The organism is Kribbella solani, assembly GCF_014205295.1.
In the GTDB taxonomy this organism is placed as follows: domain Bacteria; phylum Actinomycetota; class Actinomycetes; order Propionibacteriales; family Kribbellaceae; genus Kribbella; species Kribbella solani.
Map to the genome: position 1 here is coordinate 512,779 of NZ_JACHNF010000001.1, position 57,458 is coordinate 570,236.

Below are 57,458 nucleotides of genomic sequence, written 5' to 3' on the forward strand. Positions count from 1 at the left end.
GCCTGTCCCTGGGGGTCGCTGGTCCGATCCGCCGACCTGTCCCGCGTGTCGACGATCGTCCGTCCCCGCGACCAGCTCCCGGCCAGCTCAACTCGCACGGGGTACGCCCGCGTCTCCAGCCCCGTCGGATCGATCACCGCGCAGATCGCCCCGCCATCACCGATCGTCGCCCCATCAGCTTGGTACAGCGCGCTCCGCTTCTCGATCAGGGCCCGCGCCAGGTCGGCGGATTGCGACCCGCCCAACGTACGCGCCTGCTCGAGCGTCACGACGACGTCGTAGAACACATCGAGCCCGTACATCGTCGTCGGCACGCCGAGCTCGCCCGCGGCCGCCAGCACGATCGCGGCCGCCTCCGGGTCCGCCCAGGTGTTGAACTCGGCGGCCGCGGTCACGTTCCCGATTCCGGCCGCACCGCCCATGAACACGATCTCCCGCAAACCGGCGGCCGCGTCCGGGTACGTACGCAGCAGCAATGCGATGTTCGTCAACGGTGCCAACGGGATGAGCGTGATCAGCTCACCACTCGCCGCAGCCGCACGCAGTACGTCCCGGAGCAGCTCGACGGCATGGCGCGGATCGGTCGTACGCGCCGACCGTGGCCAGTCGAGATCGCCGAGCCCGTCCACGCCGTGAATGTGCGGCGCCGGCCGGACGGCCTGGATCAGCGGCGCGGCTGCGCCGGCGGCCACCGGCACGTCCGTCCGGCCGGCGGCGTCCAGGACGGTGAGCGTGTTGATCACCACATCGTCCAGCCCGACGTTGCCCCCGGCGCACGTGACGGCCTTGAGGTCGAGCTCCGGGTGCTGGGCGGCGAGCAGCAGCGCGCAGGCGTCGTCGAGACCCGTGTCGACGTCGAGAATCACCGGCTTCATGTGCACATCCTCACTTATCCGATTCCGGGTCGGCACACCCGGTCCGGCCCGCGGAAGTCACCCCGCGTCAGGGCCTGGAACGACTCCGCGACGACCCGCTCGGGGCCGCCGTCCGGACACCGCCCAAGGGCCGCGGCGAGGACGTAGTTTGCGCCTCGAAAGGGTCATCCGGAGGGCGCCACGCGGGAGTACATCGGGCCGCGCGAATGTTGAAACTTCAGACACGCGCGGGAGATCGGGGCGTTCTTGCAACTGGGGGAGCAGAGTTCTAGGATCGCTAGATGTAGTGGTTACACGGGTGTAATTTTCCACAGGTTGTGGTTGGTTGCCCACAGGTTCTACACAAGTTGTCCCCAGGCTGATCCACAGCCGTCCACCCGGACGGCCTACGGGAGGAGTGATCCGTCATGCACTGTCCGTATTGCCGGCACGCCGACTCCCGGGTGGTCGACAGCCGGGTGGCCGAGGACGGCGGAGCGATCCGCCGCCGGCGCCAGTGCCCGGTCTGCGAGAAGCGGTTCACCACTGTCGAGCAGATGCAGCTCACGGTCGTGAAGCGTTCCGGCGCGACCGAGCCGTTCAGCCGGGAGAAGGTCATCAGCGGGGTCGGGAAGGCATGCAAGGGCCGGCCGGTGAACGCCGACCAGCTCGCCCGGATCGGGCAGAAGGTCGAGGACGCGCTGAAGGGCAGCGGCTCGCCGGAGATTCCCGCGCACGAGGTCGGTCTCGCGATCCTCGGGCCGCTGCGGGAGCTCGACGAGGTCGCGTACCTGCGGTTCGCGAGCGTGTACCGGCAGTTCGAGTCCGCCGACGACTTCGAGACCGAGATCGCGCTGCTGCGGGCCGAGAAGGAGCCGCGCGGCACCGAGCCGGACCAGCTGAAGCCGACCCCGTAGACGTAAACCGGGGGAACGGAAGTTCCAGTAGTGGCAGTTCGACGAAAACGCAGCACGCGGTACCTCAACGGGGCGGTCCCGACAGACCGCGGCAGTACAGACACAGGGCGAGGAGCAGCCATGACAGAGACGGTGACCGGCCACTCGGGGTCGACCAAGCGGTCGGCGGCCGGGTTCCGGGGGCGCAAGAACGCGCCCGCGGGACTCACCATCGAGCGGGTTTTCAGCACCGAAGGAGTACATCCGTACGACGAGGTGACGTGGGAGCGTCGCGACGTCGTCCAGCAGAACTGGAAGACCGGTGAGACCGTCTTCGAGCAGCGCGGAGTCGAGTTCCCGGACTTCTGGAGCGTGAACGCCTCGACCATCGTCACCACCAAGTACTTCCGTGGCGCGCTCGCCCACGACAACCGGGAGTGGAGCCTCAAGCAGCTGCTCGACCGGGTGGTGAAGACGTACCGCCGGGCCGGTGAGGAGCACGGATACTTCACGACGCCCAAGGACGCCGAGGTGTTCGAGCAGGAGATCACCTGGCTGCTGCTGCACCAGTACTTCAGCTTCAACTCGCCGGTCTGGTTCAACGTCGGGACGTCCTCCCCGCAGCAGGTGTCGGCCTGCTTCATCCTCGCCGTGGACGACTCGATGGAGTCGATCCTGAACTGGTACAAGGAAGAGGGCCTGATCTTCAAGGGCGGCTCCGGCGCCGGCCTGAACCTGTCCCGGATCCGCTCCTCGAAGGAGCTGCTGCAGTCCTCCGGCGGCACCGCGTCCGGCCCGGTCAGCTTCATGCGCGGCGCGGACGCGTCGGCCGGCACGATCAAGTCCGGCGGCGCTACCCGGCGGGCCGCGAAGATGGTCGTCCTGGACATCGACCACCCGGACATCGAGGAGTTCGTCGACACCAAGATGCGCGAGGAGGAGAAGATCCGCATCCTCCGCGACGCGGGCTTCGACATGGACCTCGGCGGTCGCGACATCACCTCGGTGCAGTACCAGAACGCGAACAACTCGGTCCGGGTCTCGGACGAGTTCATGCGCGCGGTCGAGGAGAAAGGCGAGTTCGGGCTGCGGGCGCGGCTGGACAACTCGGTGATCGAGACCGTCGACGCGCGGAACCTGTTCGACAAGATCTCCCAGGCGGCGTGGGCCTGCGCCGACCCGGGTCTGCAGTACGACGACACCATCAACGACTGGCACACCACGCCGGAGACGGGCCGGATCACCGCGTCCAACCCGTGTTCGGAGTACATGCACCTGGACAACTCGTCCTGCAATCTGGCCTCGCTGAACCTGCTGAAGTTCCTCCGTGACGACGACCTGTTCGACTCGGAGAAGTTCACCCGCGCGGTCGAGCTGATCATCACCGCGATGGACATCTCGATCTGCTTCGCCGACTTCCCGACCGAGGCGATCGGCGTCACCACCCGGGCGTACCGGCAGCTGGGCATCGGGTACGCGAACCTCGGCGCGCTGTTGATGGCGACCGGGCACGCGTACGACTCCGACGGTGGTCGCGCACTGGCGGGCGCTATCACCTCGCTGATGACCGGCACGTCGTACAAGCGGTCCGCGGAGCTGGCCGGCATCGTCGGCGCGTACGACGGTTTCGAGCGGAACAAGGACGCCCACACCCGGGTGATGCGTAAGCACGCGGCGGCCAACGACGCGATCCGGACCATGCACGAGATCGACAAGGACGTGCACCAGCACGCGGCGGCGGCCTGGGACGGCGTACTGAAGATCGGCGCCAAGAACGGCTGGCGGAACGCGCAGGCGTCGGTGCTCGCGCCGACCGGCACCATCGGCTTCATGATGGACTGCGACACGACCGGGATCGAGCCGGACTTCTCGCTGGTCAAGTTCAAGAAGCTGGTCGGCGGCGGCTCGATGCAGATCGTCAACCAGACCGTGCCGCGGGCGCTGCGCCAGTACGGGTACACCGAGGAGACGATCGAGGCGATCGTCGAGTACATCGCGGAGAACGGCCACGTCGTCGACGCCCCGGGCCTGAAGCCGGAGCACTACGAGATCTTCGACACCGCGATGGGTGAGCGGGCGATCAAGCCGATGGGCCACGTCCGGATGATGGCGGCGGCGCAGCCGTTCCTGTCCGGCGCGATCTCGAAGACGGTGAACCTGCCGGAGACCGCGACGGTCGAGGAGATCGCCGACGTCTACTTCCAGGGCTGGAAGCTCGGCCTGAAGGCGCTCGCGGTCTACCGCGACAACTGCAAGGTCGGTCAGCCGCTCGCGGACGCGAAGGCGAAGAAGGCCGCCGACGCGGTCGCGGCCGAGGCCGCGGTGGCGGAGAAGATCGTCGAGAAGGTGATCGAGTACCGGCCGACCCGGCAGCGGCTGCCGAAGTCGCGCCCGTCCCGGACCACGTCGTTCACCGTCGGTGGCGCCGAGGGCTACATGACCGCCGGCTCGTACCCGGACGACGGTCTGGGCGAGGTCTTCCTGAAGATGGGCAAGCAGGGTTCGACCCTGGCCGGGGTGATGGACGCCTTCTCGATCGCGATCTCGATCGCGCTCCAGCACGGCGTGCCGCTGGAGACGTACGTCCAGAAGTTCACCAACCTGAAGTTCGAGCCGGCCGGTCTGACCGACGACCCGGACGTCCGGATGGCGCAGTCGATCATGGACTACATCTTCCGCCGGCTGGCCCTTGACTACCTGCCGTTCGACGAGCGGGCCGCGCTGGGCATCTACTCCGCGGAGGAGCGGTCCCGGCAGCTCGACACCGGCTCGTACGAGCCGATCCCGGAGATCTCCGAGGCCGAGTCGCTGAAGACGGTGGAGCCGGCCGAAAGCACCGAGACCAGCGCCAAGCCGGTCGAGGCGGCGTCGGTCAAGCCGATCCGGGGCGAGGCGCACACCACCGCGGAGATGCTGGAGCTGATCACGGGTACGTCCGTGGACGCGCCGCTCTGCTTCACCTGCGGCACCAAGATGCGCCCGAGCGGCTCCTGCTACGTCTGCGAAGGCTGCGGCAGCACCTCCGGCTGCAGCTGATGGAGGGCGGCCTCCGCCGCGACTGAAAGCATCACGGCCCCCGGGAACTTCCCACTTCCCCCGGGGGCCGAGGTGCGTCCGGGCCGTACGTTGTACGGATCGGGCCGTGCGTCTCATCGCCTGCCCACCCAGGCGCGAACTGTCGGATCTGTGGTTCATCATGGTCCAGCGGGCACGAATCGCGGTGGAGGGGTGGGCGAATGAAGAACCGGCTGATCACTCTGGTGGACCTCGGGCTGGACAGCTCGTTCGACGCCTCGATGACGTTCGTCCAGGGCATCACCGGCAACATCAACGCCGGCTGGGACCAGCCCGTCATCGACGTGAACTTCGTCCGGACCCGCGACCACGAGACCGCGTTCTCCGCGCTCACCACCCCGTCGACCGTGCTGCACGTGATGGCACACGGTGACCACAGCGAGGAGCCGTCCTTCCTGTCGACCGACGGCGAGACCCAGGTGTCGCTCAAGTCGCTGGCCGAGTGGTTCCTGGACCGCCAATGGGGCATCTCCAGCGGCGTCGTGATCGCCGACGGCTGCAAAACCGGCATCGGCAAATGGCAACGCGCCATCCGCGACTGTCTCCAGGACGACATCACGTACATCGGCACCAGCACGGTCATCGGCTGGTACGAGGCCACCGTCTTCTGCTCCGCCTTCTACGGCGCCCTGGTCCGCAACCGAGGCCTGGGCCGCACCCCCGCCGAACAAGGCTGGGACGCCGCCAACCGAGCCATCCGAGCCTACGAAACCCTCACCGACCAACGCTGCCCCTACAAACCGGTCCTCCTCACCCCCTCCCGCCGAGCCCTCCGCTCCCTGACCGGCTGACCGACACGCAGCGCGAGCGCCTGATCGCTGACCGCATGCGAAACTTTGCGTGGCTCTGGCGGCGGTGAGGCACGGGGTGTGATCGGTTTGAGTTCGCTGCACACGTTCGAGGACCTCGTCGGTCGATCGGCATGGGAGCGGTTGCTGACGGCGGGGACGCTCCGGAGCTACCGGCCGGGTCAGACGATCCTGCGCCAGGGCGATCCGGGCGGCTTTCTGCTGGCGCTGAACCACGGGCGGGTCAAGCTGCTGGCTTCGGCCGAGGACGGTGCCCAGTTGCTGCTGACCGTCCGCGGCGCGGGGCAGCTCCTCGGTGAGCTCGCCGCCGGCGCCGGCCAACGTACGGCCACGGTCGAGGCGCTGGACCGGTGCACGGCGCACTATTTGTCGACCGCCCAGTTCGAACGTTTCGTGGCCAAGAACGGGCTCGCGCAGGAGTTCAGCCGGTACGTCGTGGAGAAGTTCAACCAGGCGGTGTCGCGCCAGGTCGACCTCGCGCACCGCTCCGCCTTGCGCCGGATCGCGCGGTTGCTGCATGACACCGTCGTCGTCGCTCCCGCGACCGCGGCGAACCGGATGCGCGTGCCGTTCACCCAGGAAGAGCTCGCCGGGTCGCTCGGGCTGGCGCGGAGCACGGTGGCCGACCAGCTCACCAATCTCCGCGCGTCGGGCGCGCTGACACCCGGCCCGCAGCTCGTCGTCGCCGACCTCGAACTGCTGGCGCGCGCGTTTCAGGTTTGAGTGCTTCGTCACCTCCGGGTTGTCCGATTCCGGACAACCCGGTGCGCGGATCTCGCCGACTCTGAGTGGACCGTCCCGAAACCCCCAGGAGGCCATGATGAGTACCCCGATGGATTCGCGTTACGCAGGCGTTTCCGAGCTGCCGCCGTACCGGTCGCTGCTGGTCGTCGACATGAAGGACTACAGCGGCAACGCCAGCCGGTATCAGACCGAACTCACCAGATTGATTCCGGAGATCCTGCAGTCCGCGTTCGACCGCGCCGGGCTTGCCTGGGTGTGGGCGCGGAAGACCGCGCACAACACGACCGGCGACGGCTACGCGATCGTGCTCCCCACTGAGCTGCTCCCGCACCTGCTCAATCCGTTCCTGACCGCTCTGCAGGAGGAACTCGAGTACCGGAATCGCCATCGTCCGTACGGGTGGAACGGGCCGATCCGTTTTCGGGTCAGTATCAACGTCGGCCCGGTCGCGGACTCGGGCGCGAACGAGTTGGGAGACGGCAGTGGCGCGGAACGCGTGACGCTGCATCGCCTGCTCGACAGTGAGCCCGTACGCCATCTGCTGAACGGGTCCGACCCGGAGGTCACGCACGTCGCCGCGATCATTTCCCGGCGGGTGTACGAGGATGCGGTTCTTTCCGAACTGGCCGACGAGCCGAAATCGCTGTACGTCGAGGCCGGCGCCAAGGTGAAGACGTACCAGGGCCAGGCGTACCTGCGCGTGCCCAAACCGTCGGCCGGGCTCCTGATCGAGGGGTTCCTGACCGGTCCCGACGATCAGAGCGGTACGCAGGACCAAGGCGCGCCGACCGGACCTTCGAGCGGGATCGGGGTTCAGATCAATGGAGCGAGTGGTCCCATTCACGCCGGTAGCGGATCGCAGTACAACACCGATCCGCACAGGCATCAGCGATGAGCGAGCCTGCTGGTGACGTCGGTACCCAGGTCGACGACGTCGGTACCCAGGTCAACGAGAGCAGCGGGCCGATCCATGCGGGCACTGGCGATCAGCTGAACGACATCACGTACTTCCTCAACCTGCCTAGGGAGGCACGGACCCGGGAGATCACGTCGATCCAGCTCCGGCGACTGTGGGGATGCTTCGTTCAGCCACCGAACTTCGATCGCGCGGCGGCGCAGCTCGCGCAGCCGGAGGGTCTGGTCATCCTGGACGGTCCGACCGGCACCGGGCGGCGTACGGCCGGGTTGATGTTGCTGTCCGTCGGGATCACGCCGGATCTCGCGGTCCGCTTCATCCCGCCGGAGCTGGAGCTCCACGCGGCGCGGGCCGAACGGCGGATCTTCGAAGGAAAGGATGTTCGCGACGGCGACAGACTGCTGCTGGATCTGTCCGAGGTGGCTGCCGACACGTTCGCCGAACAGCAGTCCACCCTGCACGATCTCCAGTCCGCGCTTGTCCGGCGCCGCGCGAAACTCGTGGTGATCCTCCCGCACTCCCTCCGCGATCGGCTGGGTACGGACTTCAGGCCGCACGTCGTGGACATCGGCAGACCGGACATGTCGAAGGTCCTGGAGCGCCAGCTCGCTGCTCACGGGATTTGCCTGCGGAACACGTCGTCGCATCGCGGGACCTTCGCGTCGACGACGATGGCGGCGCTTGTCCGGGTGGTCTACGAGGTGGTTGACGCCAGCCGGACCCAACCGGACGCGGAGGCGGATGTGCTGCTGTCCGCGGTTCTCAGCTCCGGACAGCGACGGGCGCAGCTGGCCGCCAAAGCAGTCCGGTCAGCTGACGAAGCACGTCCCCGTGCTCTGCTGATCGCGGCTGCCCTGCTGCACGGCCAGTCGGTGGTATCTGTCTTCCTGGCTCAGCACCGCCTTCTGGAGCAGCTGCGACCACCGAACGACGACGGTGAGCACCCGCTGGAGCTTTCGGGTGTGGCCGGATCGCTGGACGACCTTGGCCTCGAACTCGTGGTGACAGCTGATCAGCGACTCGAGTTCGCCGAGCGGGACATCGCGGCTGACGTACTCCAGCGGTTCTGGGATGACATGCCTTGGCTGCGCGCTCCGCTTGTGGAGTGGCTGGTCGAGCAGCCCAGTACGGCGTCGGCCATGGACTTCGAGGTGGTGACGGTCGCGAAGCGCTTCGGCGCCCAGTGTCGGCGCAGTCGGCAGGCGGCTCTGGCACTTCAGCTGGTTGAGCAATGGTCCACCGGCGGGCGGAACCAGCGCGTTGCCGCGTACGCGTTGCTCGAAGACCTGCTCGATGACGACCAGACGGCGTCGCCCGCGCGACAGCTGCTGTACGGATGGGCGCGTGACTCACATCTGTCCGCGGATCGGGCCGCGATCGTTGTCGCCGCCTGCGTCAACATCGTGTTCGACAGGTACCCGGATCAGGCAGTCGTACGGCTGTCGTGGCTTGCCGAGCACTCTGACAATCTTGTCCGGTACGAGGCTCGAGAAGGTCTTTCCCGGCTGGCTGAAGACCCTGCCAGACAGGCGAAAGTCATCGACCTGATCCTCGACGCCCGACGGTTCAAGCCGTCGAGCTTCGCGGCGGTCGCGACGCCAGCAGGTGTGTTGTCGCTCGCCGACGGCGGTGCGGTCGAGCGGGTCCTCGACGGATGGCAGCGCGCGCTGACGGAAGTCGAGCCGGTTCGTCGTGCCGCACTGCTGCGGCCCTGGCTGCAGGCCCACGCGGACCTCGTTGCCAACGGTCGAACCGACGACGCGGCACGACTGCTGCAGCTACTCGCGTCCGTCTGTGGTCAGCAGCGTGAACTGTTCGACCTGTTGCACAACACCACTCTCGACTGGGTCGGGTACCGCCGCGACGATCCGGCTCGGCGCTGGACCGCGGATGCGGTCGTCAAGCTCGTTCGGCACCGTCGGCGAGTGGCTGGAACTGTTCGGTTGGAGGCCGGAGTATGAACATGAATCGGAAGACCGTGTACTCCGTCGCGATCCTTGTTCCGTTCGCGGCTGCCGTCATTTGGGTGCTGACGCGGTTGGGGTGGATCGGGGCGGTCCTGTCGGTCGTGGCAGTGATCGTGGGAGTGGTGGCGTACCGGCGGACCGGTGTACCCACACCGCCGGCCGAGGAGGTGCCGGAGGTGTCGCAGCTCTCCACCAGCGGGCTGCCTACCGCGGACGAGACCGTCTTCCTGGAGCTCTCGGCGACCGTGCACTGGCAGGCCGCGAAGCCGGAGTCGTACCACGCTGACGTCGCTCGCGAGTTCGTACTGCGGCGAGCTCGGGAGGTGACGAGTAGATGGCAACCCGCGCAGTATGCGCTGGCGCAGCACGAGCTCGCGGCGGCGATCGGACGACCGGAGTCTGACGGCACCGGGGAGCTGGAGGTCTGGGCAAGCGAACTACGGCTCCAGCTGCCGGAGGCTGTCCAGCACCATCTCGCCAAGCTGGACGAGGCGCACCGCGCCGGCCTGCTGTGGGAGGTTGGTGCATCGAACCAGAGCAAGGTCCGGGCCCATCTGCGTGACGACGCTCTGCGGACTCCGGCGTCGGCGATCGTGTGGTGGCTCGCGCAGAACGAGGGATCGGTGCAACAGGCCGTCGACTTGGCCGGTGTCCTCACCAGGTTGTCCCAGCTGGCGACGGGTCAGAGCACGACGGATGACGCCGCGCAGGTTCAGGTGATGATCGACGCGATCGAGAAGCTGGACGACGACGCCCGCAGGCCGGCAGCCCACGACCTGGCTGACGCGTTCGGCCAGGCCGGTCTGGACGATCTCGCGAGGAGGCTGCGGGACCACTATCAGCTGCCCGCACTGCATTCGGTCGTCGACAGGCCCGAGAGCCCGGCTGGAGGGATGGCTTCCGCCGAACCAGGCTGGTGACGCTGGGCGACACGCTTCTGGGGGCTGGTTCGGGTGGGGCGTGTGAGACTTTTGCTTGGGCTCGTCTCATGTGGCGGGGTCTGTGGGCTCGGTGAAGGAACGGCACCATGAAACTCCATCGGAACTCGCTTCTTGCGGCTGCGGGGATTGTGTTGGTGCTGTACCTGGTGACGGTGATTGTCGGGTTGCCGGTCTGGGCCGCTGTGGTGATGGCGGTGGTACTGCTTGTGGTGCTGGCCGTGGTTTGGCGGCAGCCGGAGGTGCCTCGGCCGGTGGTTGGTCGGCAGGTGCCGAAGCCGGCGCCGTCGGTCGTGCTGCCGGAGCCGGAGCCGGTGTTCTCCGGGCCGCCGTCGCGCACGGTGGCGGACGTACGGTTGCCGTCCGCGTCGCCGGACTTCCAGTTCAGTTTCTCGGCGATCGTTCAGTGGTCGACGGTGCTGTCCGGGTCGCGGCACGCGGATCTCGGCGCGGTGGCTGTCGATGCGTTGCTCGAGCGGGCGCGGTCGTTGACGGCTCGGCAGCAGGTGACCGAGGAGTCGCTCAATCAGCATCGGCTGGCCGCGATCCTTGGTGAGCCGGCGCTGGACGAGAAGGGTCAGGTACGGAGCTGGGCGACCGAGGTGCGGCTGCGGTTGCCTGACGCGGATCAGAAACATCTTCATCATCTGGCTGCCTTGCATCGACGTGAGCAGACGACGCTGCTCGAGCGACGGATGGAGCAGGACAAACGCGCGTACTTGAAGGAGGACGTCTTCTCGTCGCCTGGATCCGCCGCGGTGTGGTGGTTGGTGAATCATCCGGGTGAGGTGCAGACCGCGGTCGGGATGCTCGACACGTTGACCGACTTGTCGGCTGCGGCGAACGATCTCCCGGTCCGGCGCGCAACGGCCGAGCAGATCGAACGCCAACAGCCGACCCGCGCCGAACTCGCCTTCAGCACGGCAATCGAGAACCTCACTGACCCCACCGATCCCGCCGCCCAAGCCGACCCGGTCGCCTCAGCCGGCCTGGCTGTTCCTGCCGCTCCAGCCGAGCCCGCCGCTCCAGTCGACCCCGCCGCTCCAGTCGACCCGGATGCCGGGGCGGCTGGTGGATCGGCCAGGTCGAACGGGGTGACCGCCTCGGCTGACCAGCGTCCGGTCGTACGGCGCGATGCCGCGACAGCTGACGGTCGGCACGAGACCGGGCCCAGTACGTCTGACCAGCGGCGTGCAGTGAAGGGGAAGGCCGACTTGGATAGGGATGCGACTGAGGAGGGCTCGGAGTATCGGGAGCAGTTCTTCAGCGAATAGACCGGTGGGGCGGGTGGGGTGCAGGGGGTGCCCGCCCCACCGGGGTTCGGGGGTGGTCAGGCGTCCAGCCAGCGGATCGTGGTGGCTCCGTTGTGGCCGTGGACGGTTAGTAGGGCGTCGATGCCGTCCTGCCAGACCGTAGTTGTCGGGTAGCGGCCGAGCCAGCGCAGGACGACCGTCCCGTCGGTCCACTCGACTCCCTCGGCGACCACGCCCGTACCGCTGACTCCGGACACGTCCTGATGCCGGTCCAGCAGGAAACGGCGCGGGCCATCCTTGCTCGCGACTCGTAGGTGACGTCGCCGAGTGGTCCGTAGCAGCGTCGCGGTTGACCCGCTGATCTCGTCCATGTGCCAAGTCAACGCGTACCGCGGTGTCCGCACCAGGAACTCAACCGGTATCCACAGCGCACAAATTCGGCCGTCCATCGGTCACCCGATCGCCATATTCTCAATGCAGGGAGTAACTACGACTCAGCCAAGGAGCGACAGCGAAATGACAGTGATCGAGGAATGGACCGGTCGGCACGTGCACGCGTTGCGTACGGCGCTGCGCCTGACGAACGAGGGTTTCGCCGAGCAGCTAGGCGTCTCGCCGCGCACGCTGACGAAGTGGCGGGAGAGACCCGAGGTGGTGCCCAGTCCGTATCTGCAGGGCGCCTTGGACACCTTCCTGAACGAGGCATCCGACGACGCCAAGATCCGCTTCGCCGCCAACCTAGGCGTCGACGAGCGTCGGCTGCCGGTCGACAGCACGGTGCTGACCCAGTTGAACGCGGCGATCGGCGACCTGGCCCGAGCCGTCGCCCGCTTGCAGCCCGAGACCCGGGAGCGTACGCCGACCCCTTGACAGCAACGACAAACTGGGCAGACGCCGCTGCATGCGGATGAGGCGTGCGGCGGGTGGGTACGTGGTGCGCCGAAACCAGCGGCGATCAGTGCGGAAGGGTTGTGGATGAGGCGACGGGCAGTGGAATCGTCGAGCGTGCGTTCGGTCGGCTGGTCCGACGGGACGCTGGAGCTCGAGTACGTGAACGGGTACGTCTACCAGTACCTGGACGTACCACAGCCAACGTTCGCCGCGTTGATGGCCGCGTCCAGCATCGGCGCGTACGTCAACGAGCACATCAAGCCGTACTACGACTTCCGCGAGAGCTGACTACGTCAGCGTCGGCGCGGCGAGTTCCAAGGTGGGTGTGGAGCCGCGGTACGACGTCATCCACTCGCGCAGCAGCTCGACCCGAGACGCGTTCTCCTCGTTGCCCTTCACCACGGGCGCTTGGTTGTACGGCATGGTGTCCGAGCTCCGCCTGAGTTTCACGTACAGCCGGGACGACGCGAGCGCGTACCGCTCCATGTCGTCCTGGAGCGCGCCGATCACGGTGATGTTCCGGTCCCGCCCGATCTGCTCGAACAGGGCCACCGCCTCGCGCCGGTGCTGTGAACCAAGGTTGCGGCCGAGCTCGTCGAGGATGAGCAGCAACGGCCGGTCCGACCCGCCGGCGAGCGCCGCCGCGCACACCAGCTTGACCGCCTTCTCGTCCATCTGCGCGGTGTTGCCCTTGACGTTGAACGCGGAGAACGGGCCGCCTTCCGAGCGCCGCCACTTCGGCGTGACCGTCCAGCGCCACGGCTTGTCCGGCTCGGCCGGCGGGTCAGGCTCCGGGTACTCGAGCTTCGCGCCGTACCCGCCGTATTGCTGATCGAGCCGGTCGAACTCCTGCGACACCAGCCGAAGCCGCGCCTTGATCCCGTCGGCCAGCGACGCGCGGTGCGCCCGGGCCGTGCTTTCGGCCTCGCCGAGACCTTCGCGGGCGCGTTCGAGCGCGGCGTTCCGTTCGGCGCGCTGGGTCGCGATCTGCTGTTGCTGCAAGCTGTCGAACGTCTCGTGCTGCGCGAGGTGCGTGCTCAGCGTGCGGTGCAGCGCCGGCACGAGCCCGACGCGGTCGCCGAGCGTGCCGTTCGTCCAGCCGTCCGGACCGTTCAGGATCTCCCACAGTTCGTTCGGGATCTCCTCCCGGGACCGTGCGCTCGGGAAGCAGCGGCGGATCACGTCGTCGAGTTGCGTACACGCCTGGTGGTTCCAGTCCGCCGTCGTCCGGCGCTGGGCGTCCTCGGGCAGACCGAGCACGAACTCCTCGGCCTCCGCGGGCGTACCGCCCCAGCCGGTCGTCCGCGTGGTCAGATCGAGCGCGGCCTGCTCCTCCAGCAGCGTGAGCCGACGGCCGCGCAACTCGTCCAGCACTCGGTTGTGGTCGCGCCGGGTGGCTTCCAGGTTCTTCAGGCGTTCGTCGCGGACGAGTTGCTGACCCGCGGCCGTCTCGGCGGACTCCTTCGCGGCCTGCAGTTGCGGCGCGAGCGAATCCCGGTCGGTTTCGTGCCGGTCGACAGATTCGCGGAGGGCGAGGATCTGCTCCTGGACCGATTCGGCGTCGGCGAGCGCGCGGGCCGCGGCCGTCCGCCGCTCTGCCTGATCGACGCGGGACCGCGCCTGTTCGAGCGCGGCGGACGCCTCGGCCCGCGCCTCGACCGCGGCCTCGACCCGGCGGCGCGCCGCCTCGATCCGCGCGGTCCGCCCAGTGATCGGCTCGTCGAACTGGCCGACCGCGACGACACCCGCGACCTCGTCGATCGAATCCTTGGTCGCGCGCGCACCGATCGTGGCGAAGAACGCGTCCAGTACGAACCGCTTGTCCGCCGACTTCGGTCCGCGTTTCGCCGAACCCGTGGGCGCCGCATCGGGCCGATTCGCCAGTACCAGCAGGAATCCCGCGTACCCGGCGTCGGCCAGCGCGGTCGACGCGAGCACCGCGTCGCCGGCGTCGATGACGACAGCCTCCCGGTACGGCGCGAGGCGCGGCTCCCATTCGGTGCGATCCGCGGCGGGCAGCTCGGTGATGTCGGTGAGGGCGCCGCACTCGATGCCGGTGTTCTCCAGGACCTGCTGCTGCGGCGCCGACACGGTCTGGCCGCTCTCCGCCTCGCGCAGCTCGGCCGAAGCGTGGTCGACCGCGGACCGCGCCGCGTGGTCACGACCGATGTGCTCCTCGAGCACCGCCCGCGCCTCGTCCTGTTCGGCGGCCGCCGCGGCCAGGTCGCGACCGTCCGCCGAACGACCAGCCTCCAGCAGCCGCCGGTGCTCCTGGCCGAGCCGCTCCAGCTGCTCCCGCACCGAGCGCTGCGCGAGATCGAGCTCGCGGTCCCGGGCGTCCAGCTTGTCGCGCTCCTGCCGGGTCAGCTGCACATCCCGGAGCAGGCCCTCTTCGTTGCCAAAGGCATCGATTTCGCCTTCGACGGCATCCTTGCGGGCCTCCTGCTCGGCGACCCGCTCGTCGAGCGCGGCCAGCTCCTGCAGGATTTCCTCGTTCCGCCCGGCGCCGTCGATCAGGTACCGCGCGGAGCGGGCCAGCCAGGACTCCTTGGCCGCCGCGAGCGCCTCCCGGGCCGCGGCGCGCTGCAGGATGCCGGCCTCGACCGTCGCCATCTCCTGCTCCCAGCGCTGCAGGTCGGCCGCCGCCTGCTTGGTCGCCTCGCGCTGAGTGTGCTCGGCGGAGCGGTGCGCCTGCTCCTGCTCGAGCTCGTGATCAAGACCGGTCAGCGTCGCGATCGCGTTGAAGATGCGCGCCGGGCCGAGCTCGTTGAGCGGCTCGGCCAGCAAGTTCGCGGTTGGGCTGGAGCGCACCGACGTGGACAAGAACGAGACACACCGGACCTGCCCGCCGTACAAGACCTGGGACAGCTTGTTGGCGTGGAAGTCGGTGCGGCCGTTGGAGTGCGGAAGCGCCGCCCACAGCTCGTCCGCCCCGGCGGCACGCTCGGCCTCGGTCGCGCCGTACGGGATGTGCAGACCGTGCTTCCAGCGCAGATCGAGGTACGACGCCTTGCGATTGATCCGAATCCAGACCGTCACCGCGGATGCCTCGATCTCATCCAGGTCGGTAAGGTCCGGGTCGGAGAAGACGCCGACGATGTAGCCACGGTCGACGTTCGACCAGTTGCCTTCCTGGCCGGCCGCTTCCGCCGTGAACAGCAGCTCGGCAGCGCCCGGAGCACCGCTGGTGAGACGCCACTGGTCATCGGCGTGCAGCAGGCTGAGCGCCGCGATCCAGGACGACTTGCCGGCGCCGTTCGAGTCGGTCGGGCCCTGGCCGGCGACGGTGATCAGACCGCGGCCGATCATCGGGATCGGGTGCGTCGACAGCCGCGACAGGTCGACCACCTGCACGCCGAGCAGCACCTTCGACCCGAGGATGTCGAACGGCCCGTCTTCTCCGGCGCTCATGCGTCGTCTCCCGTCGTCGTACCAACTGCTACTGGAGCTTCTACTGGACCGGCTGATGGAGCGCCGTTGCGGGCGCGGATGGCTTCGGCGATCGGGCTGGCGGGGGCGGCGGCGAGGATGAGCTGATCCTGCAGACGGCGGCGCGCGGCCGCGGTCAGCCGTTGCAGCTGCGGACCCGGGATGTACGCCGGCCCGCCGGAATGATCACCCGACAACTGGATCAAACCCGCCGCGCGCAACCGTTGCAGGGCCAGGCGCCGCTCCTCACCGCTGATCCTGGACGTCCGGAGCTCGTCGACCGTGGTCGGGCGGGCGGATTTCCAGGAATCGCCGGTGAGGATGCCTTCGCTGCGCGGGATCGCGACCGAGTGGATCAGCACCAGGACCAGCACCGCGCGATCGATCACCGGAAGCGGTTGCCACCCCTGCGCGGTGAGCGTCGCCGCGATGTCGTCGTCGTACCCGGCGGTCCAGTGCGTGCCGTCGACGTGTACGAGCGTACGCCCGATGAGCTTGAGCATCCGCTGTACTTGGCGGCGGAGCGTGACGTCACGCAGCCCGGCAAGCTGCACCTCCGCGACCGGATGCGCCGCGTACTGCACCGCACTGAACGCGGCCAGCACCTCGTCCCGGGACCGATCACTCAAGTCCTGAAGCAACGAGTCGAACAGAGCATGCCGCTGCTCACTCATCGTCCACCTCGCTAACCCCCTCCACGCCAAGACCAGGCTGCACGCCGAGCTCGGTGGCGGACAGGACGGCAGATGGTTCGGCGGTGGGTGGTTCGGTGGAGGAGTTGGGTTCGGTGGGGTCTGGGAGGGCGTCCGCGGGGGGTGGGGTGGGGCGGGTGGTGAGGGTTGCGGGGGGTGGGTCTGGGAGGTGGCGGCAGAGGTCTCGGAGGGTGGAGAGGTCGGTGGGGGTCCAGGTGACGACGCGGGGACCGAGGCGTACTTCGGCGACCTTTTCGTCCCAGCGGATCCACTGGGTGGCGTGCAGGCGGCGGAGGCTGCCGATGATCAGGGTCAGGTCGCTCGGTTGCTCGCGGCGGCCGCGCATGCCGGCGTACACGGAACGGATCTGCGCGAGGGTGCCCGTCGCGCCGGGCCAGGCGGGCGCGCTGCGGTCGGTCCAGCAGCAGGTCACGCAGATCGCGAGCAGGCGGGCGGTCTCGTTCGGCTGCTCGACGGCGACCGGGGGAGCGCCGAGCTCCTCCAGTACGCCGTGGCCCGCGCCGGACGGCATCGTCGGAACCAGCCAAACCTTGTCACCATCCGGAGCGACAGCGCGGGTCAAACCGGCGACGGCTGGCGTATCGGGATCGATCTCGATCGGCCCCGCGGACTGCACCTTCGCCCACCACAGCGCGTTGTACAGCCGCCGCTCCACCGCCTCCGACTGCTGCGGACTCATCGCGCCACCCGCCGGAACACGCCCTCGGTCGCCCACGGCGTCCCCGCCTCCGGATCGATCCGCATCCCGTCGGACCAGACCAGCTCGTACTCGAGCTCGTCGTGCAAGTGCGCCGCGGTCAACTCGGCCAGTACGCGCCTTGCGGTGATCCAGTCACCGGCTTCGTCCACAACCTCGACGATGTCGACCTCCGCACGCCCGGCGAGCACCCGCTCCGCCTCGGCGCGCAGGTCCTCCCGATCGGTGGCGGCGGCCGATTCCGGTGCGTCCGCGTCCGCGGTGGGGCGTGGCGGCGCCATCCGCGCGCTGCCCGTACGCCGCCCCATCTCGATCGCCTCGACCATCGTCTGGGCGGAGAAGTCCGGCGCGGCGGCGTCGAAGAGCATGCCGTCGAGCACCGCGGCGAGCGCCTCCGGGTCGCTGCCACGCGTGAACGTCAGCCAGGTTTCACTCGGTAGCAGACCGAGCGCCCGCGTCGTACCAGCCCGCTCGACCAGGCGGCCGGCGGCCAGCTGGACCGCATCGGCGTACGCCGCCAGCGCCATCCGGAGCGAGGTGCAGTCGCGGTGCAACTCGGGCCAGCGGCCGAGCACGAGGCGGTGTACACCCTCGGCCTGCTCGATCAGCCGCTCGTTGCCCCACGCGAGCTGCGCGTTCTCCCGGAGCTGCGCGGTGGTGCTGGTGGAGACGAGGATCGCGAGCTCATTGCCGAGCAGCCGGAACACCTTGGTCAGGCGCTCGATCGACGCGCGGCCGTCGTCGGCGATCGCGTTCGGGTCGCTGACGCTGTGTGCTTCGAGCTGGAGCAGCTGGTGCAGCTCGGCCTGGCCGCCCTGGACGGACATCCGGCGGAGGAACATCAGCATCACGTACGGCGCGAAGGCGGCGCGGTGGCGCAACTCGTTCGGCCGGTCGACCAGTTTGGTGATCGCGCCGTACTGCCTGAGCACGTCGAAGCGGCGGGTGATCACGTCGTGCGGGTACGAGCGGCAGGCGACCGTTGCCTGTTCGACGGTCAGGCCGTCGCTGCCAGCCTCAGCGAAGGCGTCCAGGATTGCTTGGTCGGCGTCGAGCAGGTCGGGGTCGATGATCATCGCGCCGGCCTCGCGGGCGAGCACGGCGAACACCTGACGGTAGACACGCAGCACAGCCGCCTCGGCTTCGGCGTCGAGCAGTGTCGCGTCCATCCCGTACTCCCTCCCGTGTGCAGCAGCCCGAGCCACCAGACCAAGGACTCTAACGAGCCCCACCGACAACCCAAAACCCACCCGCCGCCTCCCTGTGGACAGCTGAGGTTGGTGGGGGTGAAGGGTGGGGAGTGGTTGGCGCCCGGTAACCCAAAACCCACCCGCCGGGTGCTTGTGGACGGCCGGGGTTGGTGGGGGCTGTGGAAAACCGGGTGACGGTGAGGAGTGGGGTGTTTAGCATCCGGAGGGTGATGAGAATCCTTGGTTGATGCGGTCGGGAAGGCCGCGTCTGTACCACGGCGCCCTGGTGGCGTCGCCCCGCCGGTGTGGGCCCTGTCGCAGGGTCCCCGGCGCGCTTGCTGATTCTCTCCGTACGGAGCCCGCACATGACTGTGCACCCTGTCGCGTCGATCGGCGCGCAACACCCCCGTGTCCGTGACCTGCTCAGCCTCCGCAAGGACGGTTCGCCCGGCCGGATCATGGTCGAAGGAGGCTGGGAGCACGACCGTCTGCTCACCACCACCGCGACCATCGAGGCCTTCTTCTGGTGCCCGGAGGCCGCCCCGGACGACATCGGCGCGATCGTCGACCGCGCGCTCGAGGTCTACCGCATCTCCGCGAAACTCCTCGCCCGCCTGTCCCGCAAAACCCGGTCCGACGGCCTGATCTCGATCGCCCGGCTACCGCAGTGGCGTCCGCAGGCGTTCCGGTTCTCCGCGGAGTCCATCGTCCTGGTCGCGGACGGCGTCGAGTACGCGGGCAACCTCGGCACCCTGATCCGTACCGCCGACGCCGCGAAGGTCGACTGCCTGATCCTGACCAGCCGCCGCGCCCGCCCGACCCACCCGGCCGTGTACTCGGCCAGCCGCGGCACCGTCCTCTCGACTCCGATCCTGGAGTTCGACGACATCCCGGCCGCCGCGGACTGGCTGCGTGGGCACCGGTTCCAGGTACATCTAGCTGATCCGGCAGCGACCGGCAGCTATCGAATCCCGCGGTACGACGGCCCGACCGCGTTCGTGGTCGGTTCGGAAGGCTCGGGGCTGTCGCGGGAATGGCATGCCGAAGGGTTCGGCGCGGTCTCGATCCCGATGCTCGGGCAGGCGGACTCGCTGAACGTGGCGCTGTCGGCCGGCATCCTGCTGTTCGAAGCGCGGGCTCGCAAGGACGGGTGGTGAGCGGCCAGGCAGAATGGCTCCGGCCGCATCAACCGGCCGCCTCGAACACCGCGCGAAACAGCCGCGCGAACCAGTCGGCGGCACCGGCCCGCGTGAAACCGTCCAGATGAAGGAGCAGCCCGTGCCGTTCGAGCCAGGCGAGGTCGTCGCCCCGTCCGATCCGCGCATTGTCCTCGAAGGCCAGTGGGGGCAGGAGCCGGGTGTCGCGGTCACGGTCAACTCCGGATCCCGGATCTCGTTCTCGTACGCGGGTCAGCGCGTGCAACTGCTCTTCGACACCGACGGTCTCAGCGTCGCACCGCACCTGTGGATAACGCTCGACGACGGCGAGCCCGAACTGCATATCATCGAGAAGCCGGTCGTCGAACTGTCCGCGCCCGACGGTCGGCACCAGGTCGAGGTCGTGGTGAAGGATGTGAACGAGCATGCCAACCGGTGGAACCCGCCGTTCGGGTGCGCGGTCGTGTTCGCCGGGCTGGTGCTCGATGCGAAGACACGGCTCCGGCTGAGCGGCCGGCCCGATGGTCCGCGGATCGAGTTCTACGGTGACTCGATCACCCAAGGCGTGCGCTCGCTCAGTACGCATTCGGAGTCCGAGGGCGCGGACGGCACGACCTCGTACGCGTACCTGACCGCGCGGGCCTTCGGCGCGACCTCGTACCAGGTCGGGTTCGGCAGCCAGGGGATCAGCAAGCCGGGGAACGGGGAGGTGCCGTCGGGGCTGGACTCGTTCGGCTGGAACTACGCCGGCTCGCGGGCGGACCGGGTCGAGCCGTCGGACGTGGTGGTCGTCAACCTCGGCGTGAACGATCCGACGCTGGACGTCGCGGAGTATGCGGGTTATGTACGGCGGGTGCGCGCGGCGTACCCGGCTGCGACGATCGTGTCGTTACCACCTTTCAACGGAAAACACGCCGAGACGATCCGGTCGGCGGTGCGGTCGCTCGACGATGCGAAGCTGGTATGCATCGACTCGACCGGCTGGATCACCGAGGACGACTGCACTGACCAGGTCCACCCGTCGGTCGCCGGACACGCGAAGATCGCCGCCCAGTTGATCCCTGAGCTGGAGAAGTACACCGAGTTACGTCGTCGGAGGTAACCCATGGAGACCGTGGACGAGTACATCCAGTCGTTCCCCGCGGAGGTGGGTGAGGTGCTGGAAAAGGTACGCCGCACGATCCACGCCGCCGTGCCAGGCGCCGGCGAGAAGATCAGCTACCAGATCCCGACGATCGTCCTGGACGACCGCCCACTCGTCCATTTCAGCGGCTGGAAGGCGCACGTCGCCCTCTACCCGATCCCACCCGTCGACGACGACCTGGCCGCCGCCATCGAGCCCTACCGCTCTGGCAAGGGCACCCTCAAGTTCCTGCTCAACAAGCCCATCCCGTACGACCTGATCACCCGGCTGGCCCACGCGTACGTCAACCGCTGACCTACTCGTACGCAGGCGCGATCGCCCGCGCGAGCGTCACGATCGGGATCGGACGCATCTCGTCGCCCGGCGTGGAACCGACCATCACGTACGCGCCGGAGCTCGTACGGAAGGCGAGCAGGCCATCGTCCTGCTGCCACCCCTCGGCGCCGACACTGACTTTGTGCGCGGGCCGGAGCGCTCCGGTGCCCGCGGACTTGATTTCAACGAAGGCCATCGATGCGTCGGAACCGGCTGATCCTGAGCTGACCCACGCCGTACGGGCAGTTGAACCCCACTGGCACCAGAGGCGACCGTCGACCACGGCGTCGCGGCGAACAACGGCTTTGCCGCCGAGGATGTTTTCGGCAGCAGACGTACCCCGCTCGCACTCAGGCCTGGCAATCACCGCTGGCATCGACGAGAGACGGCCGGACAGGTCGTTGACAGTGCGCGCGACCAAGCGGAGGTCAGCCATCGTGCCGGCCCCGGCGTTCTCGATCCGCAGGCGGACCTGGTGGTTGGCGGTCCGAAAGACGAGCCAGGGCGCGGCGGCCGCCGGCTCGAGTGCCCAGGAGCCGGCTCCGGCACCGCCGTCGGTGACCTTGGCGACGTAGCCTCCCGATGCCGCCATTGACTCGTCGTGCTTGCGGTACGCGGCAGCCTGCTTGTCGGTGACAGGCAAGACCGACAGCGAGACCCGGATGCGGCGGGCGGGTTGTGCGGAGTCGACCAGCGAGCAGTTGTCCGAGAGAGGTGCGGCGGTGCTCGGCGCGCCGGATTCGGTGGTCCAGGTGCCGGGGAGGTGGGGGCGGACTTGGTCGCAGAGGTTGGCGGCGGGGGTTGGGGTTGGGGACGGTTTGGATTGTTGCGTGGTGGCCGGGTCGCAGGCGGGCAGGGCTAGTGCGAGGCCCGCGGTGGCGGCGAGTGTGATGATGCGGCGCATGGATGTCCCCCCAGGATGGCTCGGGGTGGAGCTTAGAGGAGGTCTTGGGGGTCGGCTGTGGGTGGGCGGGTGAGGGTCCAGTCGTTGAACTGCAGGTCGAAGCGGTACCAGAGGTTGTCTTTGCCCAGGCGGAGTTGGAGTTTGCCGGCGGTTACCCGGTTGGCTTGAGTGGTGGTTGGGCCGAAAGGCTGGAGGGCTTGCTCGGCTTCGGTCACCGCTTCGGGGGCTGCGTCGTGCGGGTCGTCGAGGGTGACGGTGAGGCCGCTGGGGCCGGCCTCGTGCCAGGCGGCGGCCCAGGTGGTCAGTTGGCGGGCGGAGATCCCGGCGCGGTGGGCGAGGTCGGCGAGGTCCGGTGTACCGAGTACATGAGATGCGCGGCGGGCGAGGTCCTGCTCGAAGGTCAGGTCGAGAGCGCCGTCCCCGTTACCGGACGCCAACTCCCAAGCCCGCTGAGCCGCGTCGGCAGCGAGCGCAACCAACTCCCGAACCTCGATCCCCGAACCTCGAGGCGGCTCCAACACCCGCACCGCCACCGGCGTCCCCGCCTTCCCCAACACCCGCCCCACGGCCGGAACCGCAACCCCACCGCGACCGCCGACCGCACCTGACGTGCGCGCATCACCTGCTGTGGGAGCATCACCACCGGCCTCACCTGAACCGCCCGCCCCACCCGAGCCGCCGGCCTCACCTGAGCTGGCTGAGTCACCTGAGCTGGCGGTCTCACCTGAACCGCCGGTCTCACCCGAGCTGGTGGCGTCACCTGAGCTGCCGGTCTCACTTGAGGCGGCGGCATCAACTGGTGCTAGGGCGTGGGTGGCGAAGGCAGCTAGGGCTGGGATGCCTCGGGGGCGGGGCGATGTGGGGAGGGTGGTGGTCGGGTGGGAGCGGCGGGTGCGGAGGGTGGTGAGGAGGTCTTGTTTGGAGCGGCCACGTAGGTGGAGCAGGGCGAAAGGGTCCTCGTCGAGGGCGTCGGCGATCAGGTAGCAGACGGCGGCGGAGTGTTTGCACGGGACGGCGAAATCAGGGCAAGTGCAATGAGTGTGTATCTCACCGGCACCGGGCAGCAGATCAAGACCAGTTGCGCGTACGTCATCCACCACCTCCGGCGGAAGCTCCCCGTCGAGCAGTGCGGCGACCCGGCCGATCTGGGTCGACACGATCTTCAGCACCGCATCCCACTCGGTCGTCGAGAACGCGCGGATGCGTACGGTCACCTGGTACGGCGTGCTGCGACTGCCCTGCACGATCGCCTGTACTTCGCCAGCCGCAACAGTCAGCTCCAGCACACTGCCCCGGCGCGCGTACGAGCGCCCGCGCGACAGCCGACCCGGGTCCAGCCGAGCCCGCTGCTCCAGCGCGTCCAGCCACGCACGACCCCACCAGGTCGCACCGAACGTACGCCGACTGCCAGGCCCTTTCGCCGCAGGCAGCCCGGCGTCCTCACCCTTCCGCCGCCAGCCTTGCCAGGGCGTACGCTCCTCGTCAGCCACCTGGCCCACCACCAGCTCCACGAACCTCAATCACCCGGCTCACCGCCAGATTTGCCAACGCTGGACGGGTTGTACGCGCTCGCCGAGCCCGACTTCGCCGGTGTGGTGGACAACTCGACCAACTCGGTCAGCTCGGTGTCGGACAATTCGCTCAGCCAGGATTCGCCAGATCCGACGACAGCATCGGCCAGGTCCCGTTTCGCGTTGATGACTGTCGCGATCCGGTCCTCCAGCGTGTTCTCGGTGACCAACCTGTGTACCTGGACCGGCCGGTCCTGCCCGATGCGGTACGCGCGGTCCGTCGCCTGATCTTCGACGGCAGGGTTCCACCAGCGGTCGTAATGCACGACATGCGTCGCGCGCGTCAGCGTCAGCCCGACACCGCCGGCCTTCAACGACAGCAGGAACACCTGCGCGGCGCCGGATTGGAACTGCTCGACCAGGTCCTCCCGTTTCCGCACGCCGATGCCGCCGTGCAGGAACAGCGTACGCACCTGCCGCGCCGCGAGATGCGCTTCGATCAGCCGGCACATCTCCACGTACTGGCTGAAGATCAGCACCGACTCGCCCTCCGCCAGGATCACGTCCAGCAGTTCGTCGAGCGCGGCGAGTTTGCCGGACCGCCGCTCGAGCGGACCCTTCTCGTGCAGGAACTGGGCCGGATGGTTGCACACCTGTTTCAGCTGCGTCAGCAGGCTCAGCACCAGCCCGCGACGCTCGATACCTTCCGCCGATTCGATCTTGGCGAGCGTCTCCTTCGCGACGGCCTGGTACAGCGTGGCCTGCTCGGTGGTCAGCGGTACGACGACATCGTGCTCGGACTTCCGCGGCAGCTCCGGCGCGATCCCGGGGTCGCTCTTCTTCCGGCGCAACAGGAACGGCCGCGTCACCCGGCCGAGCCGAGCCGTCGCCTCCTCGTCGTGGAAGCGTTCGACCGGCACGGCGACGTCCTGGCGGAACCGGTCGAGGGTGCCGAGCAGGCCGGGTGCTGACCAGTCCAGGATCGACCAGAGCTCGGACAGCCGGTTCTCCACCGGCGTACCGGTCAGGGCGATCCTGGTTGCTGACGGCAACGTTCTCAAGGCGCGTGCGGTCCGTGACAGCGGGTTCTTCGCGTGCTGCGCTTCGTCCGCGACGGCGAGGCCCCAGCTGATTTCACCGAGGACGCGGTGATCCTGGCGCACCACGCCGTACGTCGTGAGCACCACCTCGTCCGGTTCCAGCTCGCTGAGACTCCTGCCGGAGCCGTGGTAGCGGCGGGTCGGGACGTCCGGGGCGAACCGGGCGAACTCGCGCTCCCAGGTGCCGAGCAGGGTCGACGGGCAGACAACAAGAGTCGGGCCGCGGCGGTTGAGGTGCAGGTGCAGGGCGATCACCTGAATGGTCTTGCCCAGACCCATGTCGTCGGCCAGGCAACCGCCGAGGCCGAGGTCGGCGAGTTGTGCCATCCACGCGACGCCGCGGCGCTGATAGTCGCGGAGGGTCGCGCGAAGGCCGGCCGGGTCGGTGAACGGAGGCGTCTCCTCGGCGGTACGCAGCCGGGTGAGCATCGCCGCGAGCGAACCGCCCGCGTCGAACGGAACCAGCTCGCCGTCGACGTCGATCGTTCCGGTGAGGGCGGCGCCGAGCGCTTCGGCGCCGGTCAACCGGCGCGTGGAACCGTCGCGCAGTTTGCGGACGAGGTCCTGGTCGACCCGAATCCAGCGGCCGCGCATCCGGATCATCGGGCGTTTGGCCTCGGCCAGGGCGGAGATCTCGGCCTCGGTCAGCTCCTCGCCGTCGACAGTGGGCCGCCAGCGGAACGCGACCAGCTCATGGAGGCTGAAGTCGGGGCCGGTGACGGCGCCTGGAGTTGGGGTTGCGACGGTGCCGCGGATCGCCAGCTCGCCCGCGAAGAGCTCGGTCGGCCAGAGCACTTCGATGCCGGCGCCCTCCAGCGCGGCGCTGCCCTCGGCGAGTTCTTCGAGGGCGGTGTCGTCGATGGTGATGTGCTCCGGCGCCGCGTCGGTGAGTGCGGCGCCGAGCGGCGGCCAGACGCGGGCGCCGCGGCGGAGAGCGAGTAGCAGGTCGGTCTCCGCGCGTTCGCCGAGGGCCGAGAGCACGGCGGACGGCGCGTTCCAGAGCTCGGCGACATCGATCAGCAAACTCGGATCCACCCCACTCCGAAGCTGCAACACGGCCCGGAACTCCGTGGGGTGCAGGTCCATGTGAGGCGCCGCCGTGGTGTCCGGGTCCGCGCGAGGCGCCGCGGCGGGGTGCAGGTCGACGTGAGGCGCCGCGGCGGGGTGCAGGTCCGCGTGCAGGTCCGCGGCGGGGTGCTTGTTTTTGTGAGTGGTGTCGGCCGAGCTGGGGTGCTCTGGGGTGAGCTCGTCTGAGGTGGTGGGGGGTTCTATGCGGAGGACGAGGTGGGTGCCGGCTTGTTCGGTGAGGGTGGTTTCGTCCAGCCAGGCGGTGGGGCCTTCGATGGGAGTCGGGCTGGTTGCGGCGAAAGGGGCTGCGCTCGGGTGGGTGGTCAGCGCGGCGGCAGGGGTGCGTACGAGGGTGTCGGCGAGCGCGTCCCAGAAGGCGCGGATCAGCTCCTCGGGCTCGACGACGCGGAGTGGGTCGGTGCCTTCGATCGGGACCGCATAGGCGTACGGCGGCATCGCGGCGCTGAGGTTTCGAAGCCAAGCAAGATCGAGCGGCTCGAGCGGTGCAACTCGCCAGGCGCCGTACCCGGCGGGGCTGTGGTCGGGCACCAACCGTCCACGCCCGATCAACCCCAGCCCAGCAAGCCCAGCCGCCCGCCACGCCTGCCAACTGACCGACCCCGCCCAACCCTCTGACGCCGCCCAACCCTCTGACGCCGCCCAACCCTCCGACGCCGCCGGATCGCGCGATGCGGCCGGACCGCCCAGCGCCTCCGGATCCCTCAATCCCGTCGGATCGCCCAATCCCGTCGGATCGCGCAGTGCCGCTGGATCGCGCAATGCCGGCGAACTGGTCAGACGGGTGAGGAGGGTGGGGATGTCGATCAGGTGCGCGGGGACGGTGGTTTGGTGGACGGTGGTGGTTTGGGGCAGGGCCAGGGTGGCGGTGCCGTTTGGGGGCACGGCCGCGGTCAGGTCGCCGTACAGCGCCAGGCGGCCCGCGCGTGGCGGGTCGGCGGGGATGAAGACGGCGTTCAGCATGTCCGCACAGTACGCGGGCGCGCCGACAACTTCTGAACCTTGACCTCAACAAAAGTTGAGGTAGCAGGCTCGGTACTACTGAAAGTCGAATACTGGAGAGGCAGTCATGCGTGCAGCAGTAGTGACCGAGTTCGGCGGTCCGGACGTGATCGAGACCCGTGAGCTTCCGGACCCGGTGCCCGCCGCCGGACAGGTGCTGGTGGAAGTCGGGTACGCCGATGTGATCTTCGTCGAGACCGCGATCCGCCGCGGGGAGCACGGCAAGTTCTTCGACGTCCAGCCACCGTACGTTCCCGGTGGCGCGCTGGGTGGCACGGTCCGCGCGGTCGGCCCGGACGTACCGGCGGACTGGATCGGAAAGACCGTCGTCGGCCGCGCTATCGGGTTCGGGGCGCAGGCCGAGTTGGCGCTGACGACGACCGATCTGGTCGAGGTACCGCCCGAGTTGGACCTCCAGACCGCGCTCGCGGTGTACGGCGACGGTTTCACGGCCCTCATGCTCGAACAGCTCGCCCCGCCGATGGCCGGCCAGGACGTACTAGTGACAGCGTCTGCCGGCGGCATGGGCCTACTACTGATCCAACTGGCCCACCAAGCCGGTGCGCAGGTGATCGCGGCCGCCCGGGGCGACGAGAAGCTGGAGCTGAGTCGTACGCAGGGTGCGGACGTACTTGTCGACTACAGCCGCCCAGGCTGGGAGAAGGACGTACTAGAGGCGACCGGCAACCGGGGCGCCGGCATCGTGTTCGACGGCGCTGGTGGCGAACTTGGCGCGGCCGCGTTCCGGGCCGCCGCGGACGGCGGATGGATGTCAGCGCATGGTGCTCCGAGTGGTGGTTTCGCCGCCATCGACCCGGACGAAGCGGTACGCCGTGGCATCACCGTCAAGGGGATCATGGACCTGCGCGCCGACAGTACGACCACAACGGTCACCGGCGCTGATGTCATCGCCCGAGCAGCAGCCGGCGACCTGAAGCCGGTAGTCGACCAGGTATACGACTTGGAGCACGTGGCTGACGCGCACCGCGCACTAGAGGGTCGCACCCTCCGCGGCAAGGCCCTGATCAGAGTCAGTCGCTGACGGACCGGTCCGAGTCTTCGGACTCCGGCTGTTCCGCAGTGGCCGGGTGCGGCCGGGCAGCGACGATCTGGTTGCGCCCGGCCCGCTTGGCAGTCAGCAGCGCGTCGTCGGCCGCCAGCACCAGCTGGTCCATCGTCGTGGCCACCTCTGGGTAGATGGCCGCGCCAAACGAGGCCGGTACGCCGTTGATGACTGCCATGCCCCGACCGGTCGTACTGACCGACAGACTGAGGCTCACCAGCCGCTCGCGGATGCGGTCCGCGATCTCCAGCACCTCTGGCTCGGACGCACCCGGCAGTAGCACCGCCAGCTCGTCTCCACCGACCCGCGCGACTAGATCGCCGTTCCGGACCTCGGCGCGGATCGCCTGTCCCACTGCACGCAGTGCCTGGTCACCAGCCGGGTGCCCGTACGTGTCGTTGATCTCCTTGAACCTGTCGAGGTCCAGCAACAGCAGACCGACAGTACTGCGCAGCGTGTCCGCACGAGCGAGTTCGGCGGGCACTGCGCTCGCCCAGTACGAGGACGTGGCCAGACCGGTCTTCGCGTCAGTACCGGCTGCACGCTGGTACTGCGGGAGCAGCAGATCCCGGTGCAGCGCGAGCACCGTCACCATCAGCACCGGAACGACCCACGGGTACGACGACTGGATCGCAGCGATCGCCACGCCCAGCCCAAGCCCTGCACACACCACAAGCTGGTCGGACAGCTCACCGAGCGCCTGGCGCGCAGTGGCCTCCGGACTCGACAGCAGGATCGCACCGATCACCAGCGCGTAGTTCACCAGCCACCAGGTCGCAGCAGCGGCTACGACCACCAGCAGCGACCAGAAGCCGGTAGGCACCCGCGGAGCGCCCAGCAGGCCCCCAGCGCGCAGTACGGCAGCGGCTGCCGCGCTGGCCAGGATGTACGTCGACGCGGAGAACACCTTCCGGTGCGCGACGGTCCGCCCGTACACGCGGAACCAGGAGTAGCAGTACGACAGGACGATCAGCGGGACGACCAGGGACAGCGGGAGCAGGAGCAGCGCCGCGAACGTCCACAGGCACTTCAGATTGGTGTGCGGGGAAGTATTGGCCGCCATCTCGCGTCGGCGCTCGATGCTGCGGGCAGACTCCAGATGCAGCGTCGACGTCGCGGCAAGCACCACGAAGGCCACCCACTCCGCGTGCCGGACCCCGGGATGCGGGCCGCTCACCGTACTGCGAACGGCGAGGGCGGTGATCGTGACCGCGATCACATCGATCGCGAGCACATAAGCCAATGCTGTTCTCGGCAACGACCAGAGCTTCCATTGCCGGGGTGGCAACCAGTTGCTCCGACCGATCAGAATCATCAGCAGCCCTCACACGGTCGATCCGAGCGGTTTATGCGTTCATCGTAACTGGACGTTCACGTCAGGTCACTCCGAAGTTCAGGGCATTCCACCAGTTGGTCATCAGAAGGGTCGAAATCATGCAGAACACCATGCGCATCGCCAGCACCGGCAACGACTGGTTCACCGGCGGCGGAAACGACTGGCTGACTGGGGGAAACGACTGGTTCACCGGCCGCTCCGCCCGGCGCGGCGGCGGTAACGACTGGTTCACCGGGAGTGGCAACGACTGGTTCGTAGCTGGTGGTAACGATTGGTTCGCCGGCGGCAACGACTGGTAACCCCGGGTAATTCTTTACCCGTTTCTTACATTTCACCGCAATCGTCACGGATTGAATCCGGACGGTACGGAATTCCGTCAGTTGCACTGTACCTGGAATTGTCACGGCCCGCGCCGGGCACAATGCGTACACTGCCGCCTGCCGAGGGTGATCGACCCGGCCGCGGCGGCGGCGCATCAGTGCCAGCTCCGGACCGAATCGAGGACCCGGTGAGGCGCCGTTTGGGTGCACGTTCTACTCTGGAGATCTCCGGTAGCGGGGTCTGGGCGGGGCGGCCCCGACCCCGCTACCGGAGCTCTTCTTTCCGGCCCCGGGCCGGCGCCCTGAGCCGGAAGCTCGGCGACTCAGGACCACGCTGGCCCGGCTCGCCGGACCGTCGCCGCTCGCCGGGCACAGCCGACGTACAGGCGATGCGCTGCCACCGCAGGTCCCGGAGCTGACGTGGATGGCGAAAGCAGCCTGAAGGCGCACTGGCACTCGTAGACGTTGTGACCTCCCGGCCGGCCGATGACCCCCTCGAGTTTCTGGAGGCAGGTCGAAGCGCAACTTCAGGGAGAGACCTGGGAAACGCGGCAAACCACAGTCATCGCCGTGAAGGGTGTCCTATGGATACTGCCTGCCGTGCTGGCCGCCCTGTCCGTCCGAGAGTTGCGCCGACCAATCAACGAAGCGCCTGAGCCATCCTCCGGCCCGTGAACCCTCGGTCCGCACCCGGAGCGGTGCCTGCCGATCCGAAACTGTCGGTGGCCGCCGGTAGCGTTCTTGGTGCCAGGGGCGGCTCCTGGACGTGCTTCCTTCTCCTTCACCAGGCCAAGTAGCGCGTCCGCTCTCCGCCCCTGGCGCTGTCCGCACTGCCCACCGGGGGAGCCGCCATGCCTGCCGCAGCTGATGCACCGGATGCGCCTGACGCACCGGACAACCGGCACGCTCGCGCCAGGCCGGGAGCCGTCACTCCGCTGACGGCCGTCCTGCTGCGCCGCCGCAACCTCGTCGACGCCGCCGCGCTCACCCCACCGGTCCGGCGCTCGGCCTGGCACTGGCTGCGCCGCCCGCTGACGATCCAGGCCGGCCTGTCGGCGCTACAGGCCGACCTGATCCAGCGCGGCTACCTACTCTCGGTCGACCTCTACCGGCACTGCAGTGCGCTCTCCGCACCCGCGCTAGCCGGCTTCGGCGTCGCGCTGCTCGACCTACTCGACGCTGAGTCCGGGTTCGACACTGAGCACACTCCACTGTTCCGTGACTTCCCGGAGTCCGTCCCTGGCAACACCGAGACCTTCTACATCAACAGAGTGTTCGCCCGGCTCCTCCAGGAGTCAGACCAGCCCTGTGTCTTGTGCGGTGACACCAGAACGGTCCATCCGGTTGCACCGTGCGCCCACCTGGTCTGCCGTACCTGCTGGGATGGCGCCGACCTGAGCGCCTGCCCGCTGTGCCTGCGCCGGATCGACCCAAACGACCCGTTCCTGCAGCCGTCCGCCGAGGCGGAGCAGCCAACGCACGTCCGTTCGGACCGCCTCCGGCTGCTGTCCCTGGCAACGCGCGACTCCGCCCGGCAAACCGCCGAGGCGCTCCTGCAGCGCCGCGCGCCACTCTCCGCGTCCGACCGCACCGACCTACTCACCCTGCTCGACGGAGCAGACTCGTCCTGGTTGCCCGCCGACATTCCCGTACGCGAAACCCGCGCGCTGGTGCTGGCCCGGTTCCTGCCGGACGATCCGGAGCTGATCGACCGTACGGATACCGCTACCGATGTTCTTCGCCTGATCCACGCGCTGATGGACGCCGACCCGGGCCTACGTACGCCACCAGCCCGCCGGAAGTCACTGCCACGCGCGACCCGGCGACTGCTCCTCCAGCGACTGGATCGGATGCCGGCCGAAACCCTGATCGAGGACCTGCTGCGGCACGAGCGGGCCTGGAAGCGGATCGCGGAGAACCTGCATCCTTTCGAGTTCGCCGCCCGGTTCCCGGTCGCCGCGCTGGCCTTCGCGATCCTGCGCCGCACGGATCTGGAGCTGAGTACGCCGGCCGGACGCGCGATAGCGGCCGAGGCGTCGCGGCACCCGTTCGTACGCCTCGCGGATGGTCGGTTGGTGATGACAACCTTCGCCGCGCGGGTGGAGAGTGCGTTCGCGCGGGACCGGCCCGATCAGGCGCTCGATCTGCTTCGCCAACGTCCGGGCGAGCTCGTACGCCGCCTGGTGCACTTGGCGCGCACGCTTCCACCGGAGCACCACGCGCTGCTCGTGGAGGCGCTGACGACCGCCGCGTCGGACGTGTCGCCGGCCGTGCTGACCGCGGCGCTCGGCCAGGTGCGTACGCCACCGGGCGACCTGCGCTTGTTCTTCCCACGCGGCGCGACCGCCCGCGTCTGGACCGCGGTCGACGAACGTGAACCGATCCCGTCCGGGCTCGCGTCGGCGCTGTCCGGCGTACTCACCGGCGAAATGTTGCGCCGGGCAACGGATCTTCCGCGGTGGCGCCGCGCGTTCCTGGACGAGGAACTGACCCGCCTGGCCGCGCCCGCCTCGGAGCGAACCGCGTCGTCGAGCCTGCTGCGGATGACGCGGGGGAGCGCGGTGCCGATCCCGCAGGACGAGATGTTGCGGCTGTTCCTGCATTGGGTCGAGCCGAGCGGCCGGCGGATCGACCTGGACCTGTCGGTAGCGGTGTTCGATGACGAATGGGGTTTCGTCGGCCTCTGCGACTACACCCGGCTGCGGTTCGACGAGGATGCGCTGGTGCACTCCGGCGACCTGACCTCGGCGCCCGCGCCGGGCGGCGGCTCGACCGAGTTCGTGGATCTCGACCTCCGCGCGCTACGGCGGGTCGGCGGCCGGTACGTACTGCCGGTCGTGTTCAGCTACAACGACGTCCCGTTCGACGTACTCGAGCGCGGGTTCGTCGGAGTGATGCGGCAACCGGACGGGCTGTTCGACCCGGCCGCGGTCGACGAGCGGTTCGACCTGTCGGGTCCGGCGAAGATCCTGATGCCGTTCGGTGTCGACCTGCGGACCAAGGAGCTCCGCTGGTACGACGTCAACCTCGGCGCGGCCGGGTACGGCCACAACATCGCCCGGTACGGCGGCCGGCTCGGACTGATGTCCGCGACGCTGGAGGAGGTGTACGGCTCGGGCGATCGGGTCAGCCTGTGGGAAATCTGCTGCTGGCACGCCGCCGCCCGGACCGACGAGATCGCGGTTCGCTGTGCCGACGGTTCGGTGGTCGGCTACCTCCGGGACGTGGCCGAGGACGTCGCGGCGTTCGCGCGCCGGGTGACGGCTCGGCTGGAGCCGGACCGCGCGTGGGACGAGGACGCGGCGAGCCGGTCCGACTTCGTCGCGGTGCTGACCGGCGACGTGACGCCGCGGCCGGGGACCGAGGTGTTCGCGCTGCACCCGCGGTTGCTCGACCGGGGCAGCGTGGCGCTGGTCGACGCGCCGCAGCTGCTGGCCGGGCTGGCGCCTGACACCCGCGCCCGGGCGAGTCTGGGAGCCTCCTGAGAGGAGTTTGACAATTCCGTGACACACGCGGGGCCGGTTTTGGCGCACCCGGGTCCAGGAGTACAACGGAATTGGCGAAGGGAGCCACGAATGACGTACGACGTGGTGGTGCTCATCGAGCGGGAGATGAGCGAGGGCGACGCGCGCCGCGTTGCCGCCCTGCACGCAAGGTACGAGGACGCCGTCGAGTACCACCTGCTGGTCTCCAGTCATCCGGAGATCGGGTTCGGTGGGCCGATGGCGTTGCTGGGTTCGACGTTCGCGGACGTTGCCGGGATGACCGGTTCGGCGACCGTGATCGGCTCGGCGACAGTTCCGTCGGCGCGGGTCATCCCGCCGGCACCGACCCGTACACCGGTGGCCACCCTCGCGGACCCGGCCGTCGATCTCGGCTCGGTGATCGAGCACAGCTCCCGCCGGCTCCGGGCCGCGAGCCGCGACCCGGTGCACGTGTCCATCACCCACGGCGAGGTGCTGCTGGCACTGATGCAGATGGTGAAGACGACCGGCAGCCACGAGGTGGTCGTGGTCGCCTGGCCCGAGACCGCGGCCAGCTTCCTGTGCTCCGACTGGAGCACCAAGGCCAGGAAGCTGCTGAAGGTCTCCCGAGTCCGGATCCTCGAGCACGACACCTGAGGACCCGTACCGGACGGCAGGAAGCAGTTTCGCCTCGGAGCGGGCGGGCTCCTGACGGCGAAGGCGCGCACCGCCAACCGCCTCCTGCCGCCCGGCACCGGCCCACCAAGCACCGGTCGACCACGCACCGGGTCCGCCACGCACCGGGTCCGCCACGCACCGGGTCCGCCACGCACCGGGTCCGCCACGCACCTGGTCCGCCACGTACGAGGCCAGCACGCACGGATCCGGCACCCACCGGTCCACGCAGTGGTCCAGCACTCGCTGGTTCACCACGCACCGGGCCAGCAACACCGGTTCAGCGCCCAGCCTGTGCAGCACTCATCAGGGCGACACCGGCTGGGGGCGGCGTGCGCCTCGCGGCAGCCGCGGTGGAGCACTAGCGGAGGCAGCGCTCACCGGGCTCCATCCACTCGGAACACCGGCGCACGTACCCGCCGGAGCAGCACCAACCGCGCCGGCGCCTCCAACCGCCCGTGCCCCGGCCTCTAACTGCCCGTGCCGCGGCCTCTAACTGCCCGTGCCCCGGCCTCCAACTGCCCGAGCCCGCACAGGCCCCAACCGTCCGCGAGCCGCGCCCGCGCGGACCCCGACCGCCTGCGTGCCGCGACCACCTGCGCGCCGACGGCACGCGTGCGCCCCGACCGCTTGCGTGCCGTTTCAGGCGTTCACCTCTCAGATGCACCCTTCGCGGCCCGCATGCGGTCGGTGAACAGGCATCGCGGGACGTTAACCTCTCAAATGGACCTGGGGCGGCGTGCGTGGCGTGCGTGGCGTGCGCGGCGTGCTCGGTGAGCTGGACCAGTTCGCGTACGACGGCGAGTGCGCGTACGTTGCCGCGGAGCATCCAGCGGGCGGCACTCGTCGCGCCGCGCGTGGCGGGCCAGGGGTGTGGGCCGGGGGTGCGGGCCGGGGGTGCGGGCCGGGGGTGGCGAGCCGCGGGGCGGCGGCGGGTGCGGGCGGCACTCGTCGGGCGGGTGTGCGGCGGGTGGCGGGCGGTGTGTGGTGGGTCAGTCTTCGATCAGGGCCTGGAGGGTTTCCTGGTCGGCGTCGGGTACGTAACCGGCGTAGTAGTCGTACATGTTCTGCCGGGCGATGCGTGCGGCCGCGTGTCCGTTGCCGTCGCGGATCGCGTCGACGACCTCGGCGTGGTGATGCAGTGACTCGAGCATCAGCGCGCGGCTGTTCGGCGCGTGCGCGATCTTGTCCGAGATCAGGCCGAGTACGACGCCGCGGACGACCTCGTTGCAGGTTTGGATCAGCGTGTTCCGGCTGATCCGCGCGATCAGCTCGTGGAACGCGAGGTCGGCCAGGCTGAACGCGTCGAAGTCGACGTCGATCGCGTCTCGCATCGCGACCAGCGTGGCCTCCAGCTCGTCCAGCTGTTCCGGTGTACGCAGCCGGGACGCGACCTGGATCGCGGCACCGTCCATGATCATCCGGAAGCCGATCAGCTCGCTCAGCGTCAGCTCGTCGACGCGAGCCAGCCGGACCAGTTGCCGGCGCAGCGCAACCTGGGAGAACGGCAGCACCTCCGGACCGTTCGGATCGCCGGCCCGGGAGCGGACCACGCCGTTGCTCTCCAGCACCCGCAGCGCCTCGCGGACCGTCGAGCGGCTGACGGCGAACTGGCTGACCAGTTCACGCTCGCTGGGGAGCCGCTGACCCGGCGTGAGTTCGCCCCGGGCGAGCTGATCCTCCACCTGTTCGACGATCCGCTGGTACGCGCGAATCGGCTGCACCGGCTCAAACCGCGGCGTCTTTGTCATCCGGTGCACTCCAATCGTGTTGACACACCCGATCGTCTTGACACGGCGGTGTGGTGCGACAAACCTAGTGCCCCACTGCTACCTAGTCCACTGGTCAGACCAGTCACAGCTGAACGGCGAACCCCGCCGCCCGGCGTGCCACCTCCACCCAGAGGAACCAGGTCGAAAGAATGCGGCGGTGACACGGGTGCCACAACAAACGGCAACGGCGCCGCGAGACGCGGCGTCCGCGCACAGCGAGGCAGTGGTGCAGCATCAACGGACGGTGGCGATGCAGACGTGGTGCAGCATCAACGGACGGTGGCGATGCAGACGTGGTGCAGCATCAACGGACGGTGGTGATGCAGACGTGGTGCAGTGTCGGCGGACGATGGCGATGCAGGTGTGGTGCAGGGACGGCGGTGAGGTAGTGGTGGTGCGGCGTTGGCGGTCGGCGGTGGTGGGTGGTTCGCAAGCAGGTGATGGTGGCGAGGCCTTGGTGCGGTGGCGATGCGTTGGCTGTGGACGGCGAACGGAAGCCGTGGGCGGCGGTGGCAGACGGGCGGTAGTTGTGCGGCGGTCGCAGATGGGCGGAAGTGGTGCGGCGGCGGACAGGCGGTGGTACTGCGGCGGTGGCGTGGCGGGCGGCGATAGTTGTGCGGTGGTAGTTGTGCGGCGGCGGTCGCAGACGGGCAGACGGAGTGCGCGGCGGTTGCGGACGGGCAGACGGAGTGCGCGGCGGTTGCGGACGGGCAGGCGTGGTGCGCGGCGGTTGCGGACGGGCAGGCGTGGTGCGGCGGCTGTGGCGGACGGGCAGATGTGGTGCGGCGGTGGTCGCGGACGGGCAGGCGTGGTGCGGCGGTGGATGGGCGGCTAGTACTGCGGTGGTGTCGTGGCGGCGGTGGTAGGTGTGCGGCGGTGGTAGGTGTGCGGTGGCGGGAGCTTGGTGGTGGTGCGGTGGAGGCGGTCCGGGTGCTGGATGCCTGGTGGTTGACGCGGTTGTGGTGATGGCGGTTGTTGTGGTGGTGGGTGTGGTGTTGGGCTAGGTAGTGGAGGAGTTGGCGTGAAGGTTTCTGTGCGGGTGGGTGTGGTTGCCGCGGCGGTGGTGTTTGCGTTGACTGCTTGTTCCGCCGGGTCCGGTGCGTCCTCCGGTGGGAGTTCGGCCGGTGGTGATCAGAAGTTGTCGATCGGTCTGGTCGCGGAGCCGGCGAGTTTGGACTTCACGACTACGGATGGTGCCGCGATCCCGCAGGCGTTGCTCGGCAACGTGTACGAGACGCTGGTCAAGCAGGACGCCGACTCAGGCAAGATCGTCCCGTCGCTCGCCAAGTCGTGGACGGTGTCGCCGGACCGCAAGACGTACACCTTCGACCTGGTCGCGGACGCGAAGTTCACCAACGACAGACCGTTCACCGCCAACGACGCGGTCTTCAGCATCAACCGGGTGAAGACCGCATGGACAACCTCGCTGAAATCGGCGATGGACGTCGTCGCGACCGCGAAGGCTGTTTCCCCGACCCAGCTCCAGGTCACGCTCGCGAAACCGAGCAACGACTGGCTGTTCCGGATGACCACCCGGATCGGCGCGATGTTCTCCGAGACCGGCGTGAGCGCGCTGGCGACAACGCCGGTCGGCACAGGCCCGTTCAAGTTCGAGAAGTGGAACCGAGGCGACTCGATCGTCCTGGACCGAAACGACGGCTATTGGGGTACGAAGCCGTTCTTCCAGCAGATCACCCTCAAGTACTTCAAGGATGCCACCGCGCTGAACAACGCGCTGCTCACCAGCACGATCAACGTGATCGGTACGGTCCAGGCGCCGGAGGCGCTGAGCCAGTTCACCAACAACGCGAAATACCAGGTGATCGAAGGCACCACCAACGGCGAGGTGCTGCTCTCCTTCAACAACGAGCGACCGGTGTTCAAGGACATCCGGACCCGGCAGGCGATCCGGATGGCGATCGACCACAAGGCCCTGCTGGACACGTGCTGGGCCGGTCGCGGCAAGCTGATCGGCAGCATGGTCCCGCCGACCGACCCCTGGTACGAGGATCTGACCGGCGTCGCTCCGTACGACCTGACCAAGGCGAAGTCCTTGCTGCAGGCATCGGGTGCGGCCGGGAAGACGCTCCGCCTCCGGCTGCCGACGTTGCCGTACGCAACCTCTTGCGGCCAGGTGGTGAAGAGCATGCTGGAGCAGGCCGGGCTGAAGGTGCAGATCGATCAGCTCGAGTTCCCGGCGGCCTGGCTGACCACGGTGTTCAAGAACGCCGACTACGACATGTCGATCATCGCGCACGTCGAGCCGCGCGATCTCGGTGCGGTGTTCAACGCCAAGTACTACACCCGCTACGACGACCCGACGCTGCAGGCCGACCTGGCCGCGGCCGACGCGGGTGACGAGGCAGCGCAGATCGCCGACATGAAGAAGGCGGCCCGGCGGCTGTCGGAGCAGGCGGCGGGCGACTGGCTGTTCCTGCTGCCGAACCTGATGGTCGCCGACAAGGACGTCAAGGGCCTGCCACAGAACGCGATCACCGAGAACTTCGATCTTTCCAAGCTCGCGCGATGATCGTCCGTCTGATCGAGCGCGCGGGAGTGTTCTTGGTCAGTCTCGCGATCAGTTCGGTGCTGGTGTTCGCGTTCATGGCGGTGCTGCCCGGCGATCCGGCGCGGGTCGCGCTCGGGGTGAACGCGTCCGATGAAGCAGTCGCCGAGCTCAGACGACAGTTCGGTCTGGACCGGTCGCTTCCGGTGCAGTACTTCGACTGGCTCGGCGGCCTGCTGCACGGCGATCTCGGCACCTCGTACGTGTCGAAGGCCGCGATCGGGCCGCAGGTGTTCGACCGGCTGCAGGTGACGTTGTGGCTGGTGGTGGCCGGCATGATCATCGCGCTCGTGGTCGCGGCCCCGGCCGGTACGATCATGGCCGCGCGCCACCGCAAGGTCTCCGGACTGGCACTGTCCGCGCTGTCCCAGGTCGGCGTCGCGGTGCCGGCGTTCCTGGCCGGCATCCTGCTGATCGTGGTGTTCGCGGTCAAACTCGGCTGGCTGCCCGCGAACGGCTGGACCCCGCCCGCGCAAGACCCCGGGATGTTCCTCAAACAGCTGGTCCTGCCGGCGTTGTCGCTCGGTTTGGTGCAAGGCGCGGTACTCACCAGATACGTACGAAGCGCCGTGCTGGACGTGCTTCGCGAGGATTACCTGCGCACCGCCCGTGCCAAAGGCCTCCGCCCGTTCCAGGCGCTCTGGCGGCACGGACTGCGCAACGCCGCGGTCCCGGTGGTGACAGTGCTCGGCTTGCAGCTGGCCACGTTGCTGATCGGCGCCGTAGTCGTCGAACGGGTCTTCGTCATCCCAGGCCTCGGCAGCCTGCTCCTGGACGGTGTTTCGAACCGCGACCTCCTCCTCGTACAGGACGTCGTCATGGTGCTCGTACTCGCCGTGCTCCTGGTCAACTTCGTCGTCGACGTGCTGTACGCGGCGCTCGATCCGCGACTGAGGACGTCATGATGAGACGACTCAATCCAAGTCTGATCGCGGGTGGCGTGATCGTCGCGCTGATCGTGCTGATGGCGCTGCTGTCGTTCGTGTGGACGCCGTACGACGCGACGCTCGTGACGCCGTCGTCGCGCTTGCTGAAACCGTCGTGGGAGCATTGGTTCGGCACCGACAAGTTCGGCCGCGATGTGCTCAGTCAGATCATGGTCGGTTCGCGTACGACGTTGTTCGTCGGCGTGGTCGCGGTAGGGGTCGCGGCGGTGATCGGCGTACCGCTCGGGATCGTGGCGGCGATGGTGCGGCGCTGGCCGGGCGAGGTGATCATGCGCGCCAACGATCTGCTGCTGGCGTTCCCGGCGTTGCTGTTGGCAATCATGTTCGGCGCGGTGTTCGGCGCCAGTACGCTGACCGCGATGGTTGCCATCGGCATCGCTTCGGTGCCGAGCTTCGCGCGGGTGATCAGAAGCGGTGCGCTGCAGGTGATGCGGACCGAGTACGTACTGGCGGCGCGCGCGGCCGGTCGGCGTCCTTGGCCGATCGCCGTCCGGCATGTGCTGCCGAATGTGACCAGCTTGATCACCGTCCAGGCGTCGGTGTCGTTCGCGATCGCGGTGCTCGCGGAGGCGGCGCTGTCGTTCCTCGGGTACGGCACGCCGCCGCCGACGCCGTCGTGGGGGCGGATGCTGCAGGAGAGCCAGGAGTTCCTGTTCAGCGCGCCGCGACTCGCGGTGGTGCCCGGAATCGCGATCGCGATCGCGGTCCTCGGCTTCAACCTCCTCGGCGACGGCCTCCGCGACCGCTTCGACCCCAAACTGGAGGACCGCCGATGAGTGATGTGCTTGCGGTGCGGGGGTTGTCGGTTTCGGTTCGGGATACGGCTCTGGTGTCGGACGTCGACCTGACCGTCGGCGCGGGGGAGCGGGTCGGGCTGATCGGCGAGTCCGGCTCCGGCAAGTCCCTGACCGCGCTGAGCATCCTCGGCCTGTTGCCGGAGGACGTCCACGCCACCGGTTCCGTACGCCTCGAAGGTGTCGACCACGAGCTGATCGGCGCCGACGAGCGCCGGATGTCCCGCGTCCGCGGCCACGACATCGCGATGGTCTTCCAGGAGCCGATGACCGCGCTCAACCCGACGATGCGGGTCGGCGACCAGCTCGCCGAGTCGATGCTGATCCACAAGACGCGTACCAAACCCGCGGCGCGTACGGCCGCCGCCGACCTGATCGAACGCGTCCAGCTCCCGGCCGGAACCCTGCGCGCGTACCCGCATCAGCTATCTGGTGGCCAACGGCAACGAGTAGTACTGGCCCTTGCCTTGGCCAACGATCCCGCGCTGCTGATCTGCGACGAACCCACCACCGCCCTCGACGTGACGGTCCAGGCACTCGTCCTCGACCTGATCGTCCGCGGCGTGCTGGAACGGTCGTCGGCCCTGCTCTTCATCACCCACGACCTGGCCGTCGTCGCCACGGTCTGCGAACGCGTACTGGTCATGTACGGCGGCCGGGTCGTCGAATCCGGCCCGGTCAGCGAGGTGTTCACCCGCCCACGCCACCGGTACACCGAGGGTTTGCTCGCGGCCTCGGACCTGGAGACCAGATCGCGCCGCTTGACGACCATCCCCGGAAACGTACCGCCTGCCGGGCAGTTCCCGTCCGGGTGCGTGTTCCGGACCCGCTGCGCGTACGCGACCGCGGTGTGCGAGCAGACGCCACCCTGGTCCGGCGCCGAAACGGAAGGCTTCGCCTGCCACCACCCCGCGGGAGGCACGGATGCCTGATCACATCCCGACCACGCACGAGCCGGACACGCCGACCGCGATCCAGGTCGTCGATCTGGTCCGCGACTACCCGCGCCCGCGGACGTCCCTGCTCAAACCGGCACCCGTGGTCCACGCCCTCCGCGGCATCAACCTGGACATCAAACAGGGCGAGCGGTTCGGCATCGTCGGCGAATCCGGCTGCGGCAAGTCCACGCTGCTGAGAATCATCGCGGCACTGGACCGGGCCACCTCCGGTCAGGTAGTTGTCGAAGGCACCGATATCACCCGGTTGCCGGACCGGCGTCTGCGGTTCCTCCGCGAGAACCTCCAGCTCGTCTTCCAGGACCCGATGAGCTCGCTCGATCCACGGATGCGGGTCCGCGACATCATCGCCGAACCTCTTGTCGTACAAGGACATCCGGCGTCGGGGCAGCGCGTACGCGAACTGCTCGAAGCGGTCGGGTTGTCCACCGACGCCGGCGAGCGGTACCCGCATCAGTTCTCCGGCGGCCAGCGGCAGCGCATCTCGATCGCGCGGGCGCTTGCTCCGCGGCCGCGGATCCTGGTCGCGGACGAGCCGGTCAGCGCGCTCGACGTGTCGGTCCGCGCGCAGGTACTGAACCTGATCTCCGACCTGGTCGACGAGCTCGACCTGACGCTGGTGTTCGTTTCGCACGACCTGTCCGTGGTGAAGCACGTCTGCGATCGGGTCGCCGTGATGAACGCCGGCCAGATCGTCGAGACCGGCTACACCGGTGATGTGTACGCCGCGCCGCAGCATCCGTACACGCAACGTCTTGTTTCCGCGATCCCGACGCTGCAGCGCGCGCTGTCCGGCGCGACCACGTCCGACCTGCTCACGAAGGGAGAACCCGCATGAAATTCCCAGCCGGACTGCCGATCGGCGAGTCCTGGATCGAGCCTGCCGCGACGACTTCGGTGATCTTCCCGTACGACGGATCGACGATCGCCGACGCGCCGGAGGGTGACGCCGAGTTGGCGCGGTCCGCGCTCGACCACGCGTTGGCGGTGCGCGAGAAAGTCGGCCGGCTGCCATCACACGTACGCCGGAATGTCTTGCAGAGCGTACATTCCGCGGTCCTCGCCGAGCGCGACGCGTTCGTCGACCTGCTCGTGCTGGAGACCGGCAAGCCGCTGGTCGACTGCCGGGTGGAGATCGACCGGACGCTCCTCACGCTCGAGACCTCGGCGGAGGAGGTCGCCCGGCTGCATGGCGAGACCGTGCCGCTTGATCTGCTGCCGAGCGGCGAAGGATTGCAGGGGTTCTGGGTACGCAAGCCGATCGGTGTGGTCGTCGGCATCACCGGGTTCAACTATCCGCTGCTGCTCGCGGCGCACAAGATCGCTCCCGCGTTCGCCGCCGGTTGCCCGATCATCGTCAAGCCCGCGCCGCAGACGCCGCTCGCCACGCTGTGGCTGGTGCACTTGATGCGGTCGGCGCTGGCCGACGCGGGCGCGCCGGAGAGCGCGCTGCAGTTGGTGACCGGCGGGCCCGAGGTCGGCGCGACCCTGACCACCGACGCGCGGATCGGCGCGGTGTCGTTCACTGGTTCGGCCACGGTCGGGCACCGGATCGCGCGGGACGCGGCGCCGACCAAGGTCCTGCTCGAACTCGGTTCGAATTCGGCGCTTGTGGTAGCGGGCGACGCGGATCTGGACGCGGCCGCCGACGCGATCATTCGCGGCGGGTACTACGCGTCCGGCCAGGCGTGCATCTCCGTACAAAGGGTGATCGTCGTTGAATCCGTACGCGCCGAGTTGCTGGCGAAGCTTGGCGCGCGCCTGCCCACGGTCGTCGTCGGCGATCCACGCGATCCGGCGACCCGCGTGTCCGCGCTGATCAATCCCGCGTCGACCGAGCGCGTACGCGCCTGGGTCGGCGATGCCGTACACGCCGGCGCATCCATCGCGTACGAGGCGCCGGGTGACGTGCTTGGGCCGATCGTGCTGACCGACGTACCCGATGGACTGCCCGCGTGGGACGAGGAGATCTTCGGACCGGTGATCGCGGTCCGACCAGTGCCCGACGTGGACAGCGCGCTGACGGCCGTGAACGCGACCCGGTACGGCCTGCACGCGAGCGTTTTCACGTCTTCACTCGACACCGCGTTCGCCGCGATCGACCGGCTCGACGTCGGCGGCGTGGTGATCAACGACGTGCCCGGATTCCGGTCCGACGTGATGCCGTACGGCGGGGTGAAGGACTCGGGCACCGGCCGCGAGGGACCGCGGTTCGCGATCGAGGAACTGACCACGACCAGGATGGCGATCATCCGCCCGCGCCCGTGAGAGGTGGCCCGATGGACTACGCGAAACTGTTCCGGCTGGACGACAAACGAGTCGTCGTGATCGGGGCCGGCAGTGGGATCGGCCGGGAGAGCGCGCTCGCGCTGGCGGCCCACGGCGCGCGCGTCACCTGCGCCGATCGGGACGTCGCCGGTGCCGAACAAACCGTTGCCCAGGGCTACCCAGGCGCGCTGACGGCGTACGCGCTTGACGTCCTGGACGATGCCGCGATCGAACGCGCGGCGGCCGAGCTCGGACCCGTTGACGTATTGGTGTTCACGGCGGCAACCAACGTACGCAAACGGATCCTGGACTACAGCAGCGAGGAGTTCGACCGGGTGGTGTCGCTCAATCTGCGGGCGTCGTTCCAGCTGGTACGTGCCTTCGGCAAGGGAATGGCGGAGCGGGGGAGCGGCAGCATCATCGGGTTCAGCTCGATCCGCGGGACGACCGTCGAGCCGGGGCAATCGGTGTACGCGGCAACCAAAGCGGGTCTTGTGCAGTTGCTGCGGACCGCGGCGGCGGAGCTGGGGCCGTCCGGTGTACGCGCGAACGCGATCGCGCCGGGGGTGGTGGAGACACCGCTGACTGCCCAGATCAAGTCCGATCAGGGGTGGTACGACGCGTACGCGCGGAAGGGGGCGCTGGGCCGGTGGGCGCAACCGGGGGAGCTGGCTGGGGCGGTCGTGTACTTGGCTTCGGACGCGGCCAGTTTTGTGACCGGGAGCGTACTTGCGGTGGACGGCGGCTGGACGGCCGTCGACGGTCGCTTCGAGCCACCCAACTGAGGCGGCGCCGCGCCGAGCTCCCGAGCCGCTGACCCCCGGGCCGTTGAAGTGCCGAGCTGTTGAAGGGCCGACCTGTTGAAGTGCCGGGTCGCTGAAGTGCCGAGCTGTTGAACTGCCTGCATGTTTTCGACTGAGGAGGACCGCGTGAATCTCGCTGATCTGACCGCGACCGAACTGCTCGCGAGCTACCAGGACCGCTCCCTCTCGCCGGTCGAGGTCATCGATGCCGTGCTCGCTCGGGTGGAAGAGTTCGAGCCGAAGATCCACGCGCTGTACGCGCTAGATCCGGCCGGTGCGCGAGCGGCCGCGCAGGAGTCGGAGCGGCGTTGGCGAGATGGTACGGCGGGCGCGCTGGATGGCGTACCGGTGACCGTCAAGGAGAACATCGCGACGCGCGGGACGCCCGTACCGCAAGGAACGGCGGCGACCGAGCTCGTACCGGCCGCGGCGGACGCGCCGGCGGCGGCACGGTTGCGGGACGCCGGGGCGGTGATCTTCAGCAAGACGACGATGCCCGAGTACGGGATGCTGTCGTCCGGGGTGTCGACGTTTCACCAGTTGACCCGGAACCCGTGGGATCTGTCGCGGACCGCCGGCGGGTCGAGCGCGGGGGCGGCGGCTGCGGCGGCAGCTGGGTACGGTCCGATTCATGTCGGCACCGACATCGGCGGCTCGATCCGGTTGCCGGCCGGGTGGTGCGGGGTGATCGGATTGAAGCCCACCCACGGACGGATCGCGGTCGGCAACCCGTACGCCGGCCGCGCGATCGGCCCACTCACCCGCACCCCCACCGACGCGGCCCTCGCCCTAACGGTCATGACCGGCTACGACCCCCGCGACCACACCTCCCTACCAACCCCGCCCCTACCTTCAACACAATCCACCTCCGGCCCGCCGCTCGGTTCCGCGCCGTCCGGCTCCGCCCCGCCGCTGGGCTCCGCTAGGTTGGCCTCCGGCCCGCCGCTCGGTTCCGGTGGGTTGGCCTCCGCCGCGCGATCCGCTTCCGCTGGCGGTTCTGGGTCGGACTGGGATGGTTCTCTGCTCGACGGCAGTTGGGCGGACGGTTCGCTGGACGGGCTTCGGGTCGCTCTGCTGCTCGACGCCGGCGTTGGGCTGCCCGTCGACCCCGAGGTGACCGCCGCGATCACCGCCGCCGCGACCGTACTGGAATCCGCCGGCGCGATCATCGACCCGATTCCGCCGATCATCACCCGCGCCATGCTCGACGGCCTCGATCGCTTTTGGCGGATCCGTTCCGCCACCGACATCGCCGCCCTGCCCGAAGAACGCCGCGCCAAGGTCCTACCGCAGATCCGCGAATGGGTGTCCACGGCAACCGATCTGACCGCATCCGACGTCTTCCACGGCTACAGCCAAATGTCAGCGATGGCAGCCGCGGTCACCCACGTCTTCGCCACCCACGACGCGATCCTCTCCCCGATCGCCCCGATCACCGCGTTCCCCGCCGAACTCGCCTACCCCACCGACGACCCGGCCAAGCCCTTCGAACACATCGCCTTCACCGTCCCGTACAACATGTCCCACCACCCCGCCACCACAGCCAACGTCGCCTGGTCCTCCACCGGCCTCCCCATCGGCGCCCAACTCGCCGTCCCCCACCACCAAGACCACACCGCCCTAGCCCTAGCCAACCACCTCCACACCACGGGCACCTGGCCGGCCATTTAGCTTGTACCTAAGGACAGGTAGTGGTGGGCGCCGCCCTAGCACACCTCAGCGTGAACGCGCCCATGCGTACAGCGTCTCGCAGGTGTACTACCTGTCCTTAGGTACAGCATCCAGTCGCGCGATCGCCTTCGTCAGGAGCCGGGCAAAGGCGGCGTCCGACGGGATCGTGCGGTTGCCTCAACAACGTGCCGCCCCGGGCGACGTACGCCGAGTACTCCCACGACTTCGGATCACGAGCATCGCCAGTACGCAGTACAACACCGTCCTTCAGCCCGTCCCGCGCCGGCTCACGCACCACCGAACAGGCTTCCGGCTCGTACGCCACCAACCCATCCGCCGCCAACCACCGTACGCCGTCGTCCGGCGGCTCTCGGCACAGCAAGACATCGTGCGCGGACCTGCCGGCGGGTCACGGGCTTACCGCGGCATCTAGCCTTGCGGCGGCCATGGTTACGAGTTGGGTGAAGGTGGTATCGGTGAAGGATTCGCCGGAGGCGCTGAGGTCGATGACGGTGCCGCCGCGCACTATGTACGCGCTGTACTCATCCGGGATCGCTTCGCCGTCCGGATCGCTCGACTTGGACCGTACGGCGAACACTCCGGCCACTCCGGGCAAGGCCAGCCGCGTCGCCGTAAAGGTGTACTTTGCCTTGTCATTCGAGATCATCGTGTACCGCGAGCACTTCGGCAGCAGCGCGGTCAGGTCCGGGATCAACGAGTCCAGCCGAGTCGGCCACGACCAGACAAGCTCGGTGACCGAACTGAACTTTTCTCTGCTGAAGTACTGCCCTCTCACCGCGGTCGTAGGCGTACCCAACAGATCAGTGGGATGCCGGAACGCCAGGCACTCCGGAGCGTCGTACTCCCCGCGATACCCCGGCGTCGGCTTCGGATCGGCCGCCACGCCCCCGTCCCACCCCTTCGGGAAGTCGCGTACCAGCAACGCCGCCTTCGTCGCCTGCGCCATCGACAACGGCACGACCGGCTTCGTACTCGGCGTCCCCACCACCGGATCGATGTCGTCACCCGGCTGACCGGAACACGCCGCCACCGCAAACACCACGACCACCACCAGCCGCCGCATCACCCGCCCAAGCACCGAACGCACGCCGCTAGTACTCCCCGTAGACCTGGACCTTGGTGCCGAGCGGGGTGTCCTGGAAGATGTGGTGGATTTCGGGGCGGAGGACGCGTACGCAGCGGTGGCTGGCCGGGTAGGGCTTGATCAGGGAGTTGACTCGGGAGCCGTGCAGGGCGATGCCGGGGCGGTCCTTGAGGAAGTACAGGGAGTCGTACATGTACGCGTCCTCGTACAGGCTGCTCTCGTGGGCGCCGGCCCATTTGCGCCAGACCTTGCCGGTGCGGTTCGGGGTCTCGTACCCGGGTGCGCCGGTGGAGATCCAGACGATCCGTTTGTAGGTGTTCCCCACGACCTGGTACAGGATCTGGCAGGTTTTGTTGACGTAGATGCCGGGGGAGCGGGTCGGTGCCGGACGTTTGGTTGCGTTGAGCACCGAATACGCGTCGTTCAGGGTCAGGCCGCCGCGGCTGACCGGCAGACCGTTGGTTTCGCGCCACGCGCACAATGCTTGCTTCGCGCGGGCGGTGATGTCACCGTCGATGTCGCCGACCGGGTACCCGAGTTTGTCGAGCTGCCGTTCCACCCGGAGCGCGTAGTACTCCGGCTTCTGCTTCACCCGGGCCTTCGGAACGGCCGGCGTTGGCGTCGCGGTTGTCGGCGTCGGCTTGGCGCTCGGGGCAGTCGGCTTGGGCGTCGGGTTGACCGGCGTACTGGGTGCGCTGCCGGTGGATTGTTTCGGCGATGCCGACGGCTCGCTCGCGGCCACGTCCGAACAGCCCGCGAGTACGACCGGCAGCAGGATGGCACCGGCAACGAGAGCACGTCGACGCGACACGGGAACCCCTCTCCTCAGCAGTTTCAATGTCGCAGAGGTACGGCCGTTGAGCGCGCAGCGACCCGCCGAGACTAGTCCGCCAGAGGTCCCCGGACCGACCCTGATCCGGTTCCCGTCACCGAACCGTTGCCGAGCTCGGGCGCCGGATCGTCCCGCAATCTGCTGTACAGGTACCCGTCGCGCATCCGCCCGCCCCGGAACTCACAACCCCGGATGACCGCTTCGAGCTGGAAACCCGCTTTTTCCAGGGCTTTCTGCTCGGCATGGTTCTCCGGGTGCGTCGCCGCCTGCACCCGGTACACCGCCGTGTGCTCGAACAGGTACGCCGTCAGCATTGCCTGCGCCCGCCACCCGATCCCACGCCCACGATGCTCGGGCAGCAACGCGATCCCGATCTCCCAGTAGTTCGTGCGGCCGTCGAACGTACCCGACCGCCAACTCACGAACCCCGCGGTGTCGGCGCCGGCGACCACCATCAACCGCCCGCCGTCCGCGCCGAGAAACCCGTCCACCGCGTACTGCCGGCCGGGCGCCTGCGCGTCCCGGAACCCGTTCCAGTCCAGCCCGACCAGCCCTGGCTCGACCGCGAACCGCCGGAACAACCCCAGATCAGCTTCCCCGACAGGCCTCAACACAACATCCACACCCGCCAGCGTAGGCCCGCCGAGTGCCACACCCGATCTACTCCGACCACGTGGAGTTCTACCGCGCGCGGGGGGAGTACTAAAGGCCGAGGTCGCGGAGGAACTCTGGCTTGTACGCCTGCAGGACGACGTACCGCGGGTCGGGTACCTCCATGTCCGCGTTCTTCGCCGCGTCACCGGCGGCATCATGCGGTCCGACCGGAACACTCGGATCGGTCCAGTCCTGCTCGGCCGGGTTCCACCGGGTGATCGTGTACGTCGCCGCGAGCTGATCGGCGGACACCAGGTCCTTGGCGGTCCGCTCAGCTTCCCGCGCGTCCTCCAGCGTGTGCGTGTACATCAGCATCCGATGCCCGTCCCGAGTCACCGTCACCTGACTCCCGAGCCGCTTCTGCGCGTCATCATCCAGATCCAGCGCCCGCAACCGCTCCCACACCGTCAACCCGTGCTCCACACTCCCGAGCACAACCTCGACCCGAAACTCCTCATCCGCCATGAGCCCACCCTACCGAGCGCCGGGCGATGCTCTGGACAGCGACGCCTGAGAGGTAGAAGAGGTGAATCGAAAAGTTTCGATCGACTACAGTTCTTAGTTATGGAGCTGAGGCACTTGGAACATTTTGTTGCGGTGGCCGAGGAGAAGCACTTCACGCGGGCCGCGGAGGCGATGTCGATCTCGCAGTCCGGGTTGTCGGCGTCGATCCGGGCGCTGGAGCGGGAGCTTCGGGCGTCGTTGTTCGTCCGGAACACCCGGAGCGTCGAGCTGACCGAGGCCGGGCGGGCGTTGTTGTGCGAAGGGCGGCGCGCGCTGGCCGCCGCCGAGGCCGCGAAGGACGCGGTGGCCGCGGTGCAGGGGTTGTTGCGCGGGCATTTGACCGTTGGGCTCGAGCAGTGCCTCGGCGTGGTCGACGTACCGGCGCTGCTGGCGAAATTCCGGTCCGCGTACCCGGGCGTGGAGATCGAGGTACGCCAGGCCGGTTCGACGCCGATGCTTGACGAACTGGCGTCCGGACGGCTCGATGTCGCGTTCGTCGCCACGGCCGGCGACCCGGTCGACGGGCTCGATCTGCGGCCGTTGTCGCGTGAGTCGATGGTGCTGGTGTGTTCGCCGGGTCATCGCCTCGCCAAGTCCAGTGGTGTGCCGCTCGAAGAGCTCGCGGGCGAGTCCTTCGTCGACTTCGATCCGACGTGGGGAGCGCGCGCGATCTCGGACCGGGCGTTCACGACGGCCGGCGTCGCGCATCCGGTGACGATCGAGGTGAACGACGTACACACGCTGCTCGCCCTGGTAGCGCATGACCTCGGCGTCGCGCTCGTACCCGAACGAATCGCGGCCAAGCGCGGCGATCACGTCACGGTGTCACTGGCTCCCGGGGCCGCCGCCGACTGGCAGGTCTCGGTGGCCGTACCCACCGGCCCCGCCGCGTCCCTCGCCGCCGACGCACTCATCGGCATGCTGCCGACGACAGCAGGCAATTGCTAAGCCGGCAACGCCAGCCGGTACGGACCGCCTGGTCCGCGATGCCGCACCAGCTGGTTTGCGCTGCCTGTGACGGTTACCAGGCGTAGTCCTCGGGGGCGGTCTTGTAGCCCGGGAAGATTTCGTCGAGCCGGGCGAGCGCGGCGTCGTCCAGTTTGATGTCGACGGCGCGTACCGCCGACTCCAACTGCTCCAGTGTGCGCGGTCCGACAATCGGACCAGTCACCGCCGGCTGGTGCAGCAGCCAGGCCAGCGCCAGTTCACCCGGTTCGTGCCCAAGTTCATCCGCGTACGCCTCGTACTGCTCGATCCGCGGACGCAGCCGGTCCAGCGTTTCCTTCGCGCGACCCTCCAGCCGCCGTACGCCCTCGTTCGCCTTGCGGATCACGCCACCGAGCAATCCACCGTGCAAAGGCGACCACGGAATCACGCCCAGCCCGTATGCCTGCGCCGCCGGAATCAATTCGCGTTCGACATCGCGCTGAATCAGGTTGTACAGCGACTGCTCACTGACCAGCCCATTGAAGTTCCGCCGCGCCGCCGCCTCCTGGGCCTGCACAATATGCCATCCGGCGAAATTGCTCGACCCCGCGTACAGCACCTTCCCCTGCTGCACGGCGATCTCCATCGCCTGCCAGATCTCGTCCCACGGCGTATTCCGATCGACATGATGGAACTGGTACAGATCCACGTAATCCGTCCGCAGCCGCCGCAACGACGCGTCCAGCGCCCGCCGAATATTCAACGCCGACAACCGGCTGGTGTTCGGCCAGTCCACCCCCATCTCCCCGTACACCTTGGTAGCCAGCACCGTCTTCTCCCGATTCTGCCCACCCTTCGCGAACCACTCCCCGATAATCTCCTCGGTCCGCCCCGGATAAACAGCACGCCCATACCCATTGGCCGTATCAAAGAAATTGATCCCCACCCCATGCGCCACATCCATAATCCGATGCGCATCCCCCACCTCGGTATGAGTCCCAAAATTCATAGTCCCAAGCACAATCCGCCCAACCGACAACCCCGAACGCCCAAGCTGAGTGAAGTCCATACCCCCAGCTCACCTCAGCGGGCCAGCGGATGCCAACAGTAAGATCCACTGACTCTCATCGCTCCGCCTTCTCAATCTGTCGGTGAGCTTTGGTTGAATGAGGCTTCTGCCGCCGCTAGGGAGGACGATCCGTTGGATGCATGGCCGTTGGTACCCGGTGATCTGACATCGAGACGTGAGCTGGTCGAGCTAGTTGGGGGTAGCCGGTTCGGCGGTATCGAGCCCTCCGGTAAGACCCCGAACGTGCTGATCTACTCCGACCGGTCGGTCAGCGGGGAGTTCGGTTACGACTACGACGGCTGGGTCGAGGACGAGCCGCTGTACCTGTACACCGGCGAAGGCTCGGTCGGAGAGCAGGGTTTCAAGCGCGGAAACCGTGCCATCCGTGATCACCACGACGCCGGCCGGTCGCTGCGCCTGTTCATTGCGGACGGCACGCTGGAGGGAAGCACTGGCAAGGCGCAGCGCTACATCGGTGAGTTCGAAGTCGACCGCGAGCTGAAGTACGTACCGGGGCAGGCGCTTGATAGGCAAGGAGTGATGCGCTCGGTAATCGTCTTCAGGCTGCTGCCAATTGGCGAGGTGCTCCGCCGACCCGAGGATGCCAGCGAGTACCCAGATCCTCGACATGGCGCTGCGCCAGCAGTTGCCTCGACGATGGGACTTGAGCCTGACCTACTCGTCAATGGGGTCGCCCTGGAGGTCGTTGGAGCGAGCGAGTACGGGGTTAAGGCGACGTCCGCGACGATCGCAGTCCGGCGTGAAGCCGAGCTGATGGCGCGCTTTCAGGCCGCGCTTGAGAGCCAGGGGCACGAGGTCGGCCGGTATTCGTTGCGGCCGCCCGGCGAGGTGCGGAAGCTGTACACGGATCTGTATGACTTCACCGACGAAGTCCTATACGAGGCGAAAGCAAGCTCGACTCGTGAGGCGGTGCGGATGGCGATCGGGCAGCTTTTCGACTACTCGCGCCACCTGCCGAACCTCCATGCCAACGCCGTTCTGCTGCCGAGTCGGCCAAGCGACGACCTCATGTCACTCCTCGACTCAGTCAGCATCGGCTGCACGTACGAGGAGAACTCCCGCTTCGTCACCGTCTCCAACGCGCGATAGTCACGAGCCCCGGCGCCCCGGCGCCCCGGCGTGCCGAAGCGCCGGCGCGGTGGGCCGGCGCTTCTTCGGGGGGCGGGGTTCAGCGGGTGTGGAAGAAGGTTCGGAGGTCGGTTACTACGTCGGTGGGGCGTTCGAGGGCGGCGAAGTGGCCGCCGGTGGGGAAGGTGGTCCAGTGGGTGATGTTGGAGTTGTCGCGGTCGGCGAGGGGGCGGATGGTTTTGAAGTCGTCGGCGAAGACGGCTACGCCGGTGCGGGCGTGGTTGAGTTGGGGTTCGGCGCCGGCGTTGGCTTCTTCGTAGTGGTAGCGGCCGGCGGCGGCTGAGGTGTTGGTGAACCAGTAGAGGGAGACCTCGGTGAGGATCTGCTCGGGGGTGACCAGGCTGGTGCCGTTGCCGAAGTTGTTGAAGAGTTCGTTCCAGGCGAGCTGGCCGACGGGGGAATCGGAGATGCCGACGGCGACGGTTTGCGGGCGGGTGGAGTTGATCGCGTTGTAGCCGCCGACGGACTGGAACCACTTCAGGTGTTCGAGCGCCGCGTAGTCCTCGGGCGTGAACTTCTCGAACTCGGCCGGGTCGCCCGACGGGAACGAGAAGAGCTGAAGGACGTGCAGGCCGAGGAAGCCTTCGGGGTTCAGTACGCCGAGTTCACGCGAGACCATCGCGCCGCCGTCGGAGCCGTGCGTTCCGTACGAGTTGTAGCCGAGGCGCCGCATCAGCTTGTCGAACGTACGAGCGACGCGGGCCATCGTCCAGCCACGGTCCACCAGCGGCGTACTGAATCCGAACCCGGGGATCGACGGTACGACCACCGAGAACGCGTCCGCCTCGTCGCCACCGTACGCGGCCGGGTCGGTGAGCGGGCCGATCATGTCCAGGAAGTCGACGAACGAACCCGGGTACGTGTGGATCAGCAGCAGCGGCGTCGCGTTGGCCACCTTGGACGGTACGTGGATGAAGTGCACGGTCTGGTCGTCGATCTCGGTGAGGTAGTGCGGGAACGCGTTCATCCGCTCCTCCTGCGCGCGCCAGTCGAAGTTGTGCTGCCAGCGGTCGACCATCTCGCTCAGGTACTGGTTCGGCGTGCCGTAGTCCCAGTTGTCGCCGGGCGCCGGCTTGGGCAGCCGCGTACGGGCGAGGCGCGACTGCAGATCGTCCAGGTCGGCCTGGTCGATGTTGACGGTGAAGGGCCGGATGCTCTCGTTCGTGTTCATGGCTCTACCGTAGAATCCGTATAGGAACATTAGATTCCTAATTGGGAGATTGATTTGCTAGAGACTTCGCAGCGGTTGCTGGCCCTGCTCGCGTTGCTCCAGACCCGGCCGGCCTGGACCGGTACCGAGCTGGCGGGGCGGCTCGACGTGAGTACGCGGACGATCCGCAACGACATTGACCGGTTGCGCGAGCTCGGGTACCCGGTGGACGCGACGCGCGGACCGGCCGGGCACTACCAGCTGGGCGCCGGCGCGAAGCTGCCGCCGTTGTTGCTGGACGACGAGGAGGCGGTGGCGGTCGCGGTCGGTCTGCGTACGGGCACCGGCGTCGTCGGCCTGGGCGAGAGCAGCGCCCGGGCACTGACCAAGCTCCAGCAGGTACTTCCGCATCGCCTGCAACGCCAGGTGAACGCGATCAACTCGGCGATGGAGAAAGGCCCTGACAACACCCGATCGAACGTCGACGCCCCGGAGATCGATCCTGGCGTACTGGCCACGATCGCGGCGTGCATCCGGGACGAACATTACCTGCGCTTCGAATACGTCGTACCCGATGGTGTGTCGATGTGGAAGGCGGGATCGAGCGTCACGCAGGAGCTGCCGATCCTGGTCGAGCCGTACCGGCTGGTGAGTTGGCACGGGTACTGGCATCTCGTCGCACGGGACGAGCAGGCGGAGTGGCGTACGTACCGGGTCGACTGGATGTCGTTGCGGATGGCAACAGGCCGGCGGTACCGGCCGCGGCCGATGGTCGACGACGCGTACACCGATTTCGTGCTTCGGGACGTGGCGTCGGCGGGATGGAAGGTGCATGCGCGGATCACCGTGTACGCGCCGGCGGCGGAGGTGGTGTCGCGCATCCATGCCGCGGTCGGGGTGGTCGAGTCGGTTGACGAGAACACCAGCGTGCTGGTGACCGGAGCCGACTCGCTGGAGCTGATCGCCGTGTACATCGGGATGCTGGGCCTGGATTTCCGGGTCGACGGCCCGCCCGGGCTGATCGCGCATCTTGAGGTGGTGGGGAACAGGTACTTGCGGGCGATTGGCGTACCTAAGGACAGGTAGTAGTCGGTCTTTGGCGCAGTTGGCCGGGCCGTGTACGCGGGGCGCGGTGCGGGCTTGGGGACTACTACCTGTCCTTAGGTACGCCGAGGCCGGCGTTGCGGGCCTGGATGATGGTGGTGGCACGGTCGGCGGTGCCCAGTTTGGTGAAGATCGTGGAGACGTTGTTGGCGACCGTTTTCGCGGCCAGGTCGAGGCGGGTGGCGATCGCGGTGTTGGTGAGGCCGGCGGCGAGCAGGTCGAGGATCTGGCGTTCGCGGGTGGTGAGATCCGGGAACGGGTCGGCGGTTGGTGGTGGGGCGGCGAAGAAGCCGAGTACGCGGCGGGCGACGCCTGGGCCGAAGATCGCCTCGCCGGCGGCGACCGCCCGGATCGCGCGGGCGATCTCCTCTTGCTCGGCGCCTTTGACCAGGTAACCGCGGGCGCCGGCGCGCATGGCGGCGAAGACCGAGTCGTCGTCTTCGAACATGGTGAGTACCAGCACGGCGACGTCCGGAGCTGAGCGGGCGAGTTCGCGGGTGGCGGCGAATCCGTCCAGGTCGGGCATCTGCAGGTCGAGTACGGCGACGTCCGGGCGGGTGGTGACGACGGCGCGGATCGCCTCCCGCCCGGTCGAGGCGACCGCCACCACCTCGATGCCGGGGAGCGAGGTGAGCAACGCCTCCAGCCCGGCGCGTACGACCGGGTGATCGTCCGCGAGTACAACCCGAACCTGATCGCTCATCGAGACCCCTCCAGCTTTCCGCTCGGGCTCCCGGTCGCGGAGTGCGGTAGGGGGAAGTTGGCGTGGACCTGGCCGCCGGTCGGGGTGGGGCCGGCCTGGAGGGTGCCGCCCAGTTCGGCGGCTCGGTCGTGCATGGCCTGGAGGCCGACGCCTGGGGTCCAGGGTCCGGTCGGGGGACCGTTGTCGATGAGGCAGAGGTCCAGATCGGGGGTGCAGTGAACGGTCAGTACGGCGGAGGTGGCACGCGAGTGGCGAGCCACGTTGGTCAGTGCCTCCGTGGCGATGCGGTACGCGGCGACCTCGAGCGCGGCCGGGAGTGGTGGTAGCGCGTCGGCCGAAAGCTGCACGTGGATCGCGGTTCCGTCGGCGCGGAAGGACAGGTGGTCGCAGCGTTGGCGAAGAGCGCCGACGAGGCCGAGTTCGTCGAGTGCGGGTGGGCGTAGGTCGTCGACCAGGCGGCGTACGTCGGCGATCGCCGCTCTTGTGTCCGCGCGCAACTGCGTGAGCAACTCGACGGCGCGAAGGGTGTCACTGATAATCAGATTGGCTGCCGCGTCGGCGCTGAATGCCACGCCGGTGAGCGTTGGGCCCAGGCCGTCGTGGAGGTCCCGCCGCAGCCGTCGGCGCTCTTCTTCACGGGCTGCCACTAGGCGTTCGCGGGATGACTGTAGTTCGGTTGACAGGCGAGTCGCGTGCACGGCGACTGCCAGCGGTACGGCGACCAGATCGAGTACGCGATGGTCGGCGGGGGACAACCCGGACTCACCTGACCGCACCCCGACCTCCAACACACCGACCACTTCACCGCCATAAGAGAGGTCCAACAAGACCACCTCGCCACTAAATGAAGAGGCGGTTGAGGCAACTACTTCGGCGTTGATGGTCAGGGCCGCGTACGGGAGGCGGAGCGCGGCGCGGACGGCCGCTATTACGCCGGGGAGGCCGGCTGAGGTGGGGTTGGAGAGTTGTTCGCCTACGCGGGAAGCGACCCGGGCCGGGTCGTGGCGGTCGCCATAGAGCGCTTTGTCGACCAGGCGCTGCAAGCGGGGTAGTACGGGCGCGATGATCAGCGCGACGAAGACCGTGACCGCGGCGGATCGGCCGACCTGCGAGGTGATCAGCGAGTCCAGTACGGCGACCAGTGCCGCGTAGATGCTGATGGCAACCAATGACAGCAACGCCCAGGTCAGTGCGCGGGAGACGACCAGGCGGATGTCGAGCAGTTGGTACCGGACGATCGCCACGGTGACAGCGATCGGGATCAGTGGAATCGCCAGCAGTACAAGGATTGGCGTACCTGCGATGAACGCCCACGGGGTTACGAACAGCAGCGCGATGATACATGCCAACAGCAACCACAACAGCTGTCGGCGCCCGGTCTCGTCGGCGCGGCGGTACCTGATCGTGAGGCACGTGACAGCCAACAGGAGAGCGGCCAGGTTGCGTACCTCGGTCGTGGTCCACAGTGGCTGCAGACTGTCGAAGGACGGGATGGTCAGCAACCCGCGGGGGAGCTCGGGCGATACCGGCTCGCCGCTGCCTGCCATTTCGAGTACGAAGAGCGGCGCGGTCACGATGATGCCAATCGCCGCCCAGCGCCAACGTGGTGACAGGAGTTGGCCGTTCGGGAAGAGCAGTAGCGCGAGTGGCAGGAACAGGCCGATGGACCACGGCCAGGCGGCGAGCGAAACGGTGACGAGAGCACGCTGCGCGGTGTGGTCGGTGACGAGGTGGGCGAACGTGTCGGCGAGCGGAGTGGTCGCGTGCCCGATGCCATCGGCGAGAAACAGCCAGCCGATCGGATTGGCCGGCCGGTGCCAGGCGATCACCGCACCACAAAGCCCGAAGGTAAGCGCCATCAGCCCGTTCGTCACCACAAACGAGTCGACCAGCTGCCCCCACCCCCATCCGATCGACACCCCATAACCCACCGACACCAACACCTCGGCAACCACCACCCCCACCAACCCAACAACAACCCCACGCCACCCACCCAACCCCCCTGACCTCCGAATTCCACCCACTCCACCCGATCCACGCGACCCGGCTGGTCCGACCAGTTCATCTGGGTTACTCGGTGCACGTCGTCGGCGGCGTGCGCCGTCGGCTGGTCCGTTGGGCCGGTCGCCGGGGGTGGCCGGGGGTGGGGTGGTGTGCATATCGGCAGTGTGCGGCAGATTTCTCCCGGCGTCTCGGGATCGGGGTCCTGGGTTGGGCGGGGAACTGCCTGCAGGTGGGGGATGCCGCGCCCAGGACGTCGGGGCGCGGCTGCTCGACGGTGGTTCGGACAACAACCGAACTAGGGGGTACGGAAATGTCTGGACGGAACCGTTTCGGTCTGGTGCTGCTTGGGCTGCTCGCGCTGATCGACGTGGCCTCGCCGCTGACCACGGACGGCGAGCACCCGCCGATGAGCATCGCGGTCGGTGCCGCGGTTGCTGGTCTGACCAGTCTGGTGCTGGTCGGGTACGCGTGGCGGGGTAAGCGGTGGGCGCTGGCGCCGCTGATCACGTTGCGGCTGGCGTCGGCGCTGCTGGCCGTACCAGCCTTCTTCGCTTCCGGCGTACCAACCGCCGCGATCGTGGCGGCCGGTGTCGGTGTCGCGGCGACGATCATCGGCGTAGTGGCGGTCCTGCTGCCGTCACGTGAGCTGGCAGGCGCGCGATGACGCAGCCGGCGCGGCCTACCGACGCGGCCAACCAGCGCTCGACGGCATCGAAAGACACGGGGCGTACGGACATCCGGCGCTCGACGGGATTTAGAGGCACAGGGCGTACGGACATCGGGCGCTCGACGGGATTGACAGGCACTGGGCGTACGGACGTCCGGCCGGCCTGGCGATGGACGGCGGCGCTGGTGCTACCGATCGGCCCGGCCGCGGTCGCGTTGCTTCGGTACGTCCTGCCGTACAACACCACCGACGACGCGCCGACGATTGTCGACAAGATCGTGGGCAATCTCGATCGCAGTTCACTCGTGCTCTGGCTCGCGTACATCGCGATCCTCACGCTCGTCCCCGGCGCGTACTTCGTCGG

49 protein-coding genes (2 of these 49 only partly in view) are annotated in these 57,458 nt (G+C 68.3%); 30 read left to right on the forward strand and 19 right to left on the reverse strand.

All coding sequences use genetic code 11. The annotated features are described in order from the left end of the window. On the reverse strand, positions 1-875 hold the 5' portion of the coding sequence (locus HDA44_RS02425; protein ID WP_184830928.1) for a nucleoside hydrolase. Its footprint begins 88 nt before the window's first position; only the first 875 of its 963 coding nucleotides appear in the window; its start codon is at positions 873-875; its stop codon lies off the left edge, out of view. Between the two features lie 407 nt (positions 876-1,282). Between HDA44_RS02425 and nrdR the strand changes: the two genes are divergently transcribed. The 8 genes from nrdR to HDA44_RS02465 all read left to right on the forward strand — a co-directional run bounded on the left by nrdR (position 1,283) and on the right by HDA44_RS02465 (position 11,473). After that, positions 1,283-1,771, forward strand: coding sequence for a transcriptional regulator NrdR (gene nrdR / locus HDA44_RS02430; protein ID WP_184830930.1), 489 nt, complete (start codon positions 1,283-1,285; stop codon positions 1,769-1,771). Positions 1,772-1,891: 120 nt separating this feature from the next. Next, positions 1,892-4,786 (forward strand): vitamin B12-dependent ribonucleotide reductase, encoded by a 2,895-nt coding sequence (locus HDA44_RS02435; protein ID WP_184830932.1) that lies wholly within the window; start codon positions 1,892-1,894, stop codon positions 4,784-4,786. Positions 4,787-4,986: 200 nt separating this feature from the next. Then, entirely contained in the window at positions 4,987-5,616 is a 630-nt protein-coding gene (locus tag HDA44_RS02440) for a hypothetical protein (protein WP_184830934.1), read from the forward strand. Positions 5,617-5,703: 87 nt separating this feature from the next. Beyond that, positions 5,704-6,357, forward strand: coding sequence for a Crp/Fnr family transcriptional regulator (locus tag HDA44_RS02445; protein WP_184830936.1), 654 nt, complete (start codon positions 5,704-5,706; stop codon positions 6,355-6,357). A 109-nt stretch (positions 6,358-6,466) separates the two neighbouring features. Then, positions 6,467-7,273 carry a hypothetical protein gene (locus HDA44_RS02450; RefSeq protein ID WP_184830938.1) on the forward strand — a complete coding sequence of 269 codons (807 nt, stop codon included), beginning with the start codon at positions 6,467-6,469 and terminating at the stop codon, positions 7,271-7,273. Further along, positions 7,270-9,255: a hypothetical protein gene (locus HDA44_RS02455; RefSeq protein WP_184830940.1), complete on the forward strand. Its 1,986-nt coding sequence runs from the start codon at positions 7,270-7,272 to the stop codon at positions 9,253-9,255. The genes HDA44_RS02450 and HDA44_RS02455 overlap by 4 nt, the downstream gene beginning before the upstream one ends. Further along, positions 9,252-10,181, forward strand: coding sequence for a hypothetical protein (locus HDA44_RS02460; RefSeq protein WP_184830942.1), 930 nt, complete (start codon positions 9,252-9,254; stop codon positions 10,179-10,181). Before HDA44_RS02455 ends, HDA44_RS02460 begins: the two co-directional genes overlap by 4 nt. Positions 10,182-10,288: 107 nt before the next feature. Then, on the forward strand, positions 10,289-11,473 hold the full coding sequence (locus tag HDA44_RS02465) for a hypothetical protein (protein WP_184830943.1): 1,185 nt from the start codon (positions 10,289-10,291) through the stop codon (positions 11,471-11,473). 56 nt (positions 11,474-11,529) lie between these two features. Here HDA44_RS02465 and HDA44_RS02470 read toward each other — a convergent pair whose 3' ends face one another. Next, positions 11,530-11,823 carry a hypothetical protein gene (locus HDA44_RS02470; RefSeq protein ID WP_238352342.1) on the reverse strand — a complete coding sequence of 98 codons (294 nt, stop codon included), beginning with the start codon at positions 11,821-11,823 and terminating at the stop codon, positions 11,530-11,532. 145 nt (positions 11,824-11,968) lie between these two features. Between HDA44_RS02470 and HDA44_RS02475 the strand changes: the two genes are divergently transcribed. Both HDA44_RS02475 and HDA44_RS02480 read left to right on the forward strand, forming a co-directional pair. Beyond that, positions 11,969-12,322, forward strand: a complete 354-nt coding sequence (locus HDA44_RS02475) for a helix-turn-helix domain-containing protein (protein ID WP_184830945.1) — start codon at positions 11,969-11,971, stop codon at positions 12,320-12,322. Positions 12,323-12,427: 105 nt separating this feature from the next. Beyond that, positions 12,428-12,631: a KTSC domain-containing protein gene (locus HDA44_RS02480; RefSeq protein ID WP_184830947.1), complete on the forward strand. Its 204-nt coding sequence runs from the start codon at positions 12,428-12,430 to the stop codon at positions 12,629-12,631. Here the strand turns inward: HDA44_RS02480 and HDA44_RS02485 are convergent, their stop codons facing one another. The 4 genes from HDA44_RS02485 to HDA44_RS02500 are packed head-to-tail and all read right to left on the reverse strand — an operon-like array spanning position 12,632 to position 18,351. Next, the gene (locus HDA44_RS02485) at positions 12,632-15,754 is read right to left on the reverse strand and encodes a coiled-coil domain-containing protein (RefSeq protein WP_184830949.1); all 3,123 of its coding nucleotides are present in this window, start codon (positions 15,752-15,754) and stop codon (positions 12,632-12,634) included. Then, a complete protein-coding gene (locus tag HDA44_RS02490; RefSeq protein WP_184830951.1) occupies positions 15,751-16,446 on the reverse strand; it encodes a hypothetical protein in 696 nt (231 codons plus the stop codon). The genes HDA44_RS02485 and HDA44_RS02490 overlap by 4 nt, the downstream gene beginning before the upstream one ends. Continuing rightward, positions 16,439-17,164, reverse strand: coding sequence for a hypothetical protein (locus tag HDA44_RS02495; protein ID WP_184830953.1), 726 nt, complete (start codon positions 17,162-17,164; stop codon positions 16,439-16,441). Before HDA44_RS02495 ends, HDA44_RS02490 begins: the two co-directional genes overlap by 8 nt. Then, positions 17,161-18,351, reverse strand: a complete 1,191-nt coding sequence (locus HDA44_RS02500; protein WP_184830955.1) for a hypothetical protein — start codon at positions 18,349-18,351, stop codon at positions 17,161-17,163. Before HDA44_RS02500 ends, HDA44_RS02495 begins: the two co-directional genes overlap by 4 nt. Positions 18,352-18,737: 386 nt before the next feature. On the opposite strand from HDA44_RS02500, the gene HDA44_RS02505 reads away from it, so the two are divergent. The 3 genes from HDA44_RS02505 (at position 18,738) to HDA44_RS02515 (ending at position 20,967) form a co-directional block, all read left to right on the forward strand. Beyond that, positions 18,738-19,529 (forward strand): TrmH family RNA methyltransferase, encoded by a 792-nt coding sequence (locus tag HDA44_RS02505; RefSeq protein ID WP_184830957.1) that lies wholly within the window; start codon positions 18,738-18,740, stop codon positions 19,527-19,529. Positions 19,530-19,650: 121 nt separating this feature from the next. Next, a complete protein-coding gene (locus HDA44_RS02510; RefSeq protein WP_337905595.1) occupies positions 19,651-20,631 on the forward strand; it encodes an SGNH/GDSL hydrolase family protein in 981 nt (326 codons plus the stop codon). 3 nt (positions 20,632-20,634) lie between these two features. Next, on the forward strand, positions 20,635-20,967 hold the full coding sequence (locus HDA44_RS02515; protein WP_184830959.1) for an iron chaperone: 333 nt from the start codon (positions 20,635-20,637) through the stop codon (positions 20,965-20,967). A gap of 1 nt (position 20,968) precedes the next feature. Here the strand turns inward: HDA44_RS02515 and HDA44_RS02520 are convergent, their stop codons facing one another. From HDA44_RS02520 to HDA44_RS02530, 3 genes are read right to left on the reverse strand one after another with little or no spacing between them, the layout of a single operon-like run. After that, positions 20,969-21,892, reverse strand: a complete 924-nt coding sequence (locus HDA44_RS02520) for a hypothetical protein (protein ID WP_184830961.1) — start codon at positions 21,890-21,892, stop codon at positions 20,969-20,971. A 32-nt stretch (positions 21,893-21,924) separates the two neighbouring features. Further along, positions 21,925-23,382: an SWIM zinc finger family protein gene (locus tag HDA44_RS36595; RefSeq protein ID WP_337905596.1), complete on the reverse strand. Its 1,458-nt coding sequence runs from the start codon at positions 23,380-23,382 to the stop codon at positions 21,925-21,927. A gap of 26 nt (positions 23,383-23,408) precedes the next feature. Beyond that, positions 23,409-26,552 carry a DEAD/DEAH box helicase gene (locus HDA44_RS02530; RefSeq protein WP_184830963.1) on the reverse strand — a complete coding sequence of 1,048 codons (3,144 nt, stop codon included), beginning with the start codon at positions 26,550-26,552 and terminating at the stop codon, positions 23,409-23,411. Between the two features lie 106 nt (positions 26,553-26,658). Between HDA44_RS02530 and HDA44_RS02535 the strand changes: the two genes are divergently transcribed. After that, positions 26,659-27,633 carry a zinc-binding dehydrogenase gene (locus HDA44_RS02535; RefSeq protein ID WP_184830965.1) on the forward strand — a complete coding sequence of 325 codons (975 nt, stop codon included), beginning with the start codon at positions 26,659-26,661 and terminating at the stop codon, positions 27,631-27,633. On the opposite strand, the gene HDA44_RS02540 is transcribed toward HDA44_RS02535, so the two are convergent. Then, entirely contained in the window at positions 27,623-28,969 is a 1,347-nt protein-coding gene (locus tag HDA44_RS02540) for a GGDEF domain-containing protein (RefSeq protein ID WP_184830967.1), read from the reverse strand. The genes HDA44_RS02535 and HDA44_RS02540 overlap by 11 nt on opposite strands. A 119-nt stretch (positions 28,970-29,088) precedes the next feature. Between HDA44_RS02540 and HDA44_RS02545 the strand changes: the two genes are divergently transcribed. From HDA44_RS02545 to HDA44_RS02555, 3 genes are all read left to right on the forward strand, one after another. Beyond that, entirely contained in the window at positions 29,089-29,289 is a 201-nt protein-coding gene (locus HDA44_RS02545) for a DEAD/DEAH box helicase (RefSeq protein WP_184830968.1), read from the forward strand. 872 nt (positions 29,290-30,161) lie between these two features. Beyond that, positions 30,162-32,795: an MXAN_6230/SCO0854 family RING domain-containing protein gene (locus HDA44_RS02550; protein WP_184830970.1), complete on the forward strand. Its 2,634-nt coding sequence runs from the start codon at positions 30,162-30,164 to the stop codon at positions 32,793-32,795. A gap of 90 nt (positions 32,796-32,885) precedes the next feature. Beyond that, positions 32,886-33,431, forward strand: a complete 546-nt coding sequence (locus HDA44_RS02555; protein ID WP_184830972.1) for a hypothetical protein — start codon at positions 32,886-32,888, stop codon at positions 33,429-33,431. Between the two features lie 1,010 nt (positions 33,432-34,441). On the opposite strand, the gene HDA44_RS02560 is transcribed toward HDA44_RS02555, so the two are convergent. Next, positions 34,442-35,200, reverse strand: a complete 759-nt coding sequence (locus HDA44_RS02560) for a FadR/GntR family transcriptional regulator (RefSeq protein ID WP_184830974.1) — start codon at positions 35,198-35,200, stop codon at positions 34,442-34,444. A 1,042-nt stretch (positions 35,201-36,242) separates the two neighbouring features. Between HDA44_RS02560 and HDA44_RS02565 the strand changes: the two genes are divergently transcribed. From HDA44_RS02565 to HDA44_RS02600, 8 genes are all read left to right on the forward strand, one after another. Beyond that, on the forward strand, positions 36,243-37,751 hold the full coding sequence (locus tag HDA44_RS02565; protein ID WP_184830976.1) for an ABC transporter substrate-binding protein: 1,509 nt from the start codon (positions 36,243-36,245) through the stop codon (positions 37,749-37,751). Then, a complete protein-coding gene (locus HDA44_RS02570; protein WP_184830978.1) occupies positions 37,748-38,692 on the forward strand; it encodes an ABC transporter permease in 945 nt (314 codons plus the stop codon). The genes HDA44_RS02565 and HDA44_RS02570 overlap by 4 nt, the downstream gene beginning before the upstream one ends. Beyond that, entirely contained in the window at positions 38,692-39,510 is an 819-nt protein-coding gene (locus HDA44_RS02575; protein WP_202887082.1) for an ABC transporter permease, read from the forward strand. Before HDA44_RS02570 ends, HDA44_RS02575 begins: the two co-directional genes overlap by 1 nt. Continuing rightward, complete coding sequence (locus HDA44_RS02580) at positions 39,507-40,460, forward strand: ABC transporter ATP-binding protein (RefSeq protein ID WP_184830982.1); 954 nt, start codon at positions 39,507-39,509, stop codon at positions 40,458-40,460. Before HDA44_RS02575 ends, HDA44_RS02580 begins: the two co-directional genes overlap by 4 nt. Further along, positions 40,453-41,322 carry an ATP-binding cassette domain-containing protein gene (locus tag HDA44_RS02585; protein WP_184830984.1) on the forward strand — a complete coding sequence of 290 codons (870 nt, stop codon included), beginning with the start codon at positions 40,453-40,455 and terminating at the stop codon, positions 41,320-41,322. Before HDA44_RS02580 ends, HDA44_RS02585 begins: the two co-directional genes overlap by 8 nt. Then, entirely contained in the window at positions 41,319-42,752 is a 1,434-nt protein-coding gene (locus tag HDA44_RS02590; protein WP_184830986.1) for an aldehyde dehydrogenase family protein, read from the forward strand. The genes HDA44_RS02585 and HDA44_RS02590 overlap by 4 nt, the downstream gene beginning before the upstream one ends. Before the next feature lie 11 nt (positions 42,753-42,763). Next, a complete protein-coding gene (locus HDA44_RS02595) occupies positions 42,764-43,537 on the forward strand; it encodes an SDR family NAD(P)-dependent oxidoreductase (RefSeq protein WP_184830988.1) in 774 nt (257 codons plus the stop codon). Positions 43,538-43,681: 144 nt separating this feature from the next. Next, positions 43,682-45,226, forward strand: coding sequence for an amidase family protein (locus HDA44_RS02600; protein ID WP_337905597.1), 1,545 nt, complete (start codon positions 43,682-43,684; stop codon positions 45,224-45,226). A 409-nt stretch (positions 45,227-45,635) separates the two neighbouring features. Here HDA44_RS02600 and HDA44_RS02605 read toward each other — a convergent pair whose 3' ends face one another. The 4 genes from HDA44_RS02605 to HDA44_RS02620 all read right to left on the reverse strand — a co-directional run bounded on the left by HDA44_RS02605 (position 45,636) and on the right by HDA44_RS02620 (position 48,282). Next, the gene (locus tag HDA44_RS02605) at positions 45,636-46,334 is read right to left on the reverse strand and encodes a hypothetical protein (protein WP_184830992.1); all 699 of its coding nucleotides are present in this window, start codon (positions 46,332-46,334) and stop codon (positions 45,636-45,638) included. 4 nt (positions 46,335-46,338) lie between these two features. Continuing rightward, on the reverse strand, positions 46,339-47,142 hold the full coding sequence (locus HDA44_RS02610; RefSeq protein WP_337905598.1) for a L,D-transpeptidase family protein: 804 nt from the start codon (positions 47,140-47,142) through the stop codon (positions 46,339-46,341). Positions 47,143-47,213: 71 nt separating this feature from the next. After that, positions 47,214-47,786, reverse strand: a complete 573-nt coding sequence (locus HDA44_RS02615) for a GNAT family N-acetyltransferase (RefSeq protein WP_319037248.1) — start codon at positions 47,784-47,786, stop codon at positions 47,214-47,216. 79 nt (positions 47,787-47,865) lie between these two features. Further along, positions 47,866-48,282, reverse strand: a complete 417-nt coding sequence (locus HDA44_RS02620; protein WP_184830994.1) for a hypothetical protein — start codon at positions 48,280-48,282, stop codon at positions 47,866-47,868. A gap of 99 nt (positions 48,283-48,381) precedes the next feature. Between HDA44_RS02620 and HDA44_RS02625 the strand changes: the two genes are divergently transcribed. Beyond that, positions 48,382-49,269, forward strand: coding sequence for a LysR family transcriptional regulator (locus tag HDA44_RS02625; protein WP_184830996.1), 888 nt, complete (start codon positions 48,382-48,384; stop codon positions 49,267-49,269). 73 nt (positions 49,270-49,342) lie between these two features. Here HDA44_RS02625 and HDA44_RS02630 read toward each other — a convergent pair whose 3' ends face one another. After that, positions 49,343-50,317, reverse strand: coding sequence for an aldo/keto reductase (locus HDA44_RS02630; protein WP_184830997.1), 975 nt, complete (start codon positions 50,315-50,317; stop codon positions 49,343-49,345). A gap of 147 nt (positions 50,318-50,464) precedes the next feature. On the opposite strand from HDA44_RS02630, the gene HDA44_RS02635 reads away from it, so the two are divergent. After that, positions 50,465-51,427 (forward strand): SRA domain-containing endonuclease, encoded by a 963-nt coding sequence (locus HDA44_RS02635; protein ID WP_475584082.1) that lies wholly within the window; start codon positions 50,465-50,467, stop codon positions 51,425-51,427. Positions 51,428-51,506: 79 nt separating this feature from the next. Here the strand turns inward: HDA44_RS02635 and HDA44_RS02640 are convergent, their stop codons facing one another. Then, positions 51,507-52,637: an epoxide hydrolase family protein gene (locus tag HDA44_RS02640; RefSeq protein ID WP_184831001.1), complete on the reverse strand. Its 1,131-nt coding sequence runs from the start codon at positions 52,635-52,637 to the stop codon at positions 51,507-51,509. A gap of 54 nt (positions 52,638-52,691) precedes the next feature. Between HDA44_RS02640 and HDA44_RS02645 the strand changes: the two genes are divergently transcribed. Then, positions 52,692-53,702 (forward strand): helix-turn-helix transcriptional regulator, encoded by a 1,011-nt coding sequence (locus tag HDA44_RS02645; RefSeq protein ID WP_184831004.1) that lies wholly within the window; start codon positions 52,692-52,694, stop codon positions 53,700-53,702. A 64-nt stretch (positions 53,703-53,766) separates the two neighbouring features. On the opposite strand, the gene HDA44_RS02650 is transcribed toward HDA44_RS02645, so the two are convergent. Then, complete coding sequence (locus HDA44_RS02650) at positions 53,767-54,423, reverse strand: response regulator transcription factor (protein WP_184831006.1); 657 nt, start codon at positions 54,421-54,423, stop codon at positions 53,767-53,769. After that, complete coding sequence (locus tag HDA44_RS02655; protein ID WP_337905599.1) at positions 54,420-56,342, reverse strand: sensor histidine kinase; 1,923 nt, start codon at positions 56,340-56,342, stop codon at positions 54,420-54,422. The genes HDA44_RS02650 and HDA44_RS02655 overlap by 4 nt, the downstream gene beginning before the upstream one ends. Before the next feature lie 395 nt (positions 56,343-56,737). On the opposite strand from HDA44_RS02655, the gene HDA44_RS02660 reads away from it, so the two are divergent. Both HDA44_RS02660 and HDA44_RS02665 read left to right on the forward strand, forming a co-directional pair. After that, complete coding sequence (locus HDA44_RS02660) at positions 56,738-57,091, forward strand: hypothetical protein (RefSeq protein WP_184831010.1); 354 nt, start codon at positions 56,738-56,740, stop codon at positions 57,089-57,091. A gap of 131 nt (positions 57,092-57,222) precedes the next feature. Continuing rightward, positions 57,223-57,458 carry the start of a hypothetical protein gene (locus HDA44_RS02665; protein WP_184831012.1) on the forward strand. The gene runs 439 nt beyond the window's last position, so the window shows 236 of its 675 coding nt (coding positions 1-236); the start codon lies at positions 57,223-57,225; its stop codon lies off the right edge, out of view.

What these genes read in the sequence shown, in the direction of transcription:
- HDA44_RS02440 (WP_184830934.1), top strand. Translation starts at nt 4,987, where the DNA reads ATGAAGAACCGGCTGATCACTCTGGTGGACCTCGGGCTGGACAGCTCG.
- HDA44_RS02460 (WP_184830942.1), top strand. Translation starts at nt 9,252, where the DNA reads ATGAACATGAATCGGAAGACCGTGTACTCCGTCGCGATCCTTGTTCCG.
- HDA44_RS02555 (WP_184830972.1), top strand. Translation starts at nt 32,886, where the DNA reads ATGACGTACGACGTGGTGGTGCTCATCGAGCGGGAGATGAGCGAGGGC.
- HDA44_RS02570 (WP_184830978.1), top strand. Translation starts at nt 37,748, where the DNA reads ATGATCGTCCGTCTGATCGAGCGCGCGGGAGTGTTCTTGGTCAGTCTC.
- HDA44_RS02545 (WP_184830968.1), top strand. Translation starts at nt 29,089, where the DNA reads ATGCAGAACACCATGCGCATCGCCAGCACCGGCAACGACTGGTTCACC.
- HDA44_RS02535 (WP_184830965.1), top strand. Translation starts at nt 26,659, where the DNA reads ATGCGTGCAGCAGTAGTGACCGAGTTCGGCGGTCCGGACGTGATCGAG.
- HDA44_RS02660 (WP_184831010.1), top strand. Translation starts at nt 56,738, where the DNA reads ATGTCTGGACGGAACCGTTTCGGTCTGGTGCTGCTTGGGCTGCTCGCG.
- HDA44_RS02550 (WP_184830970.1), top strand. Translation starts at nt 30,162, where the DNA reads ATGCCTGCCGCAGCTGATGCACCGGATGCGCCTGACGCACCGGACAAC.
- HDA44_RS02595 (WP_184830988.1), top strand. Translation starts at nt 42,764, where the DNA reads ATGGACTACGCGAAACTGTTCCGGCTGGACGACAAACGAGTCGTCGTG.
- HDA44_RS02630 (WP_184830997.1), bottom strand. Translation starts at nt 50,317, where the DNA reads ATGGACTTCACTCAGCTTGGGCGTTCGGGGTTGTCGGTTGGGCGGATT.
- HDA44_RS02650 (WP_184831006.1), bottom strand. Translation starts at nt 54,423, where the DNA reads ATGAGCGATCAGGTTCGGGTTGTACTCGCGGACGATCACCCGGTCGTA.
- HDA44_RS02435 (WP_184830932.1), top strand. Translation starts at nt 1,892, where the DNA reads ATGACAGAGACGGTGACCGGCCACTCGGGGTCGACCAAGCGGTCGGCG.
- HDA44_RS02520 (WP_184830961.1), bottom strand. Translation starts at nt 21,892, where the DNA reads ATGCGCCGCATCATCACACTCGCCGCCACCGCGGGCCTCGCACTAGCC.
- HDA44_RS02540 (WP_184830967.1), bottom strand. Translation starts at nt 28,969, where the DNA reads ATGATTCTGATCGGTCGGAGCAACTGGTTGCCACCCCGGCAATGGAAG.
- HDA44_RS02490 (WP_184830951.1), bottom strand. Translation starts at nt 16,446, where the DNA reads ATGAGTGAGCAGCGGCATGCTCTGTTCGACTCGTTGCTTCAGGACTTG.
- nrdR (WP_184830930.1), top strand. Translation starts at nt 1,283, where the DNA reads ATGCACTGTCCGTATTGCCGGCACGCCGACTCCCGGGTGGTCGACAGC.
- HDA44_RS02640 (WP_184831001.1), bottom strand. Translation starts at nt 52,637, where the DNA reads ATGAACACGAACGAGAGCATCCGGCCCTTCACCGTCAACATCGACCAG.
- HDA44_RS02455 (WP_184830940.1), top strand. Translation starts at nt 7,270, where the DNA reads ATGAGCGAGCCTGCTGGTGACGTCGGTACCCAGGTCGACGACGTCGGT.
- HDA44_RS02480 (WP_184830947.1), top strand. Translation starts at nt 12,428, where the DNA reads ATGAGGCGACGGGCAGTGGAATCGTCGAGCGTGCGTTCGGTCGGCTGG.
- HDA44_RS02580 (WP_184830982.1), top strand. Translation starts at nt 39,507, where the DNA reads ATGAGTGATGTGCTTGCGGTGCGGGGGTTGTCGGTTTCGGTTCGGGAT.
- HDA44_RS02475 (WP_184830945.1), top strand. Translation starts at nt 11,969, where the DNA reads ATGACAGTGATCGAGGAATGGACCGGTCGGCACGTGCACGCGTTGCGT.
- HDA44_RS02590 (WP_184830986.1), top strand. Translation starts at nt 41,319, where the DNA reads ATGAAATTCCCAGCCGGACTGCCGATCGGCGAGTCCTGGATCGAGCCT.
- HDA44_RS02485 (WP_184830949.1), bottom strand. Translation starts at nt 15,754, where the DNA reads ATGAGCGCCGGAGAAGACGGGCCGTTCGACATCCTCGGGTCGAAGGTG.
- HDA44_RS02465 (WP_184830943.1), top strand. Translation starts at nt 10,289, where the DNA reads ATGAAACTCCATCGGAACTCGCTTCTTGCGGCTGCGGGGATTGTGTTG.
- HDA44_RS02585 (WP_184830984.1), top strand. Translation starts at nt 40,453, where the DNA reads ATGCCTGATCACATCCCGACCACGCACGAGCCGGACACGCCGACCGCG.
- HDA44_RS02530 (WP_184830963.1), bottom strand. Translation starts at nt 26,552, where the DNA reads ATGCTGAACGCCGTCTTCATCCCCGCCGACCCGCCACGCGCGGGCCGC.
- HDA44_RS02620 (WP_184830994.1), bottom strand. Translation starts at nt 48,282, where the DNA reads ATGGCGGATGAGGAGTTTCGGGTCGAGGTTGTGCTCGGGAGTGTGGAG.
- HDA44_RS02450 (WP_184830938.1), top strand. Translation starts at nt 6,467, where the DNA reads ATGGATTCGCGTTACGCAGGCGTTTCCGAGCTGCCGCCGTACCGGTCG.
- HDA44_RS02500 (WP_184830955.1), bottom strand. Translation starts at nt 18,351, where the DNA reads ATGGACGCGACACTGCTCGACGCCGAAGCCGAGGCGGCTGTGCTGCGT.
- HDA44_RS02470 (WP_238352342.1), bottom strand. Translation starts at nt 11,823, where the DNA reads ATGGACGAGATCAGCGGGTCAACCGCGACGCTGCTACGGACCACTCGG.
- HDA44_RS02625 (WP_184830996.1), top strand. Translation starts at nt 48,382, where the DNA reads ATGGAGCTGAGGCACTTGGAACATTTTGTTGCGGTGGCCGAGGAGAAG.
- HDA44_RS02560 (WP_184830974.1), bottom strand. Translation starts at nt 35,200, where the DNA reads ATGACAAAGACGCCGCGGTTTGAGCCGGTGCAGCCGATTCGCGCGTAC.
- HDA44_RS02575 (WP_202887082.1), top strand. Translation starts at nt 38,692, where the DNA reads ATGAGACGACTCAATCCAAGTCTGATCGCGGGTGGCGTGATCGTCGCG.
- HDA44_RS02505 (WP_184830957.1), top strand. Translation starts at nt 18,738, where the DNA reads ATGACTGTGCACCCTGTCGCGTCGATCGGCGCGCAACACCCCCGTGTC.
- HDA44_RS02495 (WP_184830953.1), bottom strand. Translation starts at nt 17,164, where the DNA reads ATGAGTCCGCAGCAGTCGGAGGCGGTGGAGCGGCGGCTGTACAACGCG.
- HDA44_RS02515 (WP_184830959.1), top strand. Translation starts at nt 20,635, where the DNA reads ATGGAGACCGTGGACGAGTACATCCAGTCGTTCCCCGCGGAGGTGGGT.